Origin of the sequence: Mucilaginibacter sp. SG564, assembly GCF_013149275.1 — a bacterium.
Lineage (GTDB): Bacteria > Bacteroidota > Bacteroidia > Sphingobacteriales > Sphingobacteriaceae > Mucilaginibacter.
The window spans coordinates 519,041-576,711 of the sequence record NZ_JABGNA010000003.1; the positions used below are offsets into that span (position 1 = coordinate 519,041).

General features: G+C 41.7%; 51 protein-coding genes (2 of these 51 running past the window's edge). 25 read left to right on the forward strand and 26 right to left on the reverse strand.

The window, feature by feature from the left end; translation table 11 throughout:
* The 6 genes from FHW89_RS09680 to FHW89_RS09705 all read right to left on the reverse strand — a co-directional run.
* Positions 1–990: the 5' portion of a Wzz/FepE/Etk N-terminal domain-containing protein gene (locus FHW89_RS09680; RefSeq protein WP_172334823.1), read on the reverse strand. 90 nt of this gene lie to the left of the window's left edge; 990 of the gene's 1,080 nt are visible here — the first part of the coding sequence; its start codon is at positions 988–990; its stop codon lies off the left edge, out of view.
* 40 nt (positions 991–1,030) lie between these two features.
* Positions 1,031–3,514: an SLBB domain-containing protein gene (locus FHW89_RS09685; protein ID WP_216650524.1), complete on the reverse strand. Its 2,484-nt coding sequence runs from the start codon at positions 3,512–3,514 to the stop codon at positions 1,031–1,033.
* 185 nt (positions 3,515–3,699) lie between these two features.
* Complete coding sequence (gene rfaE2 / locus FHW89_RS09690) at positions 3,700–4,212, reverse strand: D-glycero-beta-D-manno-heptose 1-phosphate adenylyltransferase (RefSeq protein ID WP_172334824.1); 513 nt, start codon at positions 4,210–4,212, stop codon at positions 3,700–3,702.
* A 49-nt stretch (positions 4,213–4,261) separates the two neighbouring features.
* On the reverse strand, positions 4,262–4,819 hold the full coding sequence (gene gmhA / locus FHW89_RS09695) for a D-sedoheptulose 7-phosphate isomerase (RefSeq protein ID WP_172334825.1): 558 nt from the start codon (positions 4,817–4,819) through the stop codon (positions 4,262–4,264).
* A gap of 67 nt (positions 4,820–4,886) precedes the next feature.
* A complete protein-coding gene (rfaE1, locus tag FHW89_RS09700) occupies positions 4,887–5,867 on the reverse strand; it encodes a D-glycero-beta-D-manno-heptose-7-phosphate kinase (protein WP_172334826.1) in 981 nt (326 codons plus the stop codon).
* A gap of 233 nt (positions 5,868–6,100) precedes the next feature.
* On the reverse strand, positions 6,101–7,762 hold the full coding sequence (locus FHW89_RS09705) for a hypothetical protein (protein ID WP_172334827.1): 1,662 nt from the start codon (positions 7,760–7,762) through the stop codon (positions 6,101–6,103).
* Between the two features lie 415 nt (positions 7,763–8,177).
* Between FHW89_RS09705 and FHW89_RS09710 the strand changes: the two genes are divergently transcribed.
* Positions 8,178–9,041, forward strand: coding sequence for a hypothetical protein (locus FHW89_RS09710; RefSeq protein ID WP_172334828.1), 864 nt, complete (start codon positions 8,178–8,180; stop codon positions 9,039–9,041).
* Positions 9,042–9,120: 79 nt separating this feature from the next.
* Here the strand turns inward: FHW89_RS09710 and FHW89_RS09715 are convergent, their stop codons facing one another.
* Positions 9,121–12,276 carry a glycoside hydrolase family 2 TIM barrel-domain containing protein gene (locus FHW89_RS09715; RefSeq protein WP_172334829.1) on the reverse strand — a complete coding sequence of 1,052 codons (3,156 nt, stop codon included), beginning with the start codon at positions 12,274–12,276 and terminating at the stop codon, positions 9,121–9,123.
* A gap of 184 nt (positions 12,277–12,460) precedes the next feature.
* Between FHW89_RS09715 and FHW89_RS09720 the strand changes: the two genes are divergently transcribed.
* The 8 genes from FHW89_RS09720 to FHW89_RS09755 all read left to right on the forward strand — a co-directional run bounded on the left by FHW89_RS09720 (position 12,461) and on the right by FHW89_RS09755 (position 18,542).
* Positions 12,461–13,267, forward strand: coding sequence for an alpha/beta fold hydrolase (locus tag FHW89_RS09720; RefSeq protein WP_216650525.1), 807 nt, complete (start codon positions 12,461–12,463; stop codon positions 13,265–13,267).
* 123 nt (positions 13,268–13,390) lie between these two features.
* Positions 13,391–13,822, forward strand: a complete 432-nt coding sequence (locus tag FHW89_RS09725; protein WP_172334830.1) for a MarR family winged helix-turn-helix transcriptional regulator — start codon at positions 13,391–13,393, stop codon at positions 13,820–13,822.
* 3 nt (positions 13,823–13,825) lie between these two features.
* Complete coding sequence (locus tag FHW89_RS09730) at positions 13,826–14,842, forward strand: phosphotransferase (RefSeq protein WP_172334831.1); 1,017 nt, start codon at positions 13,826–13,828, stop codon at positions 14,840–14,842.
* A gap of 60 nt (positions 14,843–14,902) precedes the next feature.
* A complete protein-coding gene (locus tag FHW89_RS09735; RefSeq protein ID WP_172334832.1) occupies positions 14,903–15,841 on the forward strand; it encodes an AraC family transcriptional regulator in 939 nt (312 codons plus the stop codon).
* Between the two features lie 230 nt (positions 15,842–16,071).
* Positions 16,072–16,812 carry an SDR family oxidoreductase gene (locus FHW89_RS09740; protein ID WP_172334833.1) on the forward strand — a complete coding sequence of 247 codons (741 nt, stop codon included), beginning with the start codon at positions 16,072–16,074 and terminating at the stop codon, positions 16,810–16,812.
* 116 nt (positions 16,813–16,928) lie between these two features.
* The gene (locus FHW89_RS09745) at positions 16,929–17,681 is read left to right on the forward strand and encodes an SDR family oxidoreductase (RefSeq protein ID WP_172334834.1); all 753 of its coding nucleotides are present in this window, start codon (positions 16,929–16,931) and stop codon (positions 17,679–17,681) included.
* Positions 17,682–17,757: 76 nt separating this feature from the next.
* Complete coding sequence (locus tag FHW89_RS09750; RefSeq protein ID WP_172334835.1) at positions 17,758–18,111, forward strand: DoxX family protein; 354 nt, start codon at positions 17,758–17,760, stop codon at positions 18,109–18,111.
* Positions 18,108–18,542, forward strand: coding sequence for a hypothetical protein (locus tag FHW89_RS09755; RefSeq protein WP_253952204.1), 435 nt, complete (start codon positions 18,108–18,110; stop codon positions 18,540–18,542). The genes FHW89_RS09750 and FHW89_RS09755 overlap by 4 nt, the downstream gene beginning before the upstream one ends.
* Positions 18,543–18,852: 310 nt before the next feature.
* Here the strand turns inward: FHW89_RS09755 and FHW89_RS09760 are convergent, their stop codons facing one another.
* Entirely contained in the window at positions 18,853–19,194 is a 342-nt protein-coding gene (locus tag FHW89_RS09760) for a YciI family protein (protein ID WP_172334836.1), read from the reverse strand.
* Between the two features lie 154 nt (positions 19,195–19,348).
* On the opposite strand from FHW89_RS09760, the gene FHW89_RS09765 reads away from it, so the two are divergent.
* Positions 19,349–19,825 carry a GNAT family N-acetyltransferase gene (locus tag FHW89_RS09765; RefSeq protein ID WP_172334837.1) on the forward strand — a complete coding sequence of 159 codons (477 nt, stop codon included), beginning with the start codon at positions 19,349–19,351 and terminating at the stop codon, positions 19,823–19,825.
* On the opposite strand, the gene FHW89_RS09770 is transcribed toward FHW89_RS09765, so the two are convergent.
* Positions 19,822–20,238, reverse strand: coding sequence for a helix-turn-helix domain-containing protein (locus FHW89_RS09770; RefSeq protein ID WP_253952205.1), 417 nt, complete (start codon positions 20,236–20,238; stop codon positions 19,822–19,824). The genes FHW89_RS09765 and FHW89_RS09770 overlap by 4 nt on opposite strands.
* An 87-nt stretch (positions 20,239–20,325) precedes the next feature.
* On the opposite strand from FHW89_RS09770, the gene FHW89_RS09775 reads away from it, so the two are divergent.
* Entirely contained in the window at positions 20,326–21,069 is a 744-nt protein-coding gene (locus FHW89_RS09775) for an SDR family oxidoreductase (protein WP_172334838.1), read from the forward strand.
* 47 nt (positions 21,070–21,116) lie between these two features.
* A complete protein-coding gene (locus FHW89_RS09780; RefSeq protein WP_172334839.1) occupies positions 21,117–21,506 on the forward strand; it encodes a hypothetical protein in 390 nt (129 codons plus the stop codon).
* A 73-nt stretch (positions 21,507–21,579) separates the two neighbouring features.
* Here the strand turns inward: FHW89_RS09780 and FHW89_RS09785 are convergent, their stop codons facing one another.
* Positions 21,580–21,972, reverse strand: a complete 393-nt coding sequence (locus FHW89_RS09785) for a rhodanese-like domain-containing protein (RefSeq protein ID WP_172334840.1) — start codon at positions 21,970–21,972, stop codon at positions 21,580–21,582.
* Positions 21,973–22,073: 101 nt separating this feature from the next.
* On the opposite strand from FHW89_RS09785, the gene FHW89_RS09790 reads away from it, so the two are divergent.
* From FHW89_RS09790 to FHW89_RS09805, 4 genes are all read left to right on the forward strand, one after another.
* Positions 22,074–22,982: a LysR family transcriptional regulator gene (locus FHW89_RS09790; protein ID WP_216650526.1), complete on the forward strand. Its 909-nt coding sequence runs from the start codon at positions 22,074–22,076 to the stop codon at positions 22,980–22,982.
* 3 nt (positions 22,983–22,985) lie between these two features.
* A complete protein-coding gene (locus tag FHW89_RS09795; RefSeq protein ID WP_172334841.1) occupies positions 22,986–23,438 on the forward strand; it encodes a GNAT family N-acetyltransferase in 453 nt (150 codons plus the stop codon).
* A gap of 73 nt (positions 23,439–23,511) precedes the next feature.
* Positions 23,512–24,327 carry an AraC family transcriptional regulator gene (locus FHW89_RS09800; protein WP_172334842.1) on the forward strand — a complete coding sequence of 272 codons (816 nt, stop codon included), beginning with the start codon at positions 23,512–23,514 and terminating at the stop codon, positions 24,325–24,327.
* Between the two features lie 99 nt (positions 24,328–24,426).
* Positions 24,427–24,804 carry a glyoxalase gene (locus FHW89_RS09805; protein WP_172334843.1) on the forward strand — a complete coding sequence of 126 codons (378 nt, stop codon included), beginning with the start codon at positions 24,427–24,429 and terminating at the stop codon, positions 24,802–24,804.
* Here the strand turns inward: FHW89_RS09805 and FHW89_RS09810 are convergent.
* Complete coding sequence (locus tag FHW89_RS09810; protein WP_253952206.1) at positions 24,794–25,981, reverse strand: GAF domain-containing sensor histidine kinase; 1,188 nt, start codon at positions 25,979–25,981, stop codon at positions 24,794–24,796. The genes FHW89_RS09805 and FHW89_RS09810 overlap by 11 nt on opposite strands.
* Positions 25,982–26,121: 140 nt before the next feature.
* On the opposite strand from FHW89_RS09810, the gene FHW89_RS09815 reads away from it, so the two are divergent.
* Together FHW89_RS09815 and FHW89_RS09820 are read left to right on the forward strand one after the other, a co-directional pair.
* On the forward strand, positions 26,122–26,544 hold the full coding sequence (locus tag FHW89_RS09815) for a secondary thiamine-phosphate synthase enzyme YjbQ (RefSeq protein WP_172334844.1): 423 nt from the start codon (positions 26,122–26,124) through the stop codon (positions 26,542–26,544).
* A 146-nt stretch (positions 26,545–26,690) separates the two neighbouring features.
* Entirely contained in the window at positions 26,691–28,559 is a 1,869-nt protein-coding gene (locus FHW89_RS09820; protein ID WP_172334845.1) for an ATP-binding protein, read from the forward strand.
* 427 nt (positions 28,560–28,986) lie between these two features.
* On the opposite strand, the gene FHW89_RS09825 is transcribed toward FHW89_RS09820, so the two are convergent.
* A complete protein-coding gene (locus FHW89_RS09825) occupies positions 28,987–29,934 on the reverse strand; it encodes a Smr/MutS family protein (RefSeq protein WP_172334846.1) in 948 nt (315 codons plus the stop codon).
* A 143-nt stretch (positions 29,935–30,077) separates the two neighbouring features.
* Between FHW89_RS09825 and FHW89_RS09830 the strand changes: the two genes are divergently transcribed.
* A complete protein-coding gene (locus FHW89_RS09830) occupies positions 30,078–30,584 on the forward strand; it encodes a DUF892 family protein (protein ID WP_172334847.1) in 507 nt (168 codons plus the stop codon).
* A 472-nt stretch (positions 30,585–31,056) separates the two neighbouring features.
* Positions 31,057–32,934, forward strand: coding sequence for a M1 family metallopeptidase (locus tag FHW89_RS09835; RefSeq protein WP_172334848.1), 1,878 nt, complete (start codon positions 31,057–31,059; stop codon positions 32,932–32,934).
* Positions 32,935–33,171: 237 nt separating this feature from the next.
* Here FHW89_RS09835 and FHW89_RS09840 read toward each other — a convergent pair whose 3' ends face one another.
* Both FHW89_RS09840 and FHW89_RS09845 read right to left on the reverse strand, forming a co-directional pair.
* Complete coding sequence (locus tag FHW89_RS09840; protein WP_172334849.1) at positions 33,172–33,570, reverse strand: YtxH domain-containing protein; 399 nt, start codon at positions 33,568–33,570, stop codon at positions 33,172–33,174.
* Between the two features lie 656 nt (positions 33,571–34,226).
* A complete protein-coding gene (locus FHW89_RS09845; protein ID WP_166089472.1) occupies positions 34,227–34,421 on the reverse strand; it encodes a cold-shock protein in 195 nt (64 codons plus the stop codon).
* Positions 34,422–34,623: 202 nt separating this feature from the next.
* On the opposite strand from FHW89_RS09845, the gene FHW89_RS09850 reads away from it, so the two are divergent.
* On the forward strand, positions 34,624–35,277 hold the full coding sequence (locus FHW89_RS09850; RefSeq protein WP_172334850.1) for an HAD family phosphatase: 654 nt from the start codon (positions 34,624–34,626) through the stop codon (positions 35,275–35,277).
* 105 nt (positions 35,278–35,382) lie between these two features.
* On the opposite strand, the gene lysA is transcribed toward FHW89_RS09850, so the two are convergent.
* The 5 genes from lysA to FHW89_RS09875 all read right to left on the reverse strand — a co-directional run bounded on the left by lysA (position 35,383) and on the right by FHW89_RS09875 (position 42,529).
* Entirely contained in the window at positions 35,383–36,552 is a 1,170-nt protein-coding gene (lysA, locus tag FHW89_RS09855; RefSeq protein WP_172334851.1) for a diaminopimelate decarboxylase, read from the reverse strand.
* A 61-nt stretch (positions 36,553–36,613) separates the two neighbouring features.
* Positions 36,614–37,924, reverse strand: a complete 1,311-nt coding sequence (locus tag FHW89_RS09860) for an aspartate kinase (protein WP_172334852.1) — start codon at positions 37,922–37,924, stop codon at positions 36,614–36,616.
* A 128-nt stretch (positions 37,925–38,052) separates the two neighbouring features.
* Complete coding sequence (locus FHW89_RS09865) at positions 38,053–39,516, reverse strand: S41 family peptidase (protein WP_172334853.1); 1,464 nt, start codon at positions 39,514–39,516, stop codon at positions 38,053–38,055.
* Positions 39,517–39,592: 76 nt separating this feature from the next.
* On the reverse strand, positions 39,593–40,786 hold the full coding sequence (locus FHW89_RS09870) for a BamA/TamA family outer membrane protein (RefSeq protein ID WP_172334854.1): 1,194 nt from the start codon (positions 40,784–40,786) through the stop codon (positions 39,593–39,595).
* A 282-nt stretch (positions 40,787–41,068) separates the two neighbouring features.
* Positions 41,069–42,529, reverse strand: coding sequence for a hypothetical protein (locus FHW89_RS09875; RefSeq protein WP_172334855.1), 1,461 nt, complete (start codon positions 42,527–42,529; stop codon positions 41,069–41,071).
* A gap of 106 nt (positions 42,530–42,635) precedes the next feature.
* On the opposite strand from FHW89_RS09875, the gene FHW89_RS09880 reads away from it, so the two are divergent.
* Positions 42,636–44,603: a phosphatidylinositol-specific phospholipase C domain-containing protein gene (locus tag FHW89_RS09880; RefSeq protein ID WP_172334856.1), complete on the forward strand. Its 1,968-nt coding sequence runs from the start codon at positions 42,636–42,638 to the stop codon at positions 44,601–44,603.
* Positions 44,604–44,714: 111 nt separating this feature from the next.
* On the opposite strand, the gene FHW89_RS09885 is transcribed toward FHW89_RS09880, so the two are convergent.
* Entirely contained in the window at positions 44,715–46,004 is a 1,290-nt protein-coding gene (locus FHW89_RS09885) for a DUF885 domain-containing protein (protein WP_172334857.1), read from the reverse strand.
* Between the two features lie 135 nt (positions 46,005–46,139).
* Between FHW89_RS09885 and FHW89_RS09890 the strand changes: the two genes are divergently transcribed.
* Positions 46,140–46,946: a PD40 domain-containing protein gene (locus FHW89_RS09890; RefSeq protein ID WP_172334858.1), complete on the forward strand. Its 807-nt coding sequence runs from the start codon at positions 46,140–46,142 to the stop codon at positions 46,944–46,946.
* A 257-nt stretch (positions 46,947–47,203) separates the two neighbouring features.
* On the opposite strand, the gene FHW89_RS09895 is transcribed toward FHW89_RS09890, so the two are convergent.
* From FHW89_RS09895 to FHW89_RS09910, 4 genes are all read right to left on the reverse strand, one after another.
* Positions 47,204–47,983: a hypothetical protein gene (locus FHW89_RS09895; protein WP_172334859.1), complete on the reverse strand. Its 780-nt coding sequence runs from the start codon at positions 47,981–47,983 to the stop codon at positions 47,204–47,206.
* 28 nt (positions 47,984–48,011) lie between these two features.
* Complete coding sequence (locus tag FHW89_RS09900; RefSeq protein WP_172334860.1) at positions 48,012–51,137, reverse strand: AsmA family protein; 3,126 nt, start codon at positions 51,135–51,137, stop codon at positions 48,012–48,014.
* Between the two features lie 293 nt (positions 51,138–51,430).
* Entirely contained in the window at positions 51,431–51,709 is a 279-nt protein-coding gene (locus FHW89_RS09905; protein WP_172334861.1) for a hypothetical protein, read from the reverse strand.
* Between the two features lie 18 nt (positions 51,710–51,727).
* The gene (locus FHW89_RS09910; protein ID WP_172334862.1) at positions 51,728–52,693 is read right to left on the reverse strand and encodes a quinone oxidoreductase; all 966 of its coding nucleotides are present in this window, start codon (positions 52,691–52,693) and stop codon (positions 51,728–51,730) included.
* Between the two features lie 207 nt (positions 52,694–52,900).
* Between FHW89_RS09910 and FHW89_RS09915 the strand changes: the two genes are divergently transcribed.
* Together FHW89_RS09915 and FHW89_RS09920 are read left to right on the forward strand one after the other, a co-directional pair.
* Entirely contained in the window at positions 52,901–53,620 is a 720-nt protein-coding gene (locus FHW89_RS09915; RefSeq protein ID WP_172334863.1) for a DUF4397 domain-containing protein, read from the forward strand.
* A gap of 159 nt (positions 53,621–53,779) precedes the next feature.
* Positions 53,780–54,499, forward strand: coding sequence for a hypothetical protein (locus FHW89_RS09920; protein WP_172334864.1), 720 nt, complete (start codon positions 53,780–53,782; stop codon positions 54,497–54,499).
* A 34-nt stretch (positions 54,500–54,533) separates the two neighbouring features.
* Here the strand turns inward: FHW89_RS09920 and FHW89_RS09925 are convergent, their stop codons facing one another.
* Complete coding sequence (locus FHW89_RS09925) at positions 54,534–54,788, reverse strand: hypothetical protein (RefSeq protein WP_172334865.1); 255 nt, start codon at positions 54,786–54,788, stop codon at positions 54,534–54,536.
* Positions 54,789–54,805: 17 nt separating this feature from the next.
* Positions 54,806–57,671, reverse strand: the 3' portion of a protein-coding gene (locus FHW89_RS09930; protein ID WP_172334866.1) for a hypothetical protein. 719 nt of this gene lie beyond the right edge of the window; the window shows 2,866 of its 3,585 coding nt (coding positions 720–3,585); its start codon lies off the right edge, out of view; the stop codon is at positions 54,806–54,808.

Consider the following 57,671-nt stretch of genomic DNA (forward strand, 5'->3'; position numbering starts at 1 on the left):
TATTCCGCCTATCTTGCCTAATTTTTCTTTGGTCAATGGAAATACAGGGGTATCAATTACCTGTATTAAGGGGGCCTCCTGACGAAGCGAGATTTTAGCTAATTCCAGGTTCTTAACAATTTCGGCATAAATAGCTGTACTTGCCTGCACGTCTATCTGTTTTCTCTGAGATGGCACTTTAAGGATTGAATGCAAAGGGTTAGCATTAGGAATAGCATCAATGGATGAGGCTACGCTACCTAAACTACTATTTAAAACAGCTTTTACACTATCAGCCTGCCGTTGAAGAACATTTACATTAGTTGATGTCTTTTTTATTTTAGTTTTAATATAAAAGTCATTAACCGTTGTAACCAATTTATCGTTAAACTCCTTGGCAAAAAGTTCATCTACAAACGAAATATCAACCTTTATAATAGTGAGTTTTTTATCAGGCTTACTTATATCTAATACTTTTTTATTAATGGCTTTAGCTATATCGGTTATGATACTATCCTGTGTACGGTTAAAGCTATCTGATGATCCCAGAAAATTAATGGTATCTATACCCTTTTGTTTCCACTTTTTTCTAAGCTCCAGGGCACTGATGTATCTGTCAATTAATAATTGCTTTCTATTGTTAACTGTTATTTCGCTTAGAAGGGCTTTCTCGATCATGATTCTGGATTTATAAAGCTCCATAATGTTATCGCCCTGAAAAACACCACCCGCGCCTGCAGCTCCTCCCAGGTCTATCCCTGCCAATGAAGCCAGCCCGGCAACCTGACTTAATCCTCCCCCGGATTTACCCTCATCTAAAACAAATGTACACGTGGCCGTATAAACAGGCTTTTTTACAAAAGAATAAATAAGCCCTAAAACCCCGCCCAAAACGCCAAAGGCAACTATAGTTAATATTTTGGTTTTTAGATATTTAACAACCAATTTATATCGCAACAGAACATCTTTTATAGATAATTCATCAGGCTCAGTTGTTTTTGGTTTGTCCATTTAGTATCCAATAAAGTGGTTAAAATTCAATAAAGAGGGATTATTTATTCAAACTAACTATTCCAAAAATAATTGCACCTAATGAGGCCAGCCCGGTTGCCAATCCTATAAAGTTTTGTATCCCGCCACCTTTTGATTCAGGTTTTTTAGGTACATATATTTCGGATCCGGGTTTTACATCGGGATGATTGTTAAAAAACAGGAATTTGCGTGTCCCCTTTACCGTTCCGTTAGCGTAAACAACATATGCCCCTCTTCTTAATGACCGCGGCGAATAACCACCCGCATTATAAATATAATCATTAAAGGATTTTGAATTGTTGTAAACAACAGCGCTTGGGTATAATACCTCGCCATTAACCCGTACAACCTGTTGTTGCTTAGGTACGCGCAGCACGTCGCCATCCTCCAGCAACAGATCGCCTTTTGAGCCGGGTGATTTCAAGACGCTTTTAAGATCTATGCCAACAAAGTTATTTCTCTGTTGCATATCGTTGTTAACACCGGTTGTATCACTATAAGTTCTTTTTAGCCTGTTCAACTGCTCATTACGTTCCCGGGCTATAGCTACCGTATCTGATTTGCTTTTATCGATACCCAAAATGGCTATATAGTTTCTTTTTAATGATCCGCCATCTACATCTGCCGAAGCTGTTAAACCACCTGCCCTGGCAACCAGGTCAGATATTTTTTCGTTTTTGGTTTTAATTGTATATGTACCTGGGTATAAAACTTCCCCCTCTATGTGCACTATTTTCTGCTTCTCAAATCCGGGCAGGTTATATACCGATACAATATCATAAGGTTTCAATACAAATCCTGTATCTGTGGCGCTGATAGGCCCATCTATATTAACAACATAAACCTGTGCTACCGCGCTGTTTCGGGAAGATGGATCGCCATTGTTTATTCTTCTGGCTACTTCAATCCTGTTAGTACTCGCTCCTTCGGCAAAGCCACCTGCTTTTTGTATCAGATCGGCTACCGTTTGATGTTCCGAATAAGCAAATACACCCGGTTTACGTACCGCGCCATTAATGGTAACCTGGTATATATCACGCAAATCAAAAATTGATGATATGGTGATGATATCTTCCCGCTGTAAAGCAATAGAAGATTTTTTACTGATGATATCTTTTACATTAAATGGAATAAGCTCTGTTGTATTATCTGGCTTTAACCTTACAATATTTCCACGCTCCATAAAAGCGTCTTCTTTTAGTCCAGAAGCTTTCTCAATAAGCTGCGCTAATGTTAGCCCATTTTGCAACTCATATTCTCCTGGCCTGAAAACCGCTCCATTAATAACCACCCGGTTTTCAAACCGGCTTAAAACGGATTCTACAGTATATCTATCGCCTCTTAATGGTATGTAATTTTTATAATCGGCTTCAAAAACATCGGTTAAGCGGCGCTGCTGATCACTCACTTGCGTTACCTTAATCCGTGCGGTATAGGCGCTGTCTGTAAAACCGCCGGCAAAATCAATTACATTTTGCAGATTTTCGCCCGGTAAAACCTCAAATAATGCAGGTATTTTAACTTGCCCGTCCATTTCAACACGCGTTCTGTAAGTAGGTACCCGCACAATATCCTGATCCTGCAGGGTTATATTATCTTTTTGACTTCCCTTTACCAGAAAGTCATAAACATCCAAATGCCTGATGATACGGTTGTTCCGGATGATCTCGATCTGCCTTAATGTACCTATACGGTTTGGGCCACCTGCGGCATAAAGCGCGTTAAAAACAGATGATAATGATGACAAGGTATATGTGCCTGGCTTGGTTAACTGCCCTACCATAATAACCTTAATGCTACGGATATTACCCAACGTGATCTGTACGTTTGTACCCCGCCCTAAAGCATAATTACTGGCTTGCAGCCTGCTTTTTATAGTGGCTGTTGCCTGCTCAATAGTTTTACCTCCAACGTTGATGATACCCACACCGGGAATATTAATATTACCATCTGGCGATACATCGAGTTTCCAATTTACCTGTGAGTTGCCATAAACATTAATAATAAGCTGATCTTCTGTACCTAGTACGTAGTTTAAAGGAGTTGCCAGTTTTAAATTGGGCTCAAACTTCATATTCCGGTTTTGAAATATATCTAGGCCAAATATTTTGGGGCCACGGTTATTAGTATTCTGAACAGATTTATCATTTTCGAGCGAGTCGACTTTGTAATTTAAACTCCGTTTTCCTGATGAACCGCTGCTGTCGCTGGCCGACAACCCCGCGCCACCACTTTTCCTGATCAGATCAACACGGGCCTGTAATTTCTGGATCTGCGCATCTGGCATACCCCGGCCGCGGGCCTGTTGTATCAAATCATCATCACTTAGTCCTGAACTTTGGGCCTGCTGCATTAACTGCCTTATCTGCTGATCAGATAAAGCATCTACATTAATATTGGAAAGATTTTGGGGGTTTATATTGCTTTGCGCAGTGGCATGGTTGATTGCCCCGCAACAAAACACAATAAAAAGCAGAAATATAAGGAACTTAGTTTTAATCATATTTGAAAAATATCGGGGTCTAAGCCCTGCAATAAACGGATTTAGATTTTTGCAAAGGTAAACCAATTTGTTGGCGAAGACGGTTGTAAAATTTTATATTACTTAATGATTTTATAGTTTTTTTTAACCAAATATTAAATTACATTCTCCATAAAGTTAAAAAACACAAATAACAGATTTATTTTTTAAACCTTGCCAGGAATTTGCTGCCTGATCTTTTCGATAATAGAAGTTGATGAGTAACCTTGCACAAAATCAATGGTTTTTACATCACCGCCATTGGCTAACACTTCTTTGCTTCCAACAATATTTTCCACGGCATAGTCTGCCCCTTTTACCAGGATATCGGGCAATAAGGTACTAATAAGATTAAGTGGGGTATCTTCTTCAAAAATTACAATAGCATCAACAAAAAACAGGGCAGCCAAAATAGCCGCACGACTATTTTGATCATTTACCGGCCTGCTTTCCCCCTTAATGCGCTTTACCGAACTATCGGCATTTAAACCAATAATAAGCTTTTCACCAAGTTCGGCGGCTTTGGCCAGGTAAGTAATATGACCGATATGCAGAAGATCAAATACGCCATTGGTAAAAACAACCTTTTGCCCTTTATTTTGCCAGTCTTTAACCTGAGTTTTAAGCAAAGAGATATTAGTTATTTTGCTTATCAATATTTTTTCGAGGTCGATTCTCATGTATTTATATCTTATGGCACCTGTGTGATTGGTTGACTAAGCTGATATGTTACTGAAACAAATCATCAACCGATTGGCAAAGTATATGCCCTATTAATATATGCATTTCCTGTATGCGGGCGGTTATGTTTGATGGTACAATGATGTTCAGATCACATAATCCGTTCATTTTACCTCCATCACGTCCCGATAACCCCAGGGTTTTACACTTAAATTTTGCAGCGGTTTCAAAGGCATTGAGGATACCCTGGCTATTACCACTGGTTGAAATACCTATAAACAGATCACCGGTATGCGCGAAAGCTTCAACCTGGCGAGAAAATACATGATCATAACCATAATCATTGGCTATAGCCGTAAGTGCCGATGTATCAACCGTTAAAGCAATGCCAGGCAAAGCTCTCCGTTCTTTAACAAATCTACCGCTTAACTCGGCGGCAATATGCTGGGCATCGGCTGCACTGCCACCGTTACCTGCCAATAAAACCTTGTTACCGTTTTTTATTGTATCAGATATCATTTGACAGGCCTTTTCAATATCACCGGCAAGGTTATCTATAACCCGTTGTGTGGTATTCTGGTGATCTTGTAGTGCTTCTAAAATCATTGTAATTATATTGTTTGGAAACTTTTGTGTTTGATATAGCTGCTAACTTTTATTTTTTAGGCCAGACTTAATTTTCCTTCTTCATGTCAAGAATAATTTCATCAATAGTTGTGGTAGCACTGCCTACCTGGCGTATCACTATAGCAGCAGCATGATTAGCTAATTCGCCTGCTTCTTCTATAGTTAAACCTGCTGCTATAAAGTAAGCCATTGTAGCTAAAACAGTATCACCTGCTCCTGTTACATCAAATACTTCAGTGGCTTTTACCGGCAATAACTTATATCCTGATTCGCTTAAAATCAACATACCTTCTTCAGAGAGTGTTACTACAAGATATTCGGCACCAGTCTGTTTCAAAATAATTTTTGCCGCATGCTGCAAGCTTTCCAATGTATCTACCTTTTCAAGTTGAGCAGCCTCTGCCAATTCCTTACGATTTGGTTTAATGATATAAGCTCCTTTATATTTCTCGTAATTTAATCCTTTAGGGTCAATCACTACCTTTTTACCATAACGGGTAGCTTCCTGAATTAATTTTTGGGTAAGAAATGGAGAAAACAAACCCTTATTATAATCTGATAATACTACAATGTCTGCTTTCTCTAAATAATCAGCCAACTCATTAAGCAGCTTGTTAGCAATGGTCTCTGATACAGCACTGGTAACTTCACGATCTATCCGAACCAACTGATGACTCCCTGCAAGTACCCGGGTTTTTACAGTAGTAACGCGTGATTCATCTTTAATTATGGTATGGGTTTGCACACCCTCATCACTAAGTATCTCTATTAATTGAACACCCGCGCTATCATTACCTATTACTCCGGCAACCGCTACTTGCGCGCCTAAGGCTACCAGGTTTTGGACTACGTTACCCGCACCTCCCAGTGTAACCGATTCATTTTTCACATTAACTATGGGCACAGGAGCCTCCGGTGATAGCCGGGATGCGCTACCAGTAATATAATGATCGATCATCAGATCGCCTATAACAAGTATATTTGGTTTATGGGTGGCTGATTTAATGGAATGTATCTTGCTTATCATTTATTTAAAAGTAGCTGATCACTATTAATAACCATTTATTAATAGTTTGTTTTAATAATGTGGTTTTATTAAAAGCCGGGAAAAATTTTGCAAAGATAATTTTTTAAGGTTATTTCTTTGGGATAATAATATTTTCGAAGATCTTTCATCTAAATTTCTAAACTACGTTAGTTACACTACGTAATGTAAACTCAAAACATAACATTCCCTTTTCAATAAATTTATCTTATCAATTAGTCAAAGTAATAAGTAAGGTTGAGCCTTGCATGCATATTAAAGCCATTGCCGTGATTATACTGATAGTTTAAAGAATAAACTGGAGTCAATTCGCCAGAGATCAGGTATTTTTTTAATTTGATATTAGTATAGAAGGTACTGTTTATATCAACCCAGTGCGAATTAGAATTACCCGAACCACTAAAAGCCATATAATACAGATCATTATTATGAATTTGCCGCTCCAACGTTAAGCCATAGGAATTCATCCCTTTCAAATAACTAATATCAAACATAAAGCTGTTACTGCCTGGCCCGATACCGGCGCCTATATATCTGCCATCATTGGTATATCCATCCCGAGGGCTCGTAAGATGTGTATACCACGTAGGTTCATCCCTTAATAAAAATGTGGGTGATCTTTGTAATTGAGTTAACTCGGCTTTTATTTGTATATAACTATCTTTTGACAGCTCGAACAACTTACGCCCCCCCAAAGTGATGGCAGCTGAATGACTCGGTTCCTGTAAAAAATCGTTAATACTTCCGGTTCTGTCATTCCTTGCCCATTCAAAATAAAGCTCTGCGTTGTAAAGCGGTAATAGTTGACGTACATTAAGGGCAAAAGCAAAATCCTGGCCATCTCCACCCCTACCATTAGATACGTCGTTTGCTTTGAGCGACGACCCCGTAATTACTGGAAATAATTTTCTAAGGATATTTCTTTGATGATAAAGGGAGTCTTTATCCAAATAATCGTACCCAGTGAGCCCTAAATATAAACCCTTTAACCATTTAGGTTGCCAGTTAATCGTGTAGGCCGATATATAGCGGGTAACTTCAGGCTTGGGAAGATATAAGCCACCGCCGTTTACCAATTTGGTAAGATCAATTGGCAGATAACCTGACTGTTTTAAATTTCCTCCTATTACCTGCCATTCAAATGAACCTATGATGGTTTTAATTGGCTTAATTGAATTAAATGTCCAATGAAAAAAGCCAGGTGCCGAGTTACTCATCATAATGGAATTTTGCACACTTGGCCCCCACCATATATTCTCTGTTGAAACACCTGCCTCTATATTTTTAAAGTTGACAGTTATTTTTGATTGCCCCGGATATAAATGCTGTAATGATTTATTGCCAAATCTTTCAGGTGCATCAATGCTATTTAGCATATTATAATATGCATTTAAAAGCTGCATATTCGTAGTATTAACCTGAACATCGGCAAAAGTGTCAAACCTTTTGTTTTCGGCATACACAAATTCAGGTTTTATTTGCACCCTGAGTATACCTGCTTTTAATAAGAAACCTCCGCTAACCCTTGTCTGGTACCCTGCGGTTGGGTACAATGAAGAGTTGTTATAGCCATAAGGCCTTCTAAAATTATAATCATTTAGCCAGTTAAATGGTAATATCTGAATACCGGATGGTTTCCCCATAAACTGGAAACTGCCGTATGTTTTGCTCGCTACTAATTGTTTGAAAGATGAGTCGGTATCATGCCAATCATCATTTAAGGGCCTTACGGTAAAAGATGAGGTATTATCGCTTTTGCCTAATAACTGGTTTCTCCTGGCAATATCTTCTGCATAACTCCCTACTGGTATGGTTTGCGAAAAAGTTTTTAAACCCAAAAATATCAAGACAACGGCTGATAATAAAATTTTCTTCATAATTATTGATAAGGACGCAGCAAATCATTTAAACGTAACAAGGCCATTCATTTTCTCCCAGGAAAAAATTATTTCATAATGCCTTATTGAATAAAATGCATCTGTAAAGTTTAAAGTATTTGCCGATAAAACGGCATGATCGAAACAAAATTACACTAAACTGTTACAAAAATTTAAAGGGCCCAAATATTAACGCGTGGCAATTAATAAATTAACAATAAGGCATTAAATTATCCGATAGGTTTATTCAGTTCGAGTTTGTAATAGAGTGATCCAAATTTCGATTTACCCGTTTACAATAAGTTAACACTTATTTCCATATCGATATTATTTTTTATCGGAAGCAACCAAAGCCTCTTTTCACAACGTATTGGAGTTATAAAAGATTTATTATTAACCACTTTTAACCAGTACAATGAAATTATTCAAAAATCTACCCCTCGCAATTGCCGGCATTGCGGTTATGTTTGCCAGCTGGTCATGCTCTAAAAACAACAACAGCAACAACACGCCAGATCAACCAGCCCCGGCGAATGCAATCAGACTATCAACTAATGCAAAGTTTGGCAGTGTTATTACCGATTCCAAAGGAAAAACCCTTTATTTTTTCGCTATTGACGCCAACGGTAGCTCAGGCTGTAACGGTGGATGCTCTGTGGTTTGGCCTACTTTTTACCAGGCAAATCTTACTTTAGACAAGGGTTTGGATAGCAAGGATTTTAGCACTATAACCCGTGCTGATGGATCAAAACAAACAGCTTACAAGGGCTGGCCACTTTATTATTATCAGAATGATGCCAATGCAGGTGATGTTAATGGCGATAAAATAGGAAATACCTGGTTTGTTGCCAAACCCGACTATACCGTAATGTTAAGCAACAGCCAGCTAATTGGCAACGATGGTGTTAAATACAACAGCGACCTTAAGGCTGGTGATGGTGTAACCCAATACATTGTTGATGACCGCGGGCAAACGCTTTACTCTTTTAGTCATGATAAATTTAACACCAACAAATTTACTGCCTCCAATTTTAGCAATAATAAAGTTTGGCCTATTGATACTGCTGTAAACGCGGCAATAAATGTCCCCTCTGTTTTGGACAAAACACAATTTCAGACAATAACCGTATTCGGAAAAACCCAATTGGTTTATAAGGGTTGGCCATTATACTACTTTGGCGCCGATAACAACGTACGTGGTAATAACAAAGGTGTATCTGTACCCACTCCGGGTACGTGGCCTTATGTTAATACTACTTCAGCCGTTGCACCTAATTAATTTAATTTCTTCATAACAAAAAGCGGGTAAGAAAATTTCTAACCCGCTTTTTATTGCCTATTAAAATCTATTTATTGGCTTACAGATCTATCTCGTAAGTAAAACTATCCGGCTTGGCATATACCGTATACTTAGCCAATGGCCGTGGACCGCAGGAGTTTGAACCTACTCCCAGCGTATGAGCACTGATGGTTAATACGGTCGCTTTGCTTTTTGGTAAATCAATTTTATACTCTACAGGTTCCATTTCTTCGTCACTATGAAGCTGTGCAGAAACCTGCAGGAATCCACCAACGTGTTTAACTGTTAACGATCCGTCCTTTCCGGTAAGCTTAGCCCAGCGGATATCCTCATGATTACCATTCTCCATTGGTTTTTCATATGGTGTTACCTGCTGTTTTACGGTACTTGAATAAACACCAATATCAAAACCTCTTTTTCTGTCGGAATAGGTCTCCATTGGGCCACGGCCAAAATAGGAGAACTGATCAAGATCTTTTTTTAGAAATAAGCGTACGCCTAACCTGGCCAATACCACTTTAGGATCACTAAATGACACATCGTTTTTTGCCTGGATAACGCCATTACCCCATATATCATAAGTTACTTTATGGTGCACCGTAAAGCCTTGTTTACCTGTGCCGGTTAGGCTGGCGCTGATCACTACCTTATTGGGAGTTGGCTGCGTGGCGGTAATACTATCGGCTACCCATGTAAGGGTCTTGATACCATTTTTTTCCCAGCCTTCATTGGCCCACATATCATCATTACGGTGAGGGGCACGCCATAGGTGTAATTTGGGGCCACCATTATCTTCCAGCACATTTTCGCCGTTCTTTTCCAGTTTGCTGAATGTGCCAGTTTTTTTATCAAACTCTATTTTAAAGTTTTTACCCTTTACTTTTATCTCGTTATTTCCGTTTGAAAGCTCGAGTGCTTGTTCGCTCGCGGGGTCTTTCTTTAAGGCTATAGTTTTAGCCGGAAACTCCAGTTGTTGCGATGCCGCCTCGAAACCTTTTTTGGCCCACATTTTATCGGCCTTATAAGTAAACGATATCCGCAGGAAGTATTCCGCATCGGGTTTAAGTTTACTGATAATATCATAAGGGATTTTCACATCCTTCTCTTCACCAGGGTTTATTTTGCCGATATCAAAATTACCTTTAGTGGTGACCACGCCATTTTCGCTCAGTTCCCAGTTACCGGTGAAACCATCCAGATTAATAAATTGATACCTGTTTTTGATGGTGATAATACCTTTGGTAATATCTTTTGCTTTTACGGCGATCCATTGATAAGCATGCTTTAACTCGGGATAGTGTGGTTTAAGCGAACGATCTGATGCTACCACACCTTTGTGGATAAAATAACGGTCATTCGGGTACTCGCCAAAGCCGCCGCCAAAGGCCAGTATGGGGTGTTTGGGATCTCGCCTGTTCCAGACACCCTGATCCTGCCATTCCCAAATTGCACCACCTAAAAGCGTTGGATATTTATCAAACAGGTCATTATACTCATCAACAGAGCCCATGGAATTGAACATAGCGTGAGCATACTCGCACAAATAAAATGGTTTGGTGTATTTGTCATCGTTCGCGATCTTTTCGGTGTTCTCCAGATCGGTGTACATGTCACTGTCAATATCTGCCGGATTCTTTTCGCCGATACCAAAACCCTGGTAATGTGTAGGCCGTGTCGGATCAAGCTTTTTCACCATATCCAAGGCAGCCCTGAAATTAGAGCCGCCGCTGCCGCACTCGTTACCTAACGACCAGATGATCACCGAAGGGTGATTTTTAAAGTTTTGCACGTTAGCTACATTTCTGTCGATAATGGCATCTTTTATCCTTGGATCCTCATTAAATTCATCCCAGGCACCATGGCTCTCCAGGTTAGCTTCGGCTACTAAATAAATGCCGTATTGATCACATAACTCATACCAGCGTGGATCATCAGAGTAATGGCAGGTACGCACATGGTTACAGTTGGCTTGTTTGATGAGCACGATATCCCTGATCATTTGCTCCTCGGTAACTGCGTGCCCAACCTCGGGCCAGTTCTCGTGCCGGTTAACCCCTTTTAATTTCACGCGAACGCCATTGATGGTAAATATGCGTCCTTTGATCTCGATAGTGCGGAAACCCGTACGTGATGAAATGGTTTCGTTTGTAGTATTGCCGTTCTTTAAGCTCAATACCGTGGTATATAGTTTCGGTGTTTCGGCAGTCCATTTTTGAGGGTTATTAACCTGGAAGCTTAGTTTCACAGTTGTTTCCTCACCAGGTTTTAAAGCGGGCACATTACCAGTAGCACCTTTTACTATAGTGCCACCATTATAAAGTGTTGCTGTTAATTGATTAGCTTTTGTGGTTTTGCCGCTATAGTTTTTTACCTGGGCGCTCACCTCAACCACCGCGTTTTTATATTGTTTATCGAGATTAGTTTTCACAAAATAATCCCTGATATGTTCCTGCGGAGCGCTCCATAAACTTACGTTGCGGAAAATACCACTCAACCGCCACATATCCTGATCTTCCAGGTAGCTGCCTGTTGTAAAACGGTAAACCTCTACGGCTATCATATTTTTACCAGGCTGTACATATTTGGTGATATCAAACTCGGCAGCATTGCGGCTGTTAACGCTGTAACCCACCTTTTTACCATTTACCCAGATAAAAAAGCCGGCGTCGACACCATCAAAAGTCATAAATACCCGGCGACCTTTCCAATCAGCAGGCACTTCAAAATCGCGTCGGTAACTGCCTACCGGGTTGCGTTCGGCATAGGCGGTATACTTTCGGGGCGGCTCACTCATTACATGCGGAAAATCCTTTTTAAAGATGTACGTGAAATTGCTGTAATAAGGTGTGCCATAACCTTCTATCTGCCAGTTGGAAGGCACTTTGATATCTTTCCAGCCCGATACATCGTAAGCTGTTTTATAAAAATCAACCGGGCGCTGTTGCGGCCATGCTACCCAATTAAATTTCCACAAACCATTCAGGCTTCGGCAAAATGATGAAGCGTGCCTGTTGGCCTTCAGAGCTTCCTGTAAATTGGCATAGGGCATTAATGAAGCATGTGCAGGCTCCTTATTGATACCGATATTGCGCGGGTCTTCAATTTCGGCAGGTACCGGGGCTCCTTTAACAACAGTATCAGCCAGCTTTGGCCCTGCAGCCATAGCTGCGGTGACCATATTTAAAAGAAAAGCACAAACAAGCAGTTTTTTCATTGGTTATGGATTTATGGTTATCTGCCGGGCAGATCGATTTAGCTATATAATGGTTTTATTTAAGCAGGGCTAATATATACTGTATTATTAACATTTAAAACAGGTTATTTAGTTTTCCTATATTTTCATCAATAGAAATTATATCTTAGAGCACCATCTGCCTTAATATTTATTTATCTGCTTTATGAATACTATAATTCAAAAAAAGAATAATATAACTATTGAGGGTAACCTTAATGCTACTGAAACAATTGTGTTTACCCACGGCTTTGGCACAGACCAAAACGCGTGGAATTGGGTCAAAGATGATTTTAAAGCTGATTATCGTATTGTGCTATTTGACAATATCGGTGCAGGCAGCGCAGACCCAAATGAGTATATACCAGAAAAATACGACCGGCTTTTTGCCTATGTTGATGATATGTTAAACATACTGGCTGATCTGAAATTACAAAATACTATTGTAGTTGCTCATTCCGTCAGCTCCATGATTGCCTTATTGGCTGCAATTCAAAAACCGGAGTATTTTTCAAAACTGGTATTTATAGGCGCCTCACCACGATATTTAAATGATGAAGAGCATAACTATACCGGTGGCTTTACCCAACCTGTTTTAGATGCTATGTATAGCGCCATGGCCGGTAATTATTGTGCCTGGGCCAGCGGTTTTTCGGAAGTTGCGATGGATAATCCGGATCAACCCGAACTTGCACAGCAATTTGCCTATACCCTATCGGCCATCAGGCCTGATATTGCTTTAGAAGTAGCCAAAGTTATATTTGAATCTGATGTTCGCGAGCATCTGCCTCATCTTAAAAAGAAAGTACTGCTGCTACAATCCTGGAATGATATTGCCGTGCCTACAGAGGTAGCCTATTATTTACACGCGCACATTGAAAATAGCACCCTAAAGTTCATTGATGCACAAGGCCATTTTCCACATATCAGCTCACCTCGGGCAGTGATCGCGGCCATCAAATCATTTATTTAAAATACTGATAGCATATCAATTATCTATTTTAAGACAATCTTTTTCTTATAATCCATCCTAATAAGTATACCATTTATACCTTTGTATAATACTTGACATATCAAGTATTATACAAAGGTATAAATGGTATACATTAATTCAACCTTAAAATTCATCCTCAACCTGGCTAAAATGCAAACGATAGTGAACCGTCGCTTTGATGCACAGTTGAGTAGTTATGGCTTAGGCTTTAATGATTTTGTTATACTGTATTACCTCTCACAGGCACCTCATGAAAAGTTGAGGAGGATTGATCTGGCCGACAAGCTGGGTTTTACTGCCTCAGGCATTACGCGCATGCTTGCACCTATGGAAAAAACAGGCCTCGTATCGCGCGAAAGTAATGAACGAGATGCCAGGGTAAGTTATGTGGTATTGGCGCCGGGTGGTAAACGTTTGTTGAACGAATCAATAAAAACCGCGGAATATGCCGCATTGGATATTTTCCCAAAATCAAAAACAAAAAAAATTGAAAAACTGTCTGAAATATTCGACGAAACAGGGCTCTTTTTATAAAAAATGGATCTAACAACAACAATACCCGAAATAAAATTGCCTGCTGTTAAAAAGGCGCTGAGATCTTTATTTAATCATACCGAAATTGAGGATATACAATTACTGACCGGTGGTCTTTCATCGGCATTGGTATACCGGATAACCGTAAATGGCAAAAACTACCTGCTCCGTATAGTTATGCATGCTGATGAAATGCATGATCCGCAACGGCAGCACATTTGCATGGGCTTAGCGGCCTCGGCTAACATCGCGCCGCATGTTTATTATTCTAATGATGAAGATGCCCTGGCTATTACCGATTTTGTACAGGCCAAACCTTTACGCGAAGGTTTTGCTTCAAAACAGGAACTTGTTACAGCGTTGAGTAACACCATCAAAGCTATACATGCGCTGCCCCCTTTCCCAAAACTGGTAAACTTTTTAGATGGGGTTGATATATTTATACAACAGTTTAAGGAGCAGCACATGTTCCCGGAACATATTACGGCCGAGTATTTTTCACTTTACGCCGAAATCCAGAAATCCTACCCGCGGTATGATACTGATCTGGTGGCGAGCCACAATGATTTGAACCCGAACAACATTTTGTTTGATGGAAAACAGATCTGGGTGATTGACTGGGAGGCTGCGTTTTTAAACGACCGGTATGTAGATCTGGCTATCCTGGCTCAACCCTATGTTCATGATGAGCAGGACGAAGCCATTTACCTCCAAACCTATTTTGGTGAAGAGTTAAATGAATACAAAAAGGCACGCTTTTTCCTGATGCAGCAAATATGCCGGATGTATTATGCCATGATCATGCTCAGGTTTGCAGCAGCCCAAAAACCGGGCAATTATACACATGATACCAATATGGATCTGCCGGGAATGGCTGAGTTTGGCGCCATGCTGATGAGTGGCAAAATATTACTGGACACTTACGAAGGCAAGTTACAATACGGTAAGATACTACTGAACACGATGCTATCGGCCATTAAAACTGAACGGTTTAAGGCAGCTATAAAAACCATGGGTTAGTTTGCAAATTTGTTCTTAATTTTAAGACGCCTGCTGGAATTACTGTGGGCGTCTTTATTCATGAAAGCAACAAACGAAAAGCTTGTTTTTAATACACTGATCAAACAATACCTTTATTTTGGATTGCCAACGGAGGGCATTGATGATAAAACGGATTTTACCATTCATAACATCAAGGATATCCACCTGGAGCTGCCTTTTAAATCACCGGTGTACAGGCCAAACTTCTTTTCGTTTGTTTTTGTTAAGGATGGTCGCGGGGTTTATACTACAGACGATCTTCACTTTACAACCGAACCGGGCACTATCTATTTTACCAATCCGGGGCACTATAAATCGCATGAGTGGTTTGAACTCAATGAGGTTTACCTGATCACCCTCAGCGAATCATTTTTAAAGGAGAATGTGCATCCCGATATTTTCGAAGAATTTCCTTTTCTACTGGCCGAAACAGTTCATCCAAGGGTATTAGGCCAGGCTACATTCTCGGAATTTGAGGATATATATCTACAGATCAATAAAGAATATCAATCCAACAGCCGTTACCGTGCCCGGCTCATTGGGAATTTATTTGTGGTATTGCTGTTAAAAATAAAGGAATATTTCTGGAAGGATTATAACCCCATATATGAAGGGAACCGCAGCTCCCAAATCGTCAAGAATTTCAAACGTACACTGGAACAGCACTACAGGGATTTAAACAATGGCAAGGTACACCAGGTTTTCAGGCTACAGGATTATGCAGATGAGCAAAACCTGCACCCCAACTACTTAAGTAACGTAATCAAAACCAAAACCGGCAAACCCATCAGTACCTGGATAACCGAAAAAACTATTGCCGAAGCTAAATCACTCCTACAAAATTCATCAAACTCTATTAAAGAGATCGCTTTCCTGCTGGGCTTCTCCGAAGCAAACCATTTTAGTAATTACTTTAAAAAGCATACCAGCATCACCCCTGTTTCATTCCGGAAACAGCATGGTACCATAGCTTGTTAAAACCCTTCTTGTAGAGACGCATATTTGCGTCTCCGGTGTGAAAGTCCTCCCTCAATAATCTGAGACGCAAATATGCGCCCCTACAGTAAAAATCCTTACCCTTTATCCAAAAATCCATGCTCCAAATCTCCCTTCTTTGATATTTGCAGGTAATGCTATGATATCTGTACTTTTTGGCTTGCGTTAAACCAGACCTTTGATTCATCAAAACAAACAAAGGAAAAATAATCATGAAAACGCTAACAGAAAAAGTAATCTTAGTAACCGGAGCCTCACGAGGTATCGGTGCAGCAGTAGCCAAAAAACTGGCATCAGAAGGTGCTAAAGTGATCATCAATTATGCAGGTGGTCTTGATGCAGCCGAGCAAACACTTAATGAAATAAAACAACAAGGTGGCGACGCCATAGCCTTGCAAGCCGACGTAAGCAAGTCAGACGAAGTAAAAGCCATGTTTGATACAGCCATAGCTCATTATGGCAAAATTGATGTACTGGTTAACAATGCCGGTATCATGATCACCAAACTATTGAAAGATACCACCGACGAAGATTTTACGCGCCAGTTTGACATCAACGTACGCGGCACATTTAATACCCTGCGTGAAGCAGCTACCAAACTAGCCGACAATGGTAGTGTGATCAACTTTTCAACTTCCAATAACCGTATTATGCTGCCAACATATTCAACCTATGCAGCAACAAAATCAGCGGTGGAACAATTAACCAGCGTATTCTCAAAAGAAGTTGGCGCAAGGGGGATCAATGTAAATTCGGTATCTCCTGGCCCTACCAACACCGAACTTTTCACCAACGGTAAGCCACAGGAAGTGATCGACCGCCTGGCCTCTCTTTCGGCCTTTAACCGCATAGGCGAGCCTGAAGATATTGCCAATGTAGTGGCTTTCCTGGCCAGCGATGCTGCCAAATGGATCAGTGCCCAAAACATCGGTATTAACGGTGCAATGGCGTAAGTGGAAGTCAAAATTCAAAAGTAAAAATTCAAAAAAATAAGTGGTCGCACCAAGCAAAATCGGTGAAATCAAAAACAAAATCAGTGTAATCACAAAATATTAAAATCATAGAAATCATGAACACATTAAAAAATAAAGTAGCCTTAATTACAGGATCAGCACGCGGTTTAGGAAAAGCCATTGCAGAACGTTACGCAGCATTAGGTGCCGATATCGTGATCAATTATTCACGTGATAAAGCTTCTGCCGACGAGGTACTAAGCAACATCAAAGCCATGGGCGTACGCGTAATTGCGGTTCAGGCCGATGTAAGCAAAGTAGCGGATATCGAAAGGTTATTCAACGAAGCCAAAAAAGAGTTTGGCAAAATTGATATCGTAGTGGCTAATGCCGGCATTGAAATGGTAGAAACCCCTGTTGTTGATTTTACCGAAGAGCAATTCGATAGATTGTTTTCCATCAACACCAAAGGCTCATATTTTACCATGCAACAAGCCGCTAAAAATGTAACCGATAATGGCCGTATCATTTACATCGCGTCAAGCACCACCTCATTTCCGGTACCGGGAATGGCTGTGTATGGCGGTAGTAAAACTACACCGCGTTACCTGGTTGATATCCTGTCAAAAGAAATTGGCCACAAGGGTATTACTGTGAATTCCATTATCCCCTTCGCGGTTGATCACTCCGGTATATTTGCCGAAGCCGGTAGCTACCCCGAACTAAGGAAACAATTACTGGACAGCTGTCCGATGGGCAGACTGGCCGAAGTAGAAGACGTAGCTAATGCAGCCGAATTCTTTGCCAGCGATCTTTCATCATTCGTATCAGGCCAGCACCTGTTAGTAAACGGTGGCGCTACAAATTAATTAGTCGACCTAATTTAAATGAAGTAAAAACAGGGTAAATTAGATTATCCTGTTTTTACATTTAATCCTTAAAGCCATGCCCATAAAGATCATCAATTCATTACTTATCCTGTTTGTAGTATTCATGGGATTTAAACAAGGCTGGGCCATGTTTAGCGGCAAACCCGAAATGCTGGCCATGTTTAGCAAATGGCGTTTCAATAGCCAAAGCCTTATTTTACTGGGTACCATCACCATGCTGAGCGCTTTACTTATCCTGTTTCCGCGAACATTTGTTTTTGGGAACTTTTTAATGGCCATAACTATCCTGCTCATTATTTGCCTGCAGCTATCCACAAAAAACTTGAAGGGGGCAGTTATTGAATTGCCTTTCCTGCTCATGAACCTGCTCATCATCTATTTGCAATACCCCTTAACAAAATTCAAATGAAAGCACTTAATCATTACCTGGTTTACGCCTCGCTGATCAGTTTATCATTATCAGCCCAGGCGCAAACAACAAAAACGCCAGTTAAAACCATAAAAAATACAAATGCTATGAATACCGATCAATTAACCAACCCCATAGTAAAAAAGGCCATTGATGCTTTGCAGACCGGTGATAAAAATGCCTGGTTTGCCTTATTCACAGCGGATGCCGAGCTTTTTGACGATGGCCACAAAATGAATTTCAAAAGCTTTTTTGACAAAGCTTTGGGCCATGAACGTTTTACGGCCATTGATAAGATAGAAAACAATGGCCTGGACCTCTACGGCAGGTTCCACAGCGACCAATGGGGCGATTTTAAAACCTACTTCCGGTTTATAATTAATCCCGGAGGCAAGATCAGTCGCCTGGATATTGGACAGGCCAGTTATTAAAAACCAAAAGAGGCTGTATCATCATGATCAGCCTCTTTTTTTATGATCTATCCGGATGCTCAATCTGTATGATCATGGGTTAGATCGGCTACATTAACCAAAAAGTGGGTTTACATGGGTTTACACTTTTCAGGGTTAACATTGATTTAAACAATTGACAATCAATTATTTGTGAAAATTTTCTCTAAAAAAGTGTAAACCCACTTTTCGTACAAATATGATCGGCTTAAATTTCAATTCACAGGCGCAACACCAAGGGATAGTCAATTTGATTAATGATACAGCCTCTCTGTTTTAACCCTGAGCTTATTTACATATGGTGAATTTCCCTCACTTCTACATTGCCGCCAAATTCAAAAATAGGACAGCCTTTGGCCAGTTCAACGGCCTCGTCTAACGAATCGGCTTTAACCAGGGTGTAGCCGCCAATCAGTTCTTTAATTTCGGTATAAGGGCCATCGGTAACCACATTTTTGCCTCTTACCACTTTACCCTCCGCAAACAGGCGGTTTCCACGATCAACCAGTTTATTCTGAGCGGCTATACTGCCCACCCAATCCATCCATCTTTGGGTAACGGCCTGCATTTCTTCTGGTGAACCTTGTGGTGCGCCAACATAATCGTTTCTGAATACAAAAAGGAACTCTTTCATTTTATTAGTTTTTAAGTTTTAAAATAAGATGACGAACACCATTTTTAAAACTGGACAAATTGGTTAAAATATTTTTAGGGCTTTTGTAAAATCAGGGATTAATCCCGAATTTCAAAACAAACTTATAATTTTACCAGATATCGGAGACCATAAAATGGAGCAAATAAATATCAGAAAAGCGGAGTTAAAAGATATGGACGTATTGTTTGAGTTTAAACAAGCACTGGTTGAATCTGAACGTCCCTTTGATCCTACTTTAAAACCAGGTCCCCTCTATTATTATAACATCCCCGACTTAATTGAGGCAACCGACGCCCTGCTGGTTGTAGCCGAAATTGATTCAATAGTTATTGGTTGTGGATATGCCCGTATTGTTGATTCCAAACCATATTTGAGGCACCAGCAGCATGCCCACCTGGGTTTTATGTATGTAATGCCCGGGCACAGGGGCAAGGGCGTAAACAAACTGATCATTGATGCGCTTAAACAATGGTCGCAGCAGCAGGGTATTACCGAAATACGTTTGGAAGTTTACGCTGTTAATACCGCCGCGCTAAAAGCTTATGAAAAAGTAGGATTTGTACCCCACATGCTAACCATGCGATTGGGCTTAGCAGACGAAAAGGGCTAAACTATTTGCTCCTTCTTCAGCTTTTCACGATGATCAATCCCCCATTTGATCATTTCAAATATGATGCGGCCAAAAGACCAACAATACTCAGTTGATGCATATTCCACCAAAACCGGTGGGCCCGGGCTTACTGTTCGCGTAATCAGCTTATTCAATTCCATTTCCCGTAATTCTCTCGAAAGCATCCTCGTGGTTATGCCCGGTATGCTCCGTTCAATTTCCCTGAAACGTTTGTTGCCGTTGCATATGGAGTTAATAATGGGCAGTTTCCATTTACCGCCAATTACGTAAATGGTATCCTGCAACGCCTGGATCTCCCGCGCTTCGTTCCTTTTACCATCAATGCCATAAATAACCTCGTACATGGCCTTAATTTCCGGCGTCATGTTCTCTGTTGAATGTTCTGTTCCCATATTTTTACTGGTATACTCTGTGATACTGGTTACAAAATTATACCATTTCCGCAATACATTTGCATCATTAAATAAAAAAACACAGAAATGAGCAATTTTCAGAACAAAATAGCTGTAATTACCGGCGGCAATAGCGGCATAGGTTACGCAGCTGCCAGGGAATTAAAAGAAAAAGGTGCCACCGTGATCATCACCGGGCGCAGGAAAGAAGCGATAGAGAAAGCTGCATCCGAACTGGGTGTAACCGGTATTGTTGCCGATCAATCAGACATTAAGGCAACGGAGCGATTGGTTGCCAGTGTTACCGAAAGTTATGGACAGGTTGATATTCTGTTCATTAATGCAGGTGTAGCAACCTTATCACCAATTGAATTAGCTACAGAGCAACACTTTGATGATATCATGGATATCAACTTTAAAGGAGCCTACTTTACGCTGGGCAAGTTTATCCCAATTTTGCGTGATGGTGGATCCGTTGTTTTCCTATCCTCCATAGTGGCCAGCACAACCAGCGCAGCCTCATCGGTTTACTCGGCCAGTAAAGCTGCCTTAAACTCATTGATGAAATCGGCAGCATTGGAGCTGGCACCACGCAAGATCAGGGTGAACGCGGTGAGCCCGGGCCCGGTAGCAACAGAGATTATGCACAAGGCCGGCTTAGATGACGCCACTTTGGGTACCATAAAAGACAGCCTCATCACTAAATCGCCTTTGAAACGCATGGGTACCTCCGAAGAAGTTGCCAGCGTAGTAACTTACCTTTGTGATGATGCCGCTGGCTTTATCACCGGTTCTGAATTTATTATAGACGGTGGTTTGTTATTGGTATAACAATTGTTATTTTACCCTATTGAGCCTCTTAATATCCGGTAATAACTATGGCAGCAAACGGGATGCAGATAAACGTTTTATATGAACAACCGGTCGAAATTATAATTGAATTTCCGCTGGCCATACTGTGCGCGTATAACGGTGGCGATAACCTGGATATCACCTGGGACGATCATATTGCTGCTATCATCAACGGAACATTGCAACAAAACAGGGTTTATATTAAGCATGCCAGCCTTGATTACCCGGCTACGGACAGTAACGATGCCCTATTCAGTTCGCAGATGACGCTGATTGTTCAACCGCCGGGCTTCGATTTAAATAATATTGTCGATGCATTGACGGAAGAGAACTTTCAAAAAGGACTGTGTATCAAAAGGAAATATGACTACACAGGTTTTGAGACTGTTTACGCGGATCCGTTTGCTATAAAATAAAGGTTAACACAAGCTTTCCAATAGTTAAAAGGGGGCCGACCATCAGATCGGCTCCCTTTTTTATATACCATTCTTAACAGGCGCATGCTATCTGCAACCCTGCAGTTTGCTGGGTTCCTTCGGTTTGGTAGCCGTCAAACTTCCACCATTCAATACCGCCCATCAATTCGCGTACGTTAAACCCTAACCGGGCCATGTTTAAAGCGCCTTTGGTGGAGGCATTGCAGCCTATACCATCGCAATAGATAACATATAAGGCACCCTTGTCAAAGTGTGCGGTGGTCTGTTCATTCATATCCCGGTGACTAAGGTTAACGGAACCGGGAATACGCTCGCGCTCCCAGGCAAAATTTTTACGGGCATCAATAGCTATGATGTTTTCTTTTGCCTCAAGGGCCGCAAACAAGTCGGATGGATCCATCTCGAATGATAATTTGTTTTGATAATGTTCAATGGCTGTGTTCATATTGATCTATTTTGTTGATCCAAATGTAGTTGCCGCAATCATCACAATAGCATGAGATGTACAGCATGTGCACATGAGCAGAATACATATTTGCAAAGCTTATGGATATGTATATTTACGACATGGAAACAAGGCACTTACGCTTGATCAAAACCCTGGCCGACGAAAAAAGCATCACCAGATCATTGGATAAGCTTTTTTTAACACAATCGGCAGTAAGTCACCAGCTTAGGGATATTGAAGAACGGCTGGGTGTTAAAATATTTTATCGCACCAAAAACCAATGGACGCTAACCGAAGAGGGGCAGGTGCTGTATGATACCGCCACAAAAGTACTGGCCGAAATAGATGAAGCCACCAACAGGATCAATGACATGCGCCAGGGTCATGCCGGTAATATCCGTATCAGTACCGAATGTTATACCAATTACCACTGGCTGCCCGCATTTATGGCCAGGATGAAAGTTTTGTACCCCAAGCTCGATATTAATATAGTGATTGAAGCCACCCATAAACCGCTGCAAAAATTGCTGGATAACGAACTGGACCTGGGTATTACCTCCGATCCCTGGGATGATAAAAGCATCAAATATGTAGAGCTTTTTAAGGATGAAGTAATGGCCGTAATTCCGCTGGGGCATCCGCTGGCTCATAAAAAATTTCTGACCGGCGATGATTTTAAAGACCAAACCCTCATCATCCACTCCTACCCATTGGAAACGGTAACTGTTCATCAGCACTTTTTAAAAGATCAAAAAACGCAGCCGCAAAAAATAGTGGCCATGCCCCTTACCGAAGCCGCCTTAGAGATGGTAAAAGCTGGTATGGGTATTCTCACCATGCCCAAATGGGCCATGCGATCGTTTGTTGATTCGCCAACTTTAACCCTCGTTCGGATAGGTCAAAAAGGGTTGATACGCACGCACTATGCCGCCGTAAGGCATGAAGACGCGGGTAAAAAGTATATACAGGATTTTATTAAAAACCTCAAGGAAGAATTGGCCAGATAGACCATGAGTTACCTGATACGCCCCGTTGAACCCGCCGACCTTGACGAACTTTTGCACCTGATGCAGGAACATGCCGATTATGAAAAAGCGCCATTTACCCCCGATGGAAAAAAAGATAGGCTCAGCAAAGCCTTGTTCGCGGCCCACCCCAAATTAAACTGCTGGGTTGTTGAAATGGAAACCGGACTGATTGGTTTTGTATCTTATACCTTTGACTACTCAACCTGGGATGCCGCCGATTTTATGTACATGGATTGTCTTTTCCTGCGCGAACAAGCCCGGGGACAAGGCATCGGTACGGATATCATTCAACATCTTACAACCGTGGCCATTGAACGCCAATGTATCAATATCCAATGGCAAACACCCGTTTTTAACCAACCGGCTATTGATTTTTACCACAAAAACAAAGCGAGCTCAAATCCAAAGATAAGGTTCACCTTAAAGCCCGAATAATTACGCATAGTAATAAATGGACGGCCTTTTTTATCTGCAACCTAAAATTAAATTTAAATTGTAATTTTCGCCCATGCATATCAGGAATCTTACCCAAAAGTTCGACATCGCCTACGTCATTAAAAACGAATGGCACCTGCCTGTGCATAAGCATACCCATTATGAGCTACAGTATATTATGCGCGGCAAAGGCCAGCATATGATCAACGATCGTAGTTATAATTACGAAAAAGGCGATCTGTTTGTTCTTGCTCCACAAGATACCCACTTTTTTGTTTTCGAGGAAAAATGCGTGATCTGTATTATCAAGTTCCACGAAGGCTTTTTCCAGGATCTTTTACTCGATGCCGATTTTAAACAGGTATTCACCCGTTTATCATCCCCGCATCGCAAAATGGATCTGCCGGACAACAGGCAGCAGATCACTCAGCTAATGGATTTGATTATAGCCGAACACCGGAAAGAAACCAGCTATCAAAATATCATTATCAAAAATGCGCTGGCGCTTGTGCTTTCCCTCATGGCTAAAGAAACCGATCAGAATATAGTTAAACCCAAAGACGATAAAATACAAGCCATCCTCAACTACATCGATCTGCATATCACCAATAAACAGTTGTTATCCCTGCAAAACATTGCCGATACTTTTCATATCAGCAAAACTTATTTTAACCAGTATTTCAGCAAGGCCACAGGCAGTTCATACAAAAAATATGTACAGGAATATGCCCTGAAACTGATCGCGCACCAACTCATCCACCGGGATAAAACCCTGTCGCAACTGGCAGATGAATTTGGCTATACCGACGAAAGCCATTTAAGTAATACTTTTAAAGCGCATTTTGGGCAAACACCTTCGGCATTTAAAAAAGAGAACCAGCAGCGCTAAAGGCAGCACTCCACGTTTTGTACAATATTTTCTTGATTAATTACATAGGTTTCCCTCAGTAGGTGAACCAATTTTGTGCATCGTTTAAATATAAAAATCATGCATATAGATCATACCACCCTGCGTACAAAGCAACTGGAAAAAACAAAGGACTTTTTACTAAGTATTTTTGATCTGACAGAGGGTGCCCGGCCAGCTGTAATAGCCGCTAACATACCGGGCTATTGGCTGTATCACAAGGGCTTGCCGCTTATACATCTTATTCAAAGTTCTCCTTATTACAGGCAACAACCAGATCATGCCACCGAAGCCATTGACCACACGGCGTTTTATCTGGAAAATTATGACGCCTTTAAACAAAAGCTGCTTAATCTGAGTATCCCACATTCTTTGATGGACTTGCCTGATATAGGCGAAAGGCGCATTTTTCTGCATACCCCTACTGGTATTTTGCTCGAAACGGTCTTCAGAGATTAGCTGGTATTTGTAAACTAAAACAAATTTCACCTTCAGTACAGCACACGGTAAGTGTACCATCATGCGCTTTGGCAATTTCGGAGGCAATATATAACCCAAGCCCTAATCCTTTTTGCCCAGGTTTGATATCTCCGCGCGAAAACGGTTGAAAAAGCCGCTCCATAGTTTCTTCGGATATTTGTTTGGCGGAATTTGATACTGATAAAACAAATTCATTTTCAGCGTTAAATGCTTTCACCTTAACCGGCGTGTCTTTTTCACCATGTGTAAGGGCGTTACTCAATAAATTAGAAAATAGCTGGGCTATGCGCCTTTTGTCACAACTTACAGGCCTGGTTATATTGAATTCCGCATTGATCATTCGATCGGGCCATATCAATTGCAGCTCGGTGAGTACTTGGTTAAGAAGGTCTGTTAAAAGTTCATCATTTTTCAGGGCCAGGGTAATCCCTCCGCCAAGCCTGCCACTTGCAAAATCAAGAATATTCTCAATCATCTCCTTCATCCGGTATGACGAATCTTGTACAATGGTAGCCAGGCGTTTGGTACGTTCATCAAGCGGCATCCGCAATAACAACTGAGCCACATTAGAAACAGCTCCAAGCGGGTTACGCAGATCATGACCGAGTATAGCGATAAACTGCTCACGCAGCTCTGCCGTCTTCAGTTCTTCCTGCAATTTCAACTCGCTTATAGCAAGCCGCTCTATCGCATCGAGGTGGAAAGAGATCAATTCGGCGAAAAGCTTAAACATGCCTATGGTCTCCGGGTTATTTAGGCGGGCCGGTCGCGGATCAATAGCGCACAATGTGCCAAAGAAACTCCCATCTTTCAGCATAATGGGCATCGAAATATAACTTTGAATGCCGTACATGGCAGGCGTATGATGATGCGCGTACAGTTCATCATCGGTTACATGATCAATGATAACAGCCTGATGATTTTGGCGGATCTCATGACAAATGGTGGTTTCTACCTTTAATTCACCACCGGGTTTAAGACCAAATTGTATCTCATCACGAACGGCACAGGCAATCCACCGGTATGGCGTAACGCGGGCTACGGCAGCAAAGCCCATTCCGGTAGTTCGGCAAACAACTTCTAATATGGATGATACCGCGTCTATACTGCTTACAGCTTCAATATCTGCCGTAAAATCCGTTTCAATATTTGCCAATCTATGATTTTTAACTGCGGGCTATACTACAAATTAAAATTATTATTTACAAATATAAAAAGGCAACTTTCAATACTACCCGCTATCAAAAATTACGCTATATTATACAGCTCTATATTATTAAACAGCTTTACTATCCCATGCAAATACACCAGCAAATGCTCCTGCTCAAAGAACGAAAAAGAGGCTTTCACTTGATCACCACTGAAGTTGTACACGCGTTGCCGCAATTGGGGCAAATTAAAACCGGTATCATGCAGGTTTTTATCCAACATACCTCGGCATCGTTAACTATTAATGAAAATGCCGACCCCACAGTAAGGCGCGATTTTGAAATGTATTTTAGCAAAACTGTTCCCGAAAACGACCCGGATTATCATCATAACGATGAAGGCCCCGATGATATGCCGGCGCACTTAAAAGCTGCTTTACTGGGTAGCTCTGTTATGATCCCTATCCGTAATGGCAGATTGGCATTAGGTATGTGGCAGGGTATTTACTTGTGCGAACACCGCAATTACGGCGGCCAGCGCAACCTCATTATTACCGCCTGGGGCGAATAAACACTATTTTTATAATTAACTATCATCCGGTTAATATTTTTATTTTATATATTATTTAACCCTGCGTATTTTATTTCGTATACATTGTATTTAAATCATTGATCTCAAAGCCACCACGAGTGGTTGGTTAATATAATGTCTGCTTAATGCCAAAACGCGTCTTCTTTTTTATACCCTTATTGTTTATCGCTATATGTTGTTATAGTCAGGTAAAGGATATTGTTAAAATTAAAGAAACCCTGCCCCATATTACCGATAGTATTAAATATGCCGATGCGCTTAACCGCCTGGGAATATTAATGTATGAAAGTGATCTCGACAGCACCTTTTATTATGCTAAACGTGCCCGGGCCATTTCTGAGCGGTTAAAATACCGGCAGGGCATTGCCGATGCATTAAACACACTTGGGATAGTTTATGACCTCAGGGGCAATCTTCAATTATCATTGCGTTATTATAATGATGCCCATAATCATTACATGACTATAAAAGATTCAGCCAATGTAGTGCAGACCCTCATGAATATTGGTCTTGTTTTTAGTGAAAACAACGAAGAGAAAAAATCCATACAAATATTCAAAAGAGCTATAAACCTGGGCAATAACCTCAAAAAGGATTCGATCATGTCTCTTGTGCTTTGTGATTATTTACTGTTATATCAAAATCATATCCCAAAAGATTCCATCCCGATTTACTTAACTAAAGCCAGGCAAATAGCTACTAAGTATAATGACCACCGGTCGCTTTTGGTTACCGACCAGATACAGGCACAGCTTTATTTAAAGAACAAGCAGCGCGAAAAAGGGATCAGCCTGCTGGAAAAAACAGCCGCTGAAGGTATCGCCATGAACCTGAATTATCTGAGCCTCGATATTATCCAGACCCTTGGTGACTTATACAATAATACGGATACTGCTAAGGCAATTGCCCATTACAAACAAGGGCTCGCTATCGCTGACGCAAGGGGCTATCATATGTATCAAAAGATATTTGGTAAGCACCTATACGATATATACATATCCCGTAACCAACTCCCCGAAGTTCAGCACTATGGCGAAAAACTGCTTAAACTCTACGAGGATGAAGAGCAATTCAACAATACCTCGGGTTTTGATTATATTGATTATGCCTTAAAAGACCAACAATTGGAGGCCATAACCATCAGAAGTAAAAACCGGCAGATAGTAGCCATTATATTGGGTGTACTTTTTTTACTAACCGTAGTGACCGTACTTTTCATTTATCGTTTATACCGCCTGAAAAAGAAACACGCGGGAACACTCGAAGCACTCAATCGGTCGGTACTGTTACGTAACGAAAAGCTGGAGATAGACCATGAATTCAATAACCGCCTGGTATCTATCCTGGCTCATGATTTCAGACAACCGATAGGCACACTTAAAACTTTGGCCGCGGTTTTAAAAGATACCGACGCCTTAACCCGCGATGAGCTGATGGAACTGGTTGATACGATGGAACATTCCTCTACCATCTCGCTCGAAATATTCGAGAATATTTTGCAGTGGATCAAACAACAGCTTTCTGGCTTTAGCTATGAGCCACAACCCCTAAAACTAAAAGAACTGATTGATGAGGCGCTGCAACCTTTTGACCTTATAGGGGGAGAATATCAGCTTAAATTCCTGAACCACATAGATAGCGATATTGTGATACATGCCGATAAAGAACTTGTACAATTTATTCACCGCAACTTTATACATAACGCCATCAAGTTTTCTCCCCGTCATTCCACAATATCCATTTCGGCATCGGCGCACTCTGGCGAAACTACACTTTGTATACTGGATGAGGGCAATGGCATTTCCCCGGAAAAAATGACCTCGATATTCAACTTCAAGGCTACTATGCATTACAGCAACGAAAAAGAAAAGGGTGCCGGCGTAGCCCTGATGATCTGCAAAGATTTTATCGAAAAAATGAGCGGCCGCATCTGGGTAGAAAATGGCAATCAAAAAGGCGCTGCGTTTTGCTACTCCCTACCCAGTTTGAAATAATCTCTCAAAAACTTTTTAAACCTTAAATTTTAACACTTTTCAGAGCAAAAACGGCCTAAAAAAGCTTTAAAATTGATATAAAAACATCGACTTTAACAAATTAAAAGGCGATTTTATGCTGTTTTAAAAACTTTAAAAAGTATGAAAAGCTGATATGGCCACCTTGAAATTACAAAACGAGTTTTTTGACCGGGTTGATAAGCTGAATAAATAGATTTTGAGCTTTGAGTTCAGAGTTTTGAGTCTCGGGTTTAACATCAGGGTCCTCTCCGAGAGACCCTGCGGGGACGGAATAAATAAGTGGTGAGTGTCAGTTTTGAGTAGTAAGTTTTTAAAAACTTCGCCGTCGCTCGGCTCCAGCCGAGTGATGGCGGAGTTCTATTCTGTTGACTTCAAACTCACCATTCAAAACTGGCAACTAAATCACCTACTTTAATATCACCCTAGTAGCGCCGTAGCCAAATTTTTCTTTACGGGCATCCATAAAGGTTTGTACTTTGGGGTGCTTGCCCAAGGCTTTATGCAGTTCGTTGCGCAGTACACCATTGCCGGCTCCATGGATAAATACCATATCGGGTAGTTGATGTACGATGGCAGCATCAAGCGTTTTATGAAAGTGCGCCAGTTGTATGTTCAGCATTTCGCTGTTTTGCAAAAACTGGTGATCATCACGCAACTTTTCGATATGAAGGTCCACCTCATTGGCCGGTTTATCCAATACTACTTTCTCTTCGGGCGATTTAAAAAAACTTTCCTTCAGCTTTTGCGCGTCGATCACCAGGTCGGGTTCATCCAGGCGAATAAGCCAGCCGGCATCTTTTAACAATGGGATCTGCTTTTTTGTGGTCGAAAAATCTTTAGCCTTAAATTTTTCGCGCAATGCCATTGGCACAGGTGGTTCTATATTTTGTTTAGTGCTGTAAATCACGTTAAAAATAAAGGTGGGCCACAATTGCAGATCGGCCAATTGAGCCGAGTATATCTTCACTGCCGACTGCGGAGCTACAACTTCAGCAAATTCACCTTTAAACACTTGTTGCTTTTCGGTGGTGAGCGCCGCCAGCAATTGGAACGAGGTAGTATTCACCAAATGAAAATGCACAACAGAATTGGCTTTAGCATCGGTAACCACACCCAGATAGATCCCCTTTTTTTCAAATTCGCCCACGGGTATTGTAGCTTCATTATCAGTAGCGGCCTTTTTTGCCCCGGCAGGTTCATAACCATGTACCGAGGTAACCTTACTGGCCAGCACGGGTATCTCAAACTCATCCTCGCCGGTAACCCCTATCATCTGGTCGTCAATAATACGGGTTACAAAGCCCTCCATTTTTTCGTCAACAAAGCGCACAAAGTCGCCCAATTTATATTTCATAACTGTATATGTCTGGCTGTAAAGTTACTTTATATCTGCAAATAGGTATATAAATAAAATTGTGACGTAATATTGCATTGAGTCTAAACAATTTGGCCTTTTCATAGTTGAATTACCGCAGCACACTTATCTTATAATTTATCATGGATAATTTAAACACCAAACCTTTAGATACCAGCTTGTTAAAGCAGGTATTTGTACACAATCTTAACCGCATATATTTTGGCAAGCGCTACCTGGACAATAATTTGGAACACCTGATCAAACTGGCATCGTTCACTGCGCTGGAACAAGCCATACAGGAGTTTTGGGACGATATCAAAAAGCAGATAGCCCGAATGGACGAAATATATAAACTGATCAACGAAACCCCGTCCGACAAAAATTGCAACCCCATCAAATCAATCATCAGGGATGAATTTTGCCTTGATGAAAAGCAGGCAATGTCAATCCTGGGCGATATGGACCTCATCATGTACCTGCAATTACTGGAACATATCAACATCACTTCCTGCCGTATGCTCATGATGGTGGCTAAATTGCTAAATTATGATGACGCCAAACAATTGCTTACCGAATGTTTCGATGAATCTATCGATAATGACCAGCTTTTTATGCTGATATCGAAGGAATACCTTACAGAAAACTGAAAGAAGCTGAAAGCAGACACACAAACTTATTTCACGCGTCATTGTCACGCTACGCTTGCAATGACGCTATTTTTTTGATTTTTACCCTCTTTACAAGGTTGACATGCTTAGCTATGTGGGGGCTCCTATATAAGTTTTGACGGCCTCACACGATCAACTCAATAGATTCATGACAATTTAATCCCACATGAATTGGATATTACAAAAAAAGCCATCCGCACAAAGGCGAATGGCTCAAATATTAGTTATTTAATACCCCTATTAAAATAACTTAAGCAAAGTAAAAAAATATATCCCACCCACGCAACCGATTTAGTGTGAAATTCACCTTTGTTACAAATTTGTTACGAAATCATAAATAATGGGTCCCGCCCCATTTACAGGTCATGTATACCCACATATTAAATTCATGATAATCGCTTATTAATTATCAATTGATTTACATTAATTTGCATTTGAATTAACTAACAACATGATCAAATCTTTACTTTTATCGGCCTTTGCCTGCCTGATGCTGGCACAGGCGCAGGCGCAAAATTTGTATATGCCGCGCGATATACAACAAGCCTACAAAAACGGTACCCGTGCCGCCGACGGTAAACCCGGAAAAAACTACTGGCAAAATTATGGCCGGTACAACATCACCATTACCGCCCTGCCACCCAGTCGCGACATCAAGGGAACTGAGGAGATCGCCTACATCAATAACAGCCCGGATACCTTGAAATCGCTTAATATGAAACTCATATTAAACATTCACAAACCCGGTGCCGCCCGTATGGGTAATGCCCAGCCCGATTATTTAACTCCGGGCGTGCAAATAGATACCTTCCTGATCAACGGAAAAGCTAAAAAGGTAAACAATGCCATAGCCTCTACCAACCAGATGGTGGGTTTACTAAAACCATTGATGCCGCACGATTCGGTTAAACTGCACATTGCATGGCATTTTCAGATCTCGAAAGAGAGTGGCCGTGAAGGGATGATCGACTCCACAACGTATTACCTCGCATACTTCTATCCACGGGTATCTGTTTATGACGATTATAATGGCTGGGACAGGCTCCCGTTTTTAGATGCCCAAGAGTTTTATAACGACTTTAACGACTATACACTGCAGGTAAAAGCGCCGAAAAACTATATAGTTTGGGCCACCGGAACTTTGCAAAACCCCAACCAGGTGCTGCAGCCCGAGTATGCCAAACGTTTGCAGGCATCCATGACCAGTGATTCCACCATTCATGTAGCTACAGCCGCCGACCTGGCCTCAAAAAACATCACCGCCCAAAACGACGTCAATACCTGGGTATGGAAAGCAAACGACATCAGCGATATGGCCGTTGGCATAAGCGATCATTACGTTTGGGATGCAGCCAGTACCATTGTTGACGATGCCACCCAGCGCAGGGCCAGCATGCAGGCCGCGTTTTTAGATAATGCCGAAGATTTTCATCATGCCGTGCAAAATGGCCGCAACTCCTTAAGCTGGCTATCACGCAACTGGCCAGGCGTACCTTATCCGTTCCCTAAAATGACCTCATTTCAGGGCTTTGCCGATATGGAATACCCCATGATGGTGAACGATAGCCATAACGCCGATATCCACTTCTCGCAATTTGTACAGGATCACGAGATAGCACATACTTATTTCCCTTTCTATATGGGTATTAATGAAAGCCGTTACGCCTTTATGGACGAAGGCTGGGCCACTACTTTTGAGCGCCTGATAGGCGCTGCCGAAGTTGGCCAGGAAAAAGCTGACGCCCTTTATAAGAGCTTCCGGGTGGAAAGATGGATAGGTGATGTATCAACAGCCGAAGATCTGCCCGTTATAACCCCATCAAGCGAGTTAAGGGGCGGCTATGGTAATAACTCCTATGGCAAACCATCCTTAAGCTATTTCGCGTTAAAAGATATGCTGGGCGATGCCCTGTTTAAAAAATCGCTGCACGGGTATATGGACCGCTGGCATGGCAAACATCCTATTCCATGGGATTATTTTAACTCCATGAGCAATGTATCGGGCCGTAACCTGAACTGGTTTTTTAATAACTGGTTTTTTACTAACTACTATATCGACCTGGCCTTGCAAAACATCAGCAAAGCAAATGGCGGTTATACCGCGTCGATCAAAAACATTGGCGGCTTTGCCGTTCCGTTTGATGTAAAAATAACTTATGCCGATGGCACAACCGAAAGCATACACCAAACGCCAGGTGTTTGGGAGAAAAACCAAAAACAGATCAGTGTAAACATCAAAACCGCCAAAACCATTAAATCGGCCGAACTGGATGGTGGTATATTTATGGATGCCGATGTAAGCAACAATAAATTTGAGGTGAAGAATTAAGCATTGGTTGAAAAAACACACGTTGTCATTTCGACCGGAGGGAGAAATCTTATACAAGAGGCCTGTCCTGGCGCATAAGATCTCTCCTCGTACCTCGTTCGAGATGACAACGTGTGTTTTTTACTTCGTTTATGTTTTTATTCCATTCATATTTTATCAACTATTGTTAAAATAGCTATACCATAAAAAAAGCCCGGCGTTTGCCGGGCTTTTTTTATGGTATAGTAGTCCTAAAAATTATGCGCCCTGTACAGAATCGTTCCAGTTATCGGCAGTATCTTTTACTTTTGCTTTAGCTTCATTTACAGCATCTTCACCTGCTTCTTTTGCCTTACCTGCTACATCATGCACCTTTGATTTTACGGCGTCAACCACGTGTTCGCCTCTCTCGCGCAAATCGCTAACAGTACCGCTAAACCTTGATTTTGCCCTGTCAACGGCATTGCTGCCATATTCTTTGATATCATGAGCTGTTGATTGCGCTTTATTTTTAGCGGTACCAACCAAATCATTGATATAATCGGCAATGTCTTCTCTCAGGTCTCCGCCCTTTTCAGGAGCCAGTAACAAACCTAATGCGGCACCAGCTGCCGCGCCTACTAAAAGTGCTGCTATAATTTTTGCTTGATCTTTCATGTTCAATTTTTTAGTTAGATGATTTAATCTGGGTTGATATAAACAACAACAATGCCAGTTTTGCAAGCAGCTAAACCTTGCTTCCTGAGAAGAACTAAATCTCTCTAAATAAATTACTGATTGGTTTTATTTTTCCTTATAAAGAGATTTATAAAATCTCCAATTAGAAAATATGCCATTAATAATAGCATCACCAGCAATGCTATTAGTTTTACTGATAAGATATGGCTTACGTTTTTAAAATCCCGTACAAACACTAAAGTGATAATAGCTTCCGTTATCGCAACTACAATATACATGAATTTAAACTTTATCCTTTTGTTGTTTATTTCTCTGATGCCATTCAAGATCATATATGTCGGAAAATTTAGGATCAGAAATAGAACTATAAAAACCCCGCTTTTGGAACCAGCTGACATTGACGAATAATCTTGAAATTCGTGTAATTGAATAAAGGAGATAACGGAAAATATTATAAATATGAGTGATAAAATCAACCTAACGATTCCGCTATTACATTTACCATACAAATAAGATTTAGTTATTATAAAACTACCACTTGCATTTCAATTTAACACCATAGATACAAAGAATTTTACCCACAAAAAAAGGCATCCACTAAGTGGATGCCTGTATGCTTAATGGTTATATTATAATTAAATAACTTTTACATTTACCGCATTTAAGCCTTTTCTTCCGTTCTCTACTTCAAACTCTACTTTATCATTTTCACGGATTTCGTCGATCAGGCCTGTTGAATGAACAAAGATGTCTTGACCACCACCTGTTGGTGTAATAAAACCAAAACCTTTTGTTTCATTGAAAAATTTTACTGTTCCTTCTTTTTGCATTATTTTATTTATTAAAGTCCGCAAGGTACAACAATATTTCAGAAACCCAAGTCTATGGGGTAAATCCACTATCATCACAATTAGTTAAATACCTTATTTACAGACAATAAGACCATCTAAAAAAAATTACCGCCACATGAATGCTCCCGTTCCCTGGTTAATTTTCAAAATGGGTATGTTTGCCAAAAAAAAATTCACGTACATGAAAGCCTTTATTTTCGATTTGAACGGAACCATGATCAATGACATGCCCTACCACACCAAAGCCTGGCAAACCTTATTAAATGACCAGCTGGGCGGCAGTTTTACCTGGGACGAAGTGAAGCAGCAGATGTATGGCAAAAACCCCGAAGTGCTGGTACGCATGTTTGGCCCCGAGAGGTTCACACTGGAAGAAATGAACAAATTATCGTACGAGAAAGAAGAAAAATATCAGCAGGAATTTTTACCGCACCTGGCCCTTTTGCCCGGCTTACCGGAGTTTTTAGAAGCAGCTTATCAGCGGGGTATTCCCATGGCGATAGGCTCGGCAGCTATCCCTTTCAATATCGATTTTGTGTTGGATAACCTTAACATCAGGCACTATTTTAAGGCCATTGTAAGCGCCGATGATGTATTGCTAAGCAAACCGCATCCCGAAACATTTTTAAAGGCAGCGGCCCTGCTTAATACAAATCCTACTGATTGTACTGTATTTGAAGATGTACCCAAAGGCGCCGAAGCGGCTGCCAATGCCGGCATGAGGGCCGTAGTGATCACTACTACCCACGAACCACATGAATTTGAAAGGCTGACCAATGTACAACACTTCTCAGCCGATTTTACAGATGAATATTTTGAGGAGCTGCTGGGATAAAATATAAAAGGCTGTCATGCTGAGCTTGTCGAAACATGGTGGGCAGGCCTCTGCGCACGCCCTTCGACAGGCTCAGGGTGACAGCCCTGTTTTAATTCAGCTTATTTACTCCGAATATATACTCCCTACCCTATCGCGCAGGTTATAGCCTGATGCCATTACTTCGCCATAAGCCCCAGCGGTACGTATGGCAATCAGGTCACCGCGGAATGATTCTGGGAATTCTACATCCTTCTGAAAACAATCCGTGCTCTCGCAGATAGGACCAACCACGTCGTATTTTATTTGTCCATAGTCCATGGTCGATGGTCCATGGTCTTGTCTACTTATATTCTCTATCTGATGATAAGCCTGGTAAAGCATGGGGCGCATCAGTTCGGTCATGCCGGCATCCAGTACCAGGAAGTTTTTCTTTAGGCCGTTCTTCACGTATAGTACCCGTGATATGAGCGATGCGCTTTGGGCTACCAGTGCGCGACCTAATTCAAAATGCACTTCCTGACCGGGTTTTACGTTCAGGAAATTCTTGAACACCTGGAAATAGTTTTCAAAATCGGCTATGTTACCATCGGGATTATAATAATCTACACCAAGACCGCCACCTGTATTCAATACTTTAACCGGGAAGCCATGATCCTCGAACCAGTCCTGCATTTCGTTGATGCGGGTACACAGGTTTTTGTATACTTCCAGATCGGTTATTTGGGAGCCGATATGGAAATGGATGCCTAAAAATTCCAGGTTTTTACATTGACGCAAAGCGGTTGCCACATCGGGCAGCTGCCATATGTTGATACCGAATTTATTTTCATCAAGACCGGTGGTAATAAAATGATGGGTATGCGCATCCACATTCGGGTTGATGCGGATAGCTACCTTGGCTCTTTTGCCTTTGGCAGCGGCCAGGCCATCAATAATATTCAGTTCCTGTACTGATTCTACATTGAAACAAAAGATATCGGTATCCAGACCCAGGTTTATTTCCTTGTCCGATTTACCTACGCCAGCAAACACGATCTTGCCTTTGTCAAAACCACGGTCGATAGCTGCCCTTACCTCGTTACCGCTCACACAATCGGCCCCAAAACCAAAAGACTGGATCATCTCCAGCACCCGCGGATTAAAGTTGGCCTTCATCGCGTAGTGCACATGAAACCCATGCTTAGCCGAAGCATCGCGGGCCGCGGTAAGCGTTTGGCGCAATACCTCCAGATCGTAGTAGTAGAATGGTGTATCTAAACCTTGGAATTTATTTATTATATCTGTATTGAACATTATTTTAAGTCAAAAATCAAAATTAAAAAGTCAAAAATATGCGAAGAAACTAAATCCGAAATCAGAACAACCTGTTGTGCAGGCTCCTCAAAGTCTCTATTTTATCTTCGGTTTTTACCAGTAGCGACAGGTTATGGTCGCTGCCGCCATAGGATATCATCCTCAGCGGGATATGTTTTACGGCTTCCAGTACCCTTGCCGCATAGCCGTGCTTTTCGGCGCCAAAATCGCCTACCACGCAAATAATGGTATGGTTTACATCCAACTCAACCGAACCAAAAGCGTTCAGCTCGGTGGTGATATCGCCCAGGTAGGTGGTGTCATCAATAGTTAAGGATACGGCCACTTCCGAGGTGGTGATCATATCGATAGAAGTTTTGTACCGCTCAAATACTTCGAAAACTTTACGCAAAAAACCATGCGCCAATAGCATCCGGCTTGACTGGATCTTGATGGCCGTAATGCCATCCTTGGCAGCGATGGATTTGATCTTGTCCTTCTCGCTGGTATTGGTGATGAGCGTACCCTTTGCCTGCGGATCCATGGTATTGAGCAAACGCACCGGGATCTTATATTTTTGTGCCGGGAACACGCTCTGCGGATGCAATATCTTAGCACCAAAGTAAGCCAGTTCGGCAGCTTCATCAAATGACAGCTGGGCAATGGGCTGAGTACCCTTCACAATACGCGGATCGTTGTTGTGCATGCCGTCGATATCTGTCCATATCTGTACCTCTTCGCTGCGGATACCCGCGCCTATCAGGGATGCGGTATAATCACTGCCACCACGGCGCAGATTATCAACCTCGCCAAAGGCGTTGCGACAAATGAAGCCTTGGGTAATGAACAGGTTTACTTGCGGGTATTTATCCAGCAACGGAGTTAATTTCTCGGTAATGTGGTCAACAACAGGTTCGTTATCCTCATCTATCTTCATAAAATCAAGCGCGGGTAACAGTACCGATGGTACGCCGATCTGTTTCAGGTAAACGTGGTACAGCGTGGTCGACAATAATTCGCCTTGAGCCAGGATGATCTTATCTTCGATAGTGGTAAACAGATCATTAGCCAGGTTGCTGAGTACCGAAAAATGGTAATCGATAACCTCTTTGCCTTGTTTTAAAAATTCGTCATCAGTAAACAGTTCCTTGATAAACAGTTCGTACTTATCCTTCAGCAGCTTAATGAGGGTAATGGTCTTTTGCTTATCGCCTGTGAGATAAGCCTGTCCAATTTCAACCAGGCTGTTGGTGGTGCCTGATACTGCCGAAAGCACAACAATCTGCCTTTCAGTGGGATTAATGATGTCGAGCAGATTTTTCATACGCGCGGGGCTACCCACCGATGTTCCGCCAAATTTTAAAACTTTCATTTTTTAGCTTGTATGTTCTATTGCATACCGGCAAAAAAAGGTACCGGTATTTGAGGCGCTAAAAATAAGATTTTAAAATACTTATAGCCTATATTCGAGGCAAATTAATCTCAATTAAATAAGGGCCTTTACTTGGCTTTATTTAATGAAGACAATATCAGCTCTTTTACCTTTTCCATTACGGCATCATGCTTTTCCGCAGTAATATAATTTTTAACAACAATATCTGGTATTAAGCCATGTTTGGAGTGATGATCGCTGGCTGTGGTGCTTTCCCAATACCGCGGCAAATGGAGCAACAAGCCGCTATTAGGTAGTCTGATGGTCGAAAAGCCGCCATCGGAGCCTGCCTCGGCCCCACCTGTCTCTTCGCCGATAACGGTTACTTTACATTGATTTTTCAGACTGGCAGCAAATATGCTCGCTGCAGAAAACGTTCCCTTATCTACAAGTAAATAAATATTTTTATCAAAATGATACTCAGCGGCTGGATATAATTTGGGGAGCTGGCGCCAGCTATAATTATAAGGCTGCACTTTATCCGTGGTTTTCTGGGGCTGATCATTTCCGGCATCATGCAGTATATAATCATTAAAAGTGATCTTGTTAACCGGTATTTGCGCAGCTTCTATCTGGGTAAATTCGTTTTTAATCAGATAACGCATCAAATCGCCACCAACAACAGGAAGTCCACCAGTATTACCCCGAATATCAATCACCAGGTTTTTGATCTTATCATCTTGCATCCGTTTAAAAAACTGTTCATGAAAACCCTGGTAATAATTAAAATAAGAGAATCCCTTGATCTTTAATACCGCTGTCGATGGTACAGCTGTCGGGTAATCAACGGATACCACCTTGTTAAGCTCATCCTTTGTTTTTTCAAGTAGTTCTTTGATCTGATCGGCTCCCATAGTACGTTTGGCATGAAACGCTTTCAGGTGCAGGGTACTGTTTCTGTTTAAAGTATCCATTACCTCCAGATCATAAACCGGTTTATAGCCAAACACATTCCCATATACCGAGCTAAAACCAACACCCTGCAGTTGATAATCGGTCCACTGTTCACTTAAATCCTCACCCGATACATATTTTTTCAAGGTGGTAATGATCTGATCTGATGGTAAACCATCTATACTTTTTACTGTCAAAATGTAGCGTTTGGATGTGTCTTTAGCACTTTTTATCCGTAAAAGTAATTTACCATCCTGAACCGTCAGAAAAGGAGTCAGATGATCAACCGGGTATTTATTTTGCCAGTTGATATAGGCTCTCGAATAAAATAAACCCGTATGCCCCGAACGAATACCGGCAATAACCGGCTGCAATACCCGCCAAAATTCAATTTCAGTCATGGGTTTATTAATCATTGCGGCGGCGTTTATAAAAGCACTATCCAAAGCAGCTTTGCTTTGGTAACGGTACAAGCTGGCGTGTGCTTCTATCAATACATTTTTCAAAAATGCAAGGTCGTCAACCAACTGCGTTTGCGTATAGGTTTTTGAGGGTGTATACGTGGTATCTATCTGCGCGCTTACCTTTCCTGCCAGGAGTAGCAGAATTATCAGCAAGCCATTTTTTAATCGTTTCAATTGAGATGGGGTTTACCTATAAAAATAGATATTATCTCAAGTACGCTAAGTAAAAACTTTGTTGCTTAAGCGGGCTTTAAAACGCCTCATTCAGTCCCAGGAAGAAGCCCTTGGAACCGTATTTACCCCAGGCATAATCCAGGCACAGGTTGGTACGCGTAGCCTTGTTAAACAGCACCCGTAAACCACCGCCGCCACCTGGCTGCCACACCTGAAATAGTTTGGTACCCAGCTCATCATTGGCGGTTTGCATATTGAAGAAAGTAACCCCGCTTACAAAACCATTCCGGAGTATCGGGAAACGGTATTCCACTTCGGAGTAGTTATACTGGGTGCCTTTGAAATAAGTAGATGTATAGCCCCTGCCGCTGCGGAAACTGCCATCGCGCGCAGTGCCCGGAACCTCCAGGTAAGGCAATGTACCACCAAGCAAGTAGGAACCCCAGTTCCAGAACGCGATTACATGCTCGGGATGGCTTTCGGACAAACTGAAATACTTCCTGAAATCGGTGGTAAACTGTACCGCGTTTTTGGTACTGCCTATCCAGGTTTGATTAACCCGAAAACCGGCATCGACATAAATACCCTTATAGGCCCGATTCTGGTTATCGCGTGTAGTATACTGCACGTTAAAAAGCAGCCCGTTTGCCGAGTAACGGTCCTGCGGAAGTCCATGTTGTTCGTTATAGATACGGGATGGGGTTAACTTATTGGTGGTATCTTTGGCTTCAATATTCCGCCGGATATCAAAGGATACCCCCGCCCCAACAAAAAGGCCTTTCTGAATTTCTTTATACACCTTTTCCCTGAAATTAAAATACAGCGATTTAAGCGTATACACTTTGCGCTGCGGATCGGCCAGTATTTTATCTGCTTCACTTCCTTCTACATTCTGCCGGCCAATACCCAGGCCAAAGTCGGGTGTAACGGTTTTAGCGGCAACAAGGCTACCCTGAAAATTCCATTTATTGCCCGGCGTGTAAACGTTATGGTTCACATAAAAATAAATAATACCCTTGGTAGTGATAGAAGCTGATGTAGCCGCTACAGACAACAGCGTATTGGGGTCGTTCCCTAATTTACGACCAGCCACTGCCTTGATCCCGATCTGCGAACCGATAGTGGGATTTGCCGCCACATTGGGAATAATGGTAATACCCGATGATTTTTTCAGAACAGAATCGGGCTTTTTATGCGGATGAAGAATTGCATTTGCCAAATCGCCTATATCATATTGTTTAGAAAGCGTTGCTGCTTCCTTGCTTCGCATTGTCAAGGCCTGTTTCCGCAAGGAATCTTTTTTTAAAGAATCGGCACCGGCAACCTGGGCGCTGACATTATTAGTCAAGCCTGCCCATAGTACCAGTATTAAAATATTAAACGCTAAATAAAACCTTCGCTTTGTTATATGTTGTGTTTTCAGGATGATAAATATTTAATTCTCAATTACTAATAGATCTGTTGTGATCAGTTAAACCAATTTCTAAACCCAACAATCCTCAAAATGTTTGATAATTAAATTATTCAAAGCTTGTTTTACCTACGCCGCGCACTATAAATTGTGGATGTAGGTTAATAATAAGCCCGCCGAAAAATGAGAAGTATGCGTAGTTACGGGATCACCGGCCAGTAAATTATTTTCATTGGGATTATCAAAATTAATATCCTGCAAATATTTATTGGTTGTACCGTATGACAATAACAGCCCTGCCCTGAAATTAAACTTGCGCCGCTTTAAATTAGCCCCAAGCTGGCAATGATAAATATTGTAATAGGCGATATTGCCCGACGATCCATTATCATCTTTATACAGATCATTATTGGCATAGTTAAAATCGGTATGTAAGGATACAAAACCGGTTACATCGGGCCGGAGCAGATAGCTTGCTCCAAACCCGAAATTAATAACAGACCGTCTTACATCTTTAAGTCGCAGATCTGATTGAGCCGAGATCCGGATGGGCACCTCACCCTTTACCGCGTCAACATCCCGTGGACTTATAATGCTATATTCGTTCACTTTGGCAAAATACTCGGCGGCAAAATAAATTTGTCCTTTCTCATAATCATAGGCATAACCAAAACCAATGCTTAAAGGCATTTTATAAATAGCCTTCAACTTCTGCTGCCTGGAATTGATGAGGAAGTTGATCGTATCCTTACTGCCAGGACTTGCCGGATCATCGCTGGGTATAATCAGGTTATTCACCGCGTTATCGCTCAGTATGTTTGCCCTACTGGCTATATGCATCAACGGCGATGTTATGGTGAGGCCAAAATGATGTCGATCCTCATCGTATGCAAGACCGGTTTTAAACCGCAAGCCAACTTGATAATACGATGCCAGGTATGATTGTTCTGATAAACTTAAAGGTAAAAAGCCCGTATTGGTATTTACATTGATAAGCGCTCTTGAGCTGGCATCATAATCGCCGGTTTGTTTACGCAGTTGTCCCTCAGCCCATAAACCCAAGGCCCAATGATCGGCTATTTTAAAACCCCCGCTTATAATGCCGGTAGTTTCATTAATAGAGCTCTGTTTTTTTACTTGTCCCAAAAACGACTCATCTCCCGGACTGTACGAATCACTGAGTACATTAAACTTAGCGTCGCGCTGTTGTGTTACCTGGTAGTTCATCACCGGATTGTGGATAAGGGCATAGCCCAATGTAAAAGGCTTTTTTCCTTTGAATGAAATAGTGGCAGATACTATTTGCGGAATTATAGCAGCCGAGCTTGAGTTAAGATTGAGCCCGGTTCCGGCACCATTTTTTGTGCGGATATTGCTGTATTGATAAATTGACCCACTAATAGATGCCGTAGTTTTATTGCTATAAGCCAGCAAGGCCGGGTTCAAAAACATCACCCCGCTGTCGCGGTTAAAAGCAATTACAGCACCAGGTGTTAAGAAGCCGGCAGGATTATAATTGGACGACCAATAGTTAGCATCCTGAGCTCTAACTCCTTGAAGCAAAAATAATAAGCAGAAAAAAATGATAAAGGTTTTTAACATAGGGGTATGTATTTGGCGTAAAAATATTATAAATTCAACCTACGGGGAAAATATTGGTTGCTATTGTTAAACTATTTTGCCCCCACGGTTCGTTTAAAGGTTTCTTATGAAGTTTATAACGCTTACCTTAACACTACTTTGCTTTTTCATTTTTTCACAAGCCCAAAACCTGAGCTTTAGCCAACCTGTTAACTTTTTACCTGCGGCCCGTACAGATAAAGCTATTGATATTACCAGCTTTAAAGGCAATTATTTTGTTACCTGGAAAGAGGCGGGCCCAAGTGGTAGTATCCACGTATGTTATGTAGGTAAACATCACGACATCCGCCTTTTAGCAAAAGATGCGACATCCGGCACAGAAAAGAGCGCCTTCGCACCGGTTTTAAGGGTGACGAACAATCATATCTACGTTTTATGGCTGGGTACCGATGGCTCGTTAAAATACATGATCAATAACAGTGATACTACGTTCAATACGCAGGCTATTGGCACCGTGAATTTCCAGAATTCGACCAAATTACGGTCAGGCATTACAGCGACGGTGGTGAACGGCCGTATCATGATCGCCTCACACGCGGCCAATAAAAACGATATGGTTGTGGCCTTTATTGATGCTGATGATAAGGGCATGCTTAAACCGGCTGTACTACAAACCGTACCCAATAAAAAAAGCGCCGAATATCCATTTATAGTTACCCTCTCCAACAACACGGTAAGGCTTTGTTATTATAACGATCAGGGCATTTACTATACCGATCTGAATACCAGTACCCAAACATGGACGGATCAGTCGCCGGTATCCGGTTCAAAAACCAAGGTATCGCCGGCTATTTACCATGTATTTAATACTACACGTTTGTTCTATATCTGGAAAGACACTAAAAAGGATAACAACGTATACTATGCTACCGGCGACGAACAGGCCAGATCATTAACCGGGCACCCCTTACCTAATTATTTCAAAACAGCCTACCCGGTTGCCGTTTGCAAGATAGACGATAAAAAGTTTGCCATGGCTTTTATTGGCGCCGACCAAAAACTGTACCTGAGCTTTTTTACCACCTACAACCCGGCACGCTGGATGGAGGATACACTTTTTCCCAATAAAGGTGAGCTGACGCTTAAAGATATCGTGATCCCCGGCTCGCACGACGCGGGTATGTCGGCATTAAATGGCACCGGTGGCAAACAAGCCGGCTCTATCAACAACTGCAATACGCTTACGCAAAAACTAAATGTAGGTCAACAGCTTAACGCGGGCATCCGGATGTTTGACCTGCGGGTGGGGGCATTTAAAAACAGCATTTATACTAAACATAGCTCATCAGATTGTATGGCCGAGGCTATGGGCGGCGGTTATGGCGAACGTTTTAAGGATATCCTCGACTCCGTTAAAAACTTCCTTGGCCGAAACAAAAAAGAGTTTGTGATTTTAACTTTCAGTCATTTTTGTCCGAAAGAAGCTTCTACAGATGAGGTGGCCGATTATATTTTCAGCATTCTGGGTAAGGAGCATATTTTTAATAATCAATCCAAAAGCATCGATCAGATCAAACTGGATCAGCTGGCAGGCAAGGTGATCGTAACCTTTGAACAATATGCCAGCGCCGATAAACTCATCGACTCCAACTCCATGGCCGATAAAAGCAAAACGTTCCTGAACATCCGCAGGGCCTATGCAGCCACTAACCAGGTCAATAAATTATTAACCAAAGAGGAGCTGTTTTTCACCTCAATGAAAAGCGGAGTGAGTAACAACGACCTGATACGCCTCGACTGGCAACTGACCCAAAGCAGCGACGAAGCCGCCCTGGTATGTAACGATTTCCAGAATGAGAATGTAGACCCGGTAATCAATGGCCTGATGCTGCTTACCAATGTGATCAAGAAAAACAAAAGCATCATCGATATGGCCACAGCAGGCAACAAATACCTGCCGGCCAAAGTTAACGAATGGATAAGCACGGGCACCATCAACAAAAACAATAAACCCAATATTCTATACGTCGACGTAGCTGGCCCCTGGATAACCGATTATTGTATTGAATTGAACGGCACGGCGGTTTATAATTAACACTACAAAGACCTGTCAGTCTGAGCTTGTCGAAGACTCGTGCGTAAAGGCCTGTACACCATGTTTCAACAGGCTCAACATGACACCCTCCTTTTAACATTCATTATCAATCTACCCAAACACATTCCCCTTCACCAAAAACAGTGGCAATGAGCCATGATCCAACACCCGGGAATGAAAATCTTTGATATTAAAATTCTTGCCTTGTTTCTTTTGCAGTTCTTCTTTCCAGTGCAGTATTTGCAGCGCGCCGTATTTATAGCTTACCACCTGAGCAGGCCAGCGCCTCATGCGGGCTATTTCTCGCATGGCGATATCATCCTGGTTACGGATGTTCTTTTTCCAGAAGGCCAGGGCCTGGGCATCGGTCCAGCCGTAATAGTTTAATCCAACATCAAGCGGTACACGTACAGAGCGTACAATGTCCCACTCCCATTTGCCCATTTCGTCATAGGGTGTTTGGTATGCACCTAACTGTTTGCCCAGTTCTTCGGTATAAGCGGCCCAGCCTTCGGCCAAACCCGCGTAAAAAAAGAGTTTTTGCACTTCGGATGTTTTTGTCTGTGCCACTATACTTAGCTGATAATGGTGCCCGGGTACAGCCTCATGAATAAAAAGCCAATCGAACTGCCGCTTATTGTAAGGCTTATCAAAAAGGTTATAGTAAAAAATATTGTCATTATAATAGCCCGGTGTTTGTGCCAGCTGCTTGGCGGCTCCTTTTTCTATTTTTAGCGGCGGGATATTTGTATCGTTAAAAAGTTTGGGCAAGTTGGCATATACAATGGCCTTGGTATGTTCAAACGCCTCCTGTGCCTTAATTGGATCTTTTTCAAAAAAGGAAGAATCATTTAAATGCTTGTAAAACGCATCTTCACTTAAACCGGTTTGCACCCTCACGGCTTCTATATGTTTTTGTACACGCGTAACTTCGGACAAACCGAACTGGTAAATCTGATCGGGCGTAACGTCAGCATCAACCCAACGTTTTAGTAAATAGGCGTACCATGCCTTACCATTGGGTATAGTGATGATACCGCCTGTGGGTATTTGCGCTGGTTTGTGTTTAAGCCAGTCCTGTTCCAAAGTTAGGTGTTCCAGGTTGAGTTTGGTTTCATAGGCAATCAGCGTGTAATCTGTTTTTTGGGAGGGGCTTAGCTCTACGGGTTTATAAATGGCGAGTTCGGCCTGTACCGATTTGAAAAACTTGAGTTGTTTTTGTAAAGCATCCGCCGAACCGATACGTTCCAGCCCGGTTACATAGCTCAGGTCGAGCTCTGGCAGGTTGAGGGCTTTATAACCACTCGCAAACTTGCTGGAAAAAGCATCGAAATTTTGTTGCTCGCTGGTATGGTATAAAGAAAGTACAAAAAGGCTGATAGTGGCTATAAAGGTCTTCATAATATTTTGATAAGCAATCGCCTCCTTTGTTACATCGGCTTAATTATTTGCAGGTACTTCTAAATCACCCTGATAGGGTGAGGATTTACAGCCCGGTAAACATTATATTTGATATAAACCAAACCTAAGCACCTGATGTACAAACTCATCACCCTTCTGGCTTTTACACTGATAGCAGGTAAAACCATTGCCCAGGTAACTTACCCTGATGCAGCATTGCCCACTGATACACCCAGCATTTTTGCTAAAGGATTATTAAGTGACGGCCTGAGCAATCGTGATTTTACCATATCGCCCAAAGGCGACGAGATATTTTTCACCCTGGAGCGGCCGCGTATAGTAGGTAGTGTTATTTTGCACCTGGTTAAAAAAAACAACCAGTGGGGTAAGCCCGAGGTAGCCTCTTTCTCGGGCCGCGACAATGATCATGAAGCCGCGTTTTCTCCGGATGGGCAATGGATCTATTTTTCATCAGACAGGCCCTTGCTGGATACCGGTGCCCGCAAAGATTTTGATATATGGCGGGTTAAACGAACCGGTAATGCCACCTGGGGTAAACCCGAAAACCTGGGACCCAGTGTAAATACCGCTAAAAATGAGTTTTATCCCAGCATTACCCGTAGCGGTAATCTATACATAACCGTAGAAGCCGACTATGGTAAAGGAGATGAGGATATTGTACTTTTTAAAGCCACACCAACCGGATACAGCAAACCCGAAAGCCTGCCCCAAGATATCAACACCAAATACGATGAATTTAATGCCTTTGTTGATCCTGATGAGCAATTTATCCTGCTTTCATCCTACGGCCGACCGGATGATATGGGTCGCGGGGATATGTATATCAGCCAGAAAGATAAAGCTGGTAACTGGCTCCCGGTAAAACGATTGCCCGTACCCATCAATACTACCACGCTTGACTATTGCCCATTTGTAACCTAGGACAAAAAATATCTCCTGTTCACCAGCAAACGGTTAAACCCACAAATGCTTAACAAAAACGGTAAAACCTATGAGCAGATCAAGGCACAGCTAAACGAAGCAGGTAATGGCAGTGATGATATTTATTGGGTAAAATTTAACCCGACATGGTAAGAGGTTGACTGAACCGGGATTTTTGGGATTAAAGGACTTGTGATATTGTAAAGCACAAGTCAGTTATCCGCCAACAACCGCACAAATCTTGCGCGAAAGAGAGGTTAGTAAATAGTTTTTATGATCTTATCGACTCCTTGTATTAACTCTTCCACCTCTTCTTTATAAGGTTCTCTATCTTTATTATGGCCACACAAATTCCTTATATCAGCCAAACGTTGAATGAAACGCCAAACAATTACGTCAACTACATTACTATTTTTCAATAAATCATTAAAATCTGCAATTGTAGGATTTTTCTTCCCCAATGGAATTTTATGATTATTACACACTTGATTTAAATGCTTTTCGATAACTACACCACAAATAACTCCCGCAGCTCTAAAGAAGCCTTTCTTACTTAACTCCTTTGCACTTTCTATTTCTGTATCAAATATATCAGCTTGAACTAACTGCTTAATATCAAATAACGAGCTGGTAAATCTCTGTTGTAATGCTTTTAGAATACTTAACTGCTGTTGAAATTTAGGAAATGCTGCACTTCCGTCTACTTTTACAGCTCCCCCCCTTGTAGTCACTAACCCAATGATGAAATCGGAAATAGTGTATGTCAAAAAATCAATTTCCTTTCTCCGCTCATTCTTATAGAGCTTAACAAAATCATCCACTCTATTTGGCATTAATTGATTTACAACAGTTAAAGCTTCGGTATACCACCCCTCATAATTATCCCTAAAGTTTAAAGGAGTATATTTTTTTAAAAGTTCATCCTTATGAGGTACTTCATCTAAACGTTTCAACTCTTTAAGTAAACCTAATTGTAAACGAACACCCTTTTCATATAGCGCTTCTAAATCAGCTTTATATTTGTCCAAATTTGTCATCTTCCGATTAAAAATTGTAATACACCTATTACTTATCATCCTCCGTTGTTTCCTTCAGCTCATCTTCCTTCTTGGCCTTGCCCATTTTTATTTTAGGGTTTTCCTGGGTGCCGGTGATGGTCATTGGAATGCCAAATATACCGAATGGCGGCAACCCTAATCTGAATTGCAGGTTTAGTTTGCCATCCAGACTTACCTGACCTTCAAACCGTGGTCGGAAACCGGCCATACGCATTTTGGTACGTTCAATGGTCATTATATTATTGGCGATGGTGCTTTTGATATCTACTTTGCTTACATCGCCCTTGGCCAGGCTATCGTGACCGGTTTGTTTACCTACCGCGCTGAATAGTTTAAAGCCATACAGTTTCACCTTTTTTACCGAAAGTACGCCGCCACCTTTTATGGAAGGATAGATGGGTTTCATATCACCATTGAGTTTACCATTGAGCTTATAATCTAACGACACGATACCCTGTACATGCGCCGCCGACGAAGCCATGTCATGAAACATTTTTACTTCTTTATAAGCACGCTGGATATCAAATTCTTTGGCGTTGATGTGGTAATCAAAGTACGCTTTTTGCGGTGTGGTGCTGCCATAGGTGGCGTCCATAACCACGGGGGCGCCTATGAGGGTAAAACCGGTTTGTTTCAGGATGATCTGCCCTTTGCTGATGCTCATTTGCCCTTTGGCATCGCTAATGTCCAGCCCCATGTATTTTACCTTTTTTACATTGGCGGCAAAATCAAGATCGAGGTTGGCGGGTACCAGTATAACGCCATTTGATTTGGTAGGCGTAGGTTTAGCCGATGCCGGAGTTCCCGCGAAGGCCATAAAATCATCAGCTACTATCAGATCACTTTGTAAATTAAACTGCCCTTTCAATACCGAATTTGGTTTAACGGCATAATCAATCGCGTTGGATAGTGCGCCATTCAAAATGATAACCGACTTACCGTAATTAGCCGTAAACTGGTCAAACTTCATCTTATCCTGATTAAAGCTGAACAGGCCGTTTTTGATGAGGAAAGGCTTGGGGAATAATTCAGACCGCAGTGTAACATCCTTCACTTTCATGGTGCCGGAGTTAGCCAACAGGTTATATCTGCCTGCAAGAGCATCGCTTTGTTTACCCTTTAAGGAAAAATTGGTACTGATAAAGCCTTTTACATCATAGCCTTTTACAGCGAAAACTTTATATATTTTGCCAATATCCAACTGCCCGCGTGAGGCTACACGATAGTTAAGATCATCAAAATTGTGCAGATCTGCCTTCAGCATAAAAGGCTGCCCTTCAAAGTTAAAGGATACGGGTTTGATATTCACTTTCAAGCCTTTTAATGAGCTGGTATTGTTAGTGATATCCGCGCTCACCTGTATATCCTGCACCGGGTGCGGGTAATATTTGGTTTGTACATAACCATTTTTCAGCTCCAATTTGGCATCGGTAACCGGGAATATCCCACGTTCGGGAATGTACCTGCCTTTAATTTGCAGGTTTGCATCCAGGTCGCCGCGTACGTCCATACCGCTATCGGCAGGTAAAAATTGTTTCACATCGCTCAGATGGAATTTGGTTTGAAGCCCCGCATCGATCATAGCCCCGGCAGTGTTGCTTAGTTTCAGATATCCTTTGATATAATTATTTAGCGCAATGGCATTCAGGTTATCTACCTGCAGAGTAGCATGGGCTATGTCATGATCGGGGCAGGCGGCATTCAGATTGAAGCTGATATTTTTTAGCGCTTCGGGCAAGTTGGCGTATTTGATATACCCATCGGTAAATGCAGAGTGCAAGGTAAATTTAGGGATGCTGGTGATCACCGTTTCTGTCTTTGGTCGTAACCCGCCTGTTCTTTTCAGTCCTTTGGCGTATTTACCCTCGGCCAGCAAGTGCAGCGAATATCGTCCTTTCAAATCAACTGCTTTAACGCCAAAGGCACGGTTCCATTTTTGCAGGTCAACCTCGGTATTGATCTTAGCGAAGATCTGCGGTTCTTTGATACCTTTTACTTTGATCACCGAGCCAAAATAATCTTTACCGATGTTAAAATAGATCGAATCGACATTGAGGTTCAAACTGTCCGGATTGAGGCCTGGCAGCCTTGCATCCATATTGATGAACAGGTTTTTTACCGGCTCTGGCGTGCTTTTGTTCACTACGGCGCCATCACGTACCTTCATATTGAAAGTAAAATCGGGCATGATGTTTTTGGAGGCGATGTATTTACCGGTAAGCGCAATCTGTATGTTACCGTTACCGCTGATATCCATATTGTCTACATATTTTTCGTACTCGGCAGGCAGGGCGGTAAAAATATCACCCAGGTCATTTTGGTCTGATGTGATCCTGAAATCCATATCATAGCCCTCCTTCAGGAACTCGAACCGGCCTTTAAACTTAACCGGGAGCTTATTAATGAGCAAGTCGTTTTTCTGAAAGGCAAAAGCCAATGATTTGGTATTGATACTGGTAACCAGGTCGGCATTTACTTTTTTATGGTGAACGTAGCTTTTGCCGCCATAAACAAAATCGACAGATGCCGCCGCGATATGGCTCGACAGATCAAAAATATCTTTGCTCAGATCGCCGCTGCCTTTATAGTTAAAATCGCTGGCCTCAATTTGCATCGGCACCGACTTATCATCATACACCAAGCGGCTTTTTTCAATCAGAATTTGTTCAATCCCCAATGAAGCGCTGCTGGTATCGGCCGCGTTAGCGGGCTTGCTGCCTTTTGATTGGTATACGTTATAGTTGGCTTTACCGCTGCTATCCACCTTAATATTGATAAGCGCCTGGCTCAGGTATATTTTATTTATATTGATTTTGCTTTTAAATACCGACGAAAGATCTATCGCCAGCGAAACTTCTTTGGCTGCCACCAGCGTATCATTCTGGAAAGGCGCGCTGCCGTCTAACAAAAAATCATTTAACGTAAGGGTAAGCGCCGGAAATCTTTTAAAGAACGACAAGCGCGTGCTGGTAAAATTCAGTTTGCCGTTGATACTGCCACCGGCCCATTGCTTGATCTTGTTAGTTATGGTCTGTGGAAAAAGATACGGCAAGAGAAACATCAACGCCAGTAGACCTACCAGTGTTATTCCACTTATTTTAAGTGTTTTAAATATGATTTTTTTGATTGGCATCGGCATAAAAGTAATTGCTGATAAGGAGCCATGAAGATAAGGATAAAAGCCAAATGCCGTGGGTAAAATTATTATTAAGCTTTATTGGTAAAATGTTTTAACTGATGATTAAATACATAAAAATTATTCAACCGGTGTATCGAATACACTTTTTTCAACGTATTGTATAATGTCGGTACTATAAGTTCCTTGTCCCCAATACGGGGCTCTTTTTAAGAGCCCCGGGGGCAGGGATATTTTAACAGTCAATTATGGCTTAGTCCAGAGTAAGAACTCGGCGTTATTGGTACTCGTCATAGAGCGGGTAACGTTTTCAAATCAAACCCTTTGTATTTTGAAACAATATCATATACCTGCTCGAATCCCTTAGTACCATGTGGGATTATGCAACCGCTATCATTCCCTGCTAATGTTAACCATATATCCGGCAACCAGGGCCCCGAATCGGTATTGATGAGCAATATGGCTTCCAGGTCGTTCCAGAACAAGGTTTCTGTTTCACGTTCCGGATGTTCAACTTTTACAAATTCCGCTGTAACGGTTATTATAAAATCATCTTCGGGCTGTTTCATTTAATTTATATTGTTTGATTACGGAATTAAAATGATCTTCCCGGTGCTCTGTTTGCTTTCCATATACTCATGAGCCAGTTTGCCATAGGCCAGTTTAAAGGCTTTAGGAACCTGCAATACCAGTTGCCCCGAGGTTATCCAGTTAAATAATACACCCGACCGTTTAATTCGATCTTCTTTCGAATCCAGGTAACTCCAAAGATCACCGCCGGTAATGGTTTGTGAGCGATCCATCAATAACTCTAAAGATGGCGGGGGCTCGGGCAAACCGCCTGCTTTACCATACAGCACTACGGTGCCCAACGTGCGGGTTATCTCCAGGCTGTCATTCAAGGTTTTTGCTACGCTGTCATAAGTCACATCTACACCTTTGCCGCCCGTATAATCCAGTACCTTTTCTTTCCAGTTATCCTGATATAAAAAAACAGCATCGGCCCCTGCTGCCAGGGCGGTTGTTCTTTTAGCTTCTGAGGAGGTAAGCCCAATAACCTTTGCGCCCAGCAGTTTGCATATTTGTGTAAGCAACTGGCCAACCCCTCCGGCTATGGCATGTAACAGTACAGTTTCGCCGGGTTTAACCGGATAGCTATCCGTTGCCAGGTAATGGGCGGTCATACCTTGTAAAAGTATAGCGGCGGCGGTCTCAAAGCTTATTTCGGCAGGTAAAGGGATAGCATGGGTGACAGGTACGGCAACCAGCTCGGCATTAGCAAAGGGTACATCGCCAAAGCTTACCCTGTCGCCCGGTTTAAAATCGGGATGCCCATTATTATCGGCTACTATACCGGCGCCCTCATAACCCGCGATGTAGGGCGGCTTGCCCGATAGATGGTAATTCCCCTTACGCCGCTCGGTATCGGAAAAATTAAGCCCGATGGCTTTCATCTCAACCAGTATATCTCCTGCTTTTAATACAGGCGGGGCAATATCCAGATATTGAAGAACCCCGGGATCGCCAAATGTGGAAAATGTTAGTGCTTTCATATCATCTAATATCCATCTTTTTCGGGTCACCTATTTAACATGGCAGGTAATTCAACATAAACAGACAATAGCATGATATTTTTAACAGCCTCCTACTCCGCCGAACGTAACATTTAATTTACAGATAAAATTTCGGTTATCTGTAGCATTCATACCAGTGTTATACGTAAGGTTAAGTATATGATGATCTCTACAATAATTAATTTTATGAAATACGTTCAACAAAATTTAAAAAGGCGTGCAGGCATGGTCGGGATGATGTGTTTGCTGGCTGGGCTACTCACTTCCTGCTTAAAAAATCATGACAATGACTATGTTGAACCACCGGTAGCCTATCTTTCGGTGATCAATGCTTCACCTGACTCACAACCAGTAAATTTCTTCTTGGATCAAAACCGGGCCAATGATTTTCCTATTAACTACGGGCATGGGATTGATTACATCAGAGCTTTTCCGGGTAAAAGGGTTGCTACCTTTTATGTAGCAGGCTCACAGCAAAAGCTCAAAGCCGATACCATTAGTCTTACTGCTCAAAAATTTTATTCGATGTACTTATCCAATGTTACTGCTACTCCGGATATGATATTAACCACCGACTCGATCAGTCGCCCTGATGCAGGGAAAGCCACCATCCGCCTGGTAAATGTTAGTCCGGATGCAGGCGCGGTTGACCTGGGGATAAAAGCAGGTGCTTTACTGGCCAGTAACCAGTCGTATAAAGGAGCATCGGCTTTTGTACCTATACAAGGCAACAGTACTTACACCTTAGAAGTTCGTAAAAAAGGAACTACCACCGTTTTGGTTACGTTGGCAGACTTAAAACTAAATAGTGGTTCAGTTTATACTATATGGCTACAGGGCCTGACTGCTGCCACCGATCAAAAGAAACTGAGCGCTAATGTGCAAACTAACGCCTATTATTATTAAGTATCGTTTTCAAATAATAAAAGCCTCCGCAGCGTGTTGTGGGGGCTTTTTATTTTAGGGCGATGTTTATTTCTGATTCTACAGAAAAAATCATAACAATCTGATTTTGATTAAACTTCATAGATATTTTTAAGTCAAAGCGATACAAAACTTCAACCTATGAAAACATTACTTATCATTTGTTTGGCGATAGCGCTGTTATCGTCATGCAGCACCTACCAAATGAATATCCTAAGCAGTACAAACACTGTTCATAATGAACGGACCGGTGAGTTTAAACTGGAAAACGACTCTGTAAAGATCCTCTACTCTTTTGCAGGTGAAAATGTACCTATCCACGTAAGCATCTATAACAAACTTAACGAGCCTATTTATGCCGATTGGGAACGCTCGGCATTTGTGATGAATAAAAAAAACACCAGCTATGCTGATGGCGTTTTACAGGTAAATGGAACGCTTTCAGGAACATCTGTAGGCCGGGGAATCCGTTACTCCGATGCCAGTATCAACGCGCAGGTAACACTCCCACAAAATGTAGCTTTTATTCCGCCTCATTCCCAGGTGAGTAAAACTATCACCAATGTTGATGGTAAGGAGTTCCAGTACATCGCCGATACACTTTTCGCCAAATCCAAACTACCTTCGGGCTTTGGCGGTGATCTCAAAGTAAAACTGGCTAAATTTGAACAAGGAAAAAGTCCATTATTTTTCAAGAGTTATTTAACGTTGTACACACTCAATAATAATGTGCAAAAACTCATAACCTATCAGAACGATTTTTATATTTCAGAAGCTTTCAGATCATCACTTGGCCCTGAAAATTTCTCGGACTTTGGAGAAAACAGAGGCGATCACTTTTATATTAAAATACCTAATTAAGCTGAGTAGATACCCTTTAGGAGGAGTAAAATAGTTATAGCGAAGTGTTTCTGCTTATGTTATTCTTTTTCACTAAATAGAAAACAGCAAAAACCACAGCAATTATCGCTAAATACATTGTCCAGGTATCTATAGGACAAGTGCCTATCGGATCATTCAGGTCACATGGTTCACCTGGGTCATCAGCTAATACCATAAATACATTACTCACAATCAGCAAAAGCATTACCGCTGCAGTTTTCCGGATGAAAGACCTATTTACGCTGTTTATATTTTTTATCTTTTTCATAACAATTGAAATAAATACTATCTTTTTATAAACTTTCCTTGCCCTATCAATGCCCCGTTTGATGCATCATATAAATTAACTATGTATATACCTGGGGTAAAATAGCCCACATTGGCTGTCCAACTTGAGCCTGTAACCTTCCTTTTGCTCATTACAAAACCGGTTGGGCCAATGATGCTTAGGCTATAAGCCTTGTTGGATGATTCGTCCGCGATCTGCATTTGAATTTGTGATTCGGCGGGATTAGGATAAACTTTTACAACAGATCCGTTAGGAGACTGCAGCGTGTATACAACACTGATTTTGGGTGAATAGGTTACCGTTCCGTCCCGGTCGGTTTGCTTTAAGCGATATACATTATCCCCGGTTGAGGCAAGCAAGTCCGTATAAGTATAGTTGCTGGCACCCGTGCTTTTAAGCTGATATATGGAGTTAAAGTTCCCCGCTTGATCCTGCTTTTCTAATACAAAAGAGGTAACGTTTCCCTCATTCTCTACTAACCAGTTGATATCAATTCCTTTGGTTGCTTTTTTACCGGTAAAACTTAGCAAGTGATAATTTGAGGGACTTTTATTAATAACCAGTTCAAATCTTCCTGCGCCGTAAGTAGCTGTATTACTGTTGTCTAAATTAAAATTATAAGTATTGTTATGAGTCATATCTAATGAATCATTCAACAGCTTATCGTGTAAAAAAACAGTGTAATAATCGGGCAAACCACTTATCTCGGTTTTAGAGAATGTATATATCCCAGATGTGGAACCCTTAACATACAAGGGGATCACCGTTCTGGAGGCCGAAGGCACCGGGTATTTATTCAAGGCCAACCGCACACTATCCGCACTATAACTTGAAAGGTATACACTTGGCCCTAATCCATCCAGATCTTTGCCATCCTCTTGCTGATCATAGGTTGACAGCCAACCATTCTTAAAATAAATAGCGCAGTTATCGTTACGAACACTATCTGCCGATAATTTCAATTTAATATCCGGGATAACTTCACTTGTATTTTGTGCTGAAACGGAATTTACGGATTGCGCGGCCGGCGGCCTTGCATTAGCAATATGCATTTGACCTGGTACCGACATCAGCAAGGGAGTTGGTTGCTGATTGCCATTCACTTTTGCGGCCTCGGTAAAGGTTACTGTAGTTGATGTTGCACCAAGCAGGGTGATGAAGAAGCCTTGCCCGCTGCCCAGGTACCTTGAGGCTCCATTGCCATCACTTCCACCGGTAGTACCAATGGTCGGATCCCAATAAGAATACCCTTTATTTACAGGATTAAAAACCAGGAATTTTGTAGCAGCTGCAGCCGGATTGGAAAAATTGATCCCCGTATTACCTGATTTTAAATTGGTATTGTTTAAATCCAATGCGCTGGCGTACGGGTTACCCAAAAGATAATATCCCGTTCCGGGACTATGTTTACTTAATGTAGCGGAAGAGCCTGCATATGCCCATGGTGTAAAGCTAATAGAACCTTGATTTAAAGCTCCGGAAGCTGAAAGGGTAACCGTTTCTGGCGCTAAACCTACGGTACCACCTTTTTGCCCAGGTCCTGTGCCCAGGTTATTAATATTATCACCAATAAAATAAAACATGAAGCCATTGCCAACTGGTAAAGTAGTGTTAGCCACACCGGTAATATTAACCGTATTACTTCCTGCAGTTAGTTTTTCAAGCCCTTTAAATGTGCCCGATGTAAATGTTATATTGCTTGTAGGTACATTTTCCTGGTAAAAATACAGCGTTGGGTTATTATTAGCGGTAGCATTAAATCCGTTGGCAGTACCTCCCGGTCCCGAAATGAACGCGTTGGCGGCTACATAATTAACATTAAAAATACCAGCACCAGTGTTAACCGGGCTCGACATTAAGCGATAACCACGCTGACTCGTGGAACCTCCCTGTAAATAGCGTTCCACATTCACATTTCCTGTTATGGGAGTGGTATAATTTATAGGCGCGACCGTAGCGCTTGAAGCAGCGGTTGACTTTAAAGTAAGATATGCTGTGCTACTGGTACCCGCCACCAGCTTTGCTGGGCTTGTCATGGTTAATATACCGGTAGGTGATACGGAAAAATTGCCAGTACCAGCGTTCATGGTTGAAACACTGGCGGCATTAACACCATTAAAGGTTACCTTATTAAATACCGTACCCGCAGAGCTATTGTCAAGCAAGGTTTGCGCGCCCGTTCCGTTAAAAAAGGTAGTACCTGTGCTTTGTGTATATACACCTCCGCTGTTATTAGTGTAATTGCCCCCTATATAAAAATTAGCTGAGCCCAGATTAAATGTGCCCGTGTTGCTAACGGCGCCTTTAATAATAATATCTCCCCCGTCTTGATTAACCACTGTTGATGCCTGGTTTGTCCAACCACCTGTTACAGTAACCGTAGGATCGTTGGTATTTAAATTCACAATGCCACCACTCGTAGTCCAATTGTTGCCAACGGTTAAACCTTGTATGGGAGCCACATTAATGGTGCTGTTTTTATCAGCAACCTTTGTACTCGCACCAGAAAATGTCAGGTTATAATATGCCGGGGATGTTGTATTTATGTAGGTTGCTGTAGTGGTGGTTGATGGCTCATTAGCGGTGTAAACTATTTGATTTTCGGCATTATTATCACTAAACAAGGTAGTGCCACTGCTACCACCGAATGTAAAATAAACATAAAAATTATCAATCAATGGGGTAATAATTGGGGCCTTGTTCCTTAACTCAAAGGTATTAGCGTTACCAACAGCAGTGGCTGTATAACCTGTATTATCAGCTATAACCTGGCCATAACCCTTAAAACCAAGTACTCCCGGATTTAAACCCGCAAAGCCATTAATTGTAGGTGAAAAGGTTTTAACAAGATTCATTTGCCCC

What these genes read in the sequence shown, in the direction of transcription:
- FHW89_RS09685 (WP_216650524.1), bottom strand. Translation starts at nt 3,514, where the DNA reads ATGATTAAAACTAAGTTCCTTATATTTCTGCTTTTTATTGTGTTTTGT.
- rfaE2 (WP_172334824.1), bottom strand. Translation starts at nt 4,212, where the DNA reads ATGAGAATCGACCTCGAAAAAATATTGATAAGCAAAATAACTAATATC.
- gmhA (WP_172334825.1), bottom strand. Translation starts at nt 4,819, where the DNA reads ATGATTTTAGAAGCACTACAAGATCACCAGAATACCACACAACGGGTT.
- rfaE1 (WP_172334826.1), bottom strand. Translation starts at nt 5,867, where the DNA reads ATGATAAGCAAGATACATTCCATTAAATCAGCCACCCATAAACCAAAT.
- FHW89_RS09705 (WP_172334827.1), bottom strand. Translation starts at nt 7,762, where the DNA reads ATGAAGAAAATTTTATTATCAGCCGTTGTCTTGATATTTTTGGGTTTA.
- FHW89_RS09710 (WP_172334828.1), top strand. Translation starts at nt 8,178, where the DNA reads ATGAAATTATTCAAAAATCTACCCCTCGCAATTGCCGGCATTGCGGTT.
- FHW89_RS09715 (WP_172334829.1), bottom strand. Translation starts at nt 12,276, where the DNA reads ATGAAAAAACTGCTTGTTTGTGCTTTTCTTTTAAATATGGTCACCGCA.
- FHW89_RS09720 (WP_216650525.1), top strand. Translation starts at nt 12,461, where the DNA reads ATGAATACTATAATTCAAAAAAAGAATAATATAACTATTGAGGGTAAC.
- FHW89_RS09725 (WP_172334830.1), top strand. Translation starts at nt 13,391, where the DNA reads ATGGTATACATTAATTCAACCTTAAAATTCATCCTCAACCTGGCTAAA.
- FHW89_RS09730 (WP_172334831.1), top strand. Translation starts at nt 13,826, where the DNA reads ATGGATCTAACAACAACAATACCCGAAATAAAATTGCCTGCTGTTAAA.
- FHW89_RS09735 (WP_172334832.1), top strand. Translation starts at nt 14,903, where the DNA reads ATGAAAGCAACAAACGAAAAGCTTGTTTTTAATACACTGATCAAACAA.
- FHW89_RS09740 (WP_172334833.1), top strand. Translation starts at nt 16,072, where the DNA reads ATGAAAACGCTAACAGAAAAAGTAATCTTAGTAACCGGAGCCTCACGA.
- FHW89_RS09745 (WP_172334834.1), top strand. Translation starts at nt 16,929, where the DNA reads ATGAACACATTAAAAAATAAAGTAGCCTTAATTACAGGATCAGCACGC.
- FHW89_RS09750 (WP_172334835.1), top strand. Translation starts at nt 17,758, where the DNA reads ATGCCCATAAAGATCATCAATTCATTACTTATCCTGTTTGTAGTATTC.
- FHW89_RS09755 (WP_253952204.1), top strand. Translation starts at nt 18,108, where the DNA reads ATGAAAGCACTTAATCATTACCTGGTTTACGCCTCGCTGATCAGTTTA.
- FHW89_RS09760 (WP_172334836.1), bottom strand. Translation starts at nt 19,194, where the DNA reads ATGAAAGAGTTCCTTTTTGTATTCAGAAACGATTATGTTGGCGCACCA.
- FHW89_RS09765 (WP_172334837.1), top strand. Translation starts at nt 19,349, where the DNA reads ATGGAGCAAATAAATATCAGAAAAGCGGAGTTAAAAGATATGGACGTA.
- FHW89_RS09770 (WP_253952205.1), bottom strand. Translation starts at nt 20,238, where the DNA reads ATGGGAACAGAACATTCAACAGAGAACATGACGCCGGAAATTAAGGCC.
- FHW89_RS09775 (WP_172334838.1), top strand. Translation starts at nt 20,326, where the DNA reads ATGAGCAATTTTCAGAACAAAATAGCTGTAATTACCGGCGGCAATAGC.
- FHW89_RS09780 (WP_172334839.1), top strand. Translation starts at nt 21,117, where the DNA reads ATGGCAGCAAACGGGATGCAGATAAACGTTTTATATGAACAACCGGTC.
- FHW89_RS09785 (WP_172334840.1), bottom strand. Translation starts at nt 21,972, where the DNA reads ATGAACACAGCCATTGAACATTATCAAAACAAATTATCATTCGAGATG.
- FHW89_RS09790 (WP_216650526.1), top strand. Translation starts at nt 22,074, where the DNA reads ATGGATATGTATATTTACGACATGGAAACAAGGCACTTACGCTTGATC.
- FHW89_RS09795 (WP_172334841.1), top strand. Translation starts at nt 22,986, where the DNA reads ATGAGTTACCTGATACGCCCCGTTGAACCCGCCGACCTTGACGAACTT.
- FHW89_RS09800 (WP_172334842.1), top strand. Translation starts at nt 23,512, where the DNA reads ATGCATATCAGGAATCTTACCCAAAAGTTCGACATCGCCTACGTCATT.
- FHW89_RS09805 (WP_172334843.1), top strand. Translation starts at nt 24,427, where the DNA reads ATGCATATAGATCATACCACCCTGCGTACAAAGCAACTGGAAAAAACA.
- FHW89_RS09815 (WP_172334844.1), top strand. Translation starts at nt 26,122, where the DNA reads ATGCAAATACACCAGCAAATGCTCCTGCTCAAAGAACGAAAAAGAGGC.
- FHW89_RS09820 (WP_172334845.1), top strand. Translation starts at nt 26,691, where the DNA reads ATGCCAAAACGCGTCTTCTTTTTTATACCCTTATTGTTTATCGCTATA.
- FHW89_RS09825 (WP_172334846.1), bottom strand. Translation starts at nt 29,934, where the DNA reads ATGAAATATAAATTGGGCGACTTTGTGCGCTTTGTTGACGAAAAAATG.
- FHW89_RS09830 (WP_172334847.1), top strand. Translation starts at nt 30,078, where the DNA reads ATGGATAATTTAAACACCAAACCTTTAGATACCAGCTTGTTAAAGCAG.
- FHW89_RS09835 (WP_172334848.1), top strand. Translation starts at nt 31,057, where the DNA reads ATGATCAAATCTTTACTTTTATCGGCCTTTGCCTGCCTGATGCTGGCA.
- FHW89_RS09840 (WP_172334849.1), bottom strand. Translation starts at nt 33,570, where the DNA reads ATGAAAGATCAAGCAAAAATTATAGCAGCACTTTTAGTAGGCGCGGCA.
- FHW89_RS09845 (WP_166089472.1), bottom strand. Translation starts at nt 34,421, where the DNA reads ATGCAAAAAGAAGGAACAGTAAAATTTTTCAATGAAACAAAAGGTTTT.
- FHW89_RS09850 (WP_172334850.1), top strand. Translation starts at nt 34,624, where the DNA reads ATGAAAGCCTTTATTTTCGATTTGAACGGAACCATGATCAATGACATG.
- lysA (WP_172334851.1), bottom strand. Translation starts at nt 36,552, where the DNA reads ATGTTCAATACAGATATAATAAATAAATTCCAAGGTTTAGATACACCA.
- FHW89_RS09860 (WP_172334852.1), bottom strand. Translation starts at nt 37,924, where the DNA reads ATGAAAGTTTTAAAATTTGGCGGAACATCGGTGGGTAGCCCCGCGCGT.
- FHW89_RS09870 (WP_172334854.1), bottom strand. Translation starts at nt 40,786, where the DNA reads ATGCGAAGCAAGGAAGCAGCAACGCTTTCTAAACAATATGATATAGGC.
- FHW89_RS09875 (WP_172334855.1), bottom strand. Translation starts at nt 42,529, where the DNA reads ATGTTAAAAACCTTTATCATTTTTTTCTGCTTATTATTTTTGCTTCAA.
- FHW89_RS09880 (WP_172334856.1), top strand. Translation starts at nt 42,636, where the DNA reads ATGAAGTTTATAACGCTTACCTTAACACTACTTTGCTTTTTCATTTTT.
- FHW89_RS09885 (WP_172334857.1), bottom strand. Translation starts at nt 46,004, where the DNA reads ATGAAGACCTTTATAGCCACTATCAGCCTTTTTGTACTTTCTTTATAC.
- FHW89_RS09890 (WP_172334858.1), top strand. Translation starts at nt 46,140, where the DNA reads ATGTACAAACTCATCACCCTTCTGGCTTTTACACTGATAGCAGGTAAA.
- FHW89_RS09895 (WP_172334859.1), bottom strand. Translation starts at nt 47,983, where the DNA reads ATGACAAATTTGGACAAATATAAAGCTGATTTAGAAGCGCTATATGAA.
- FHW89_RS09900 (WP_172334860.1), bottom strand. Translation starts at nt 51,137, where the DNA reads ATGCCAATCAAAAAAATCATATTTAAAACACTTAAAATAAGTGGAATA.
- FHW89_RS09905 (WP_172334861.1), bottom strand. Translation starts at nt 51,709, where the DNA reads ATGAAACAGCCCGAAGATGATTTTATAATAACCGTTACAGCGGAATTT.
- FHW89_RS09910 (WP_172334862.1), bottom strand. Translation starts at nt 52,693, where the DNA reads ATGAAAGCACTAACATTTTCCACATTTGGCGATCCCGGGGTTCTTCAA.
- FHW89_RS09915 (WP_172334863.1), top strand. Translation starts at nt 52,901, where the DNA reads ATGAAATACGTTCAACAAAATTTAAAAAGGCGTGCAGGCATGGTCGGG.
- FHW89_RS09920 (WP_172334864.1), top strand. Translation starts at nt 53,780, where the DNA reads ATGAAAACATTACTTATCATTTGTTTGGCGATAGCGCTGTTATCGTCA.
- FHW89_RS09925 (WP_172334865.1), bottom strand. Translation starts at nt 54,788, where the DNA reads ATGAAAAAGATAAAAAATATAAACAGCGTAAATAGGTCTTTCATCCGG.